This is a genomic window from Nocardioides koreensis (assembly GCF_039531775.1).
GTDB lineage: Bacteria > Actinomycetota > Actinomycetes > Propionibacteriales > Nocardioidaceae > Nocardioides > Nocardioides koreensis.
The window spans coordinates 55,093-111,110 of sequence record NZ_BAAAQR010000011.1; the positions used below are offsets into that span (position 1 = coordinate 55,093).

At 71.7% G+C, this 56,018-nt stretch carries 55 protein-coding genes (1 of these 55 running past the window's edge); 32 read left to right on the top strand and 23 right to left on the bottom strand.

The window, feature by feature from the left end:
- Positions 1–32: 32 nt before the first annotated feature.
- The 5 genes from gap (at position 33) to ABD268_RS16670 (ending at position 3,717) form a co-directional block, all read left to right on the top strand.
- Positions 33–1,028: a type I glyceraldehyde-3-phosphate dehydrogenase gene (gene gap, locus ABD268_RS16650; RefSeq protein ID WP_344154702.1), complete on the top strand. Its 996-nt coding sequence runs from the start codon at positions 33–35 to the stop codon at positions 1,026–1,028.
- Positions 1,029–1,031: 3 nt separating this feature from the next.
- The gene (locus ABD268_RS16655) at positions 1,032–2,231 is read left to right on the top strand and encodes a phosphoglycerate kinase (RefSeq protein WP_344154705.1); all 1,200 of its coding nucleotides are present in this window, start codon (positions 1,032–1,034) and stop codon (positions 2,229–2,231) included.
- Positions 2,232–2,304: 73 nt separating this feature from the next.
- Positions 2,305–3,075 carry a triose-phosphate isomerase gene (gene tpiA, locus ABD268_RS16660; protein WP_344155066.1) on the top strand — a complete coding sequence of 257 codons (771 nt, stop codon included), beginning with the start codon at positions 2,305–2,307 and terminating at the stop codon, positions 3,073–3,075.
- A 30-nt stretch (positions 3,076–3,105) separates the two neighbouring features.
- Positions 3,106–3,342, top strand: coding sequence for a preprotein translocase subunit SecG (gene secG, locus ABD268_RS16665; RefSeq protein ID WP_344154707.1), 237 nt, complete (start codon positions 3,106–3,108; stop codon positions 3,340–3,342).
- A 15-nt stretch (positions 3,343–3,357) separates the two neighbouring features.
- Positions 3,358–3,717 carry an RNA polymerase-binding protein RbpA gene (locus tag ABD268_RS16670; protein WP_344154710.1) on the top strand — a complete coding sequence of 120 codons (360 nt, stop codon included), beginning with the start codon at positions 3,358–3,360 and terminating at the stop codon, positions 3,715–3,717.
- A gap of 94 nt (positions 3,718–3,811) precedes the next feature.
- On the opposite strand, the gene ABD268_RS16675 is transcribed toward ABD268_RS16670, so the two are convergent.
- The 7 genes from ABD268_RS16675 to tkt form a co-directional block, all read right to left on the bottom strand.
- Positions 3,812–4,780 carry a type IV toxin-antitoxin system AbiEi family antitoxin domain-containing protein gene (locus ABD268_RS16675; RefSeq protein ID WP_344154713.1) on the bottom strand — a complete coding sequence of 323 codons (969 nt, stop codon included), beginning with the start codon at positions 4,778–4,780 and terminating at the stop codon, positions 3,812–3,814.
- Between the two features lie 171 nt (positions 4,781–4,951).
- Complete coding sequence (gene pgl, locus ABD268_RS16680; RefSeq protein WP_344154716.1) at positions 4,952–5,677, bottom strand: 6-phosphogluconolactonase; 726 nt, start codon at positions 5,675–5,677, stop codon at positions 4,952–4,954.
- The gene (locus ABD268_RS16685; RefSeq protein WP_344154718.1) at positions 5,674–6,585 is read right to left on the bottom strand and encodes a glucose-6-phosphate dehydrogenase assembly protein OpcA; all 912 of its coding nucleotides are present in this window, start codon (positions 6,583–6,585) and stop codon (positions 5,674–5,676) included. The genes pgl and ABD268_RS16685 overlap by 4 nt, the downstream gene beginning before the upstream one ends.
- A 52-nt stretch (positions 6,586–6,637) precedes the next feature.
- A complete protein-coding gene (gene zwf / locus ABD268_RS16690; RefSeq protein ID WP_344154721.1) occupies positions 6,638–8,161 on the bottom strand; it encodes a glucose-6-phosphate dehydrogenase in 1,524 nt (507 codons plus the stop codon).
- On the bottom strand, positions 8,158–9,819 hold the full coding sequence (locus ABD268_RS16695) for a glucose-6-phosphate isomerase (protein ID WP_344154724.1): 1,662 nt from the start codon (positions 9,817–9,819) through the stop codon (positions 8,158–8,160). The genes zwf and ABD268_RS16695 overlap by 4 nt, the downstream gene beginning before the upstream one ends.
- A complete protein-coding gene (tal, locus tag ABD268_RS16700; RefSeq protein ID WP_344154727.1) occupies positions 9,816–10,931 on the bottom strand; it encodes a transaldolase in 1,116 nt (371 codons plus the stop codon). Before tal ends, ABD268_RS16695 begins: the two co-directional genes overlap by 4 nt.
- 62 nt (positions 10,932–10,993) lie before the next feature.
- On the bottom strand, positions 10,994–13,024 hold the full coding sequence (tkt, locus tag ABD268_RS16705; protein ID WP_425573750.1) for a transketolase: 2,031 nt from the start codon (positions 13,022–13,024) through the stop codon (positions 10,994–10,996).
- A 228-nt stretch (positions 13,025–13,252) separates the two neighbouring features.
- On the opposite strand from tkt, the gene ABD268_RS16710 reads away from it, so the two are divergent.
- Positions 13,253–14,197: a heme o synthase gene (locus ABD268_RS16710; protein WP_344154733.1), complete on the top strand. Its 945-nt coding sequence runs from the start codon at positions 13,253–13,255 to the stop codon at positions 14,195–14,197.
- A 193-nt stretch (positions 14,198–14,390) separates the two neighbouring features.
- On the opposite strand, the gene ABD268_RS16715 is transcribed toward ABD268_RS16710, so the two are convergent.
- From ABD268_RS16715 to ABD268_RS16745, 7 genes are all read right to left on the bottom strand, one after another.
- Complete coding sequence (locus tag ABD268_RS16715) at positions 14,391–15,269, bottom strand: COX15/CtaA family protein (RefSeq protein WP_344154736.1); 879 nt, start codon at positions 15,267–15,269, stop codon at positions 14,391–14,393.
- 5 nt (positions 15,270–15,274) lie between these two features.
- Complete coding sequence (locus tag ABD268_RS16720; RefSeq protein WP_344154739.1) at positions 15,275–16,051, bottom strand: ABC transporter permease; 777 nt, start codon at positions 16,049–16,051, stop codon at positions 15,275–15,277.
- The gene (locus ABD268_RS16725; RefSeq protein WP_344154743.1) at positions 16,048–17,004 is read right to left on the bottom strand and encodes an ABC transporter ATP-binding protein; all 957 of its coding nucleotides are present in this window, start codon (positions 17,002–17,004) and stop codon (positions 16,048–16,050) included. The genes ABD268_RS16720 and ABD268_RS16725 overlap by 4 nt, the downstream gene beginning before the upstream one ends.
- A 95-nt stretch (positions 17,005–17,099) precedes the next feature.
- Complete coding sequence (locus ABD268_RS16730) at positions 17,100–19,481, bottom strand: xanthine dehydrogenase family protein molybdopterin-binding subunit (protein WP_344154746.1); 2,382 nt, start codon at positions 19,479–19,481, stop codon at positions 17,100–17,102.
- Positions 19,482–19,512: 31 nt separating this feature from the next.
- Positions 19,513–20,166 (bottom strand): glycerophosphodiester phosphodiesterase, encoded by a 654-nt coding sequence (locus ABD268_RS16735; protein ID WP_344154749.1) that lies wholly within the window; start codon positions 20,164–20,166, stop codon positions 19,513–19,515.
- Positions 20,163–20,903, bottom strand: a complete 741-nt coding sequence (locus tag ABD268_RS16740) for a phosphatase PAP2 family protein (RefSeq protein ID WP_344154752.1) — start codon at positions 20,901–20,903, stop codon at positions 20,163–20,165. Before ABD268_RS16740 ends, ABD268_RS16735 begins: the two co-directional genes overlap by 4 nt.
- Before the next feature lie 110 nt (positions 20,904–21,013).
- Positions 21,014–21,892: a lysylphosphatidylglycerol synthase domain-containing protein gene (locus tag ABD268_RS16745; protein WP_344154755.1), complete on the bottom strand. Its 879-nt coding sequence runs from the start codon at positions 21,890–21,892 to the stop codon at positions 21,014–21,016.
- A gap of 227 nt (positions 21,893–22,119) precedes the next feature.
- Between ABD268_RS16745 and ABD268_RS16750 the strand changes: the two genes are divergently transcribed.
- The 9 genes from ABD268_RS16750 to ABD268_RS16790 all read left to right on the top strand — a co-directional run bounded on the left by ABD268_RS16750 (position 22,120) and on the right by ABD268_RS16790 (position 29,527).
- On the top strand, positions 22,120–22,794 hold the full coding sequence (locus tag ABD268_RS16750; RefSeq protein ID WP_344154758.1) for a helix-turn-helix transcriptional regulator: 675 nt from the start codon (positions 22,120–22,122) through the stop codon (positions 22,792–22,794).
- The gene (gene sufB / locus ABD268_RS16755) at positions 22,791–24,209 is read left to right on the top strand and encodes a Fe-S cluster assembly protein SufB (RefSeq protein WP_344154761.1); all 1,419 of its coding nucleotides are present in this window, start codon (positions 22,791–22,793) and stop codon (positions 24,207–24,209) included. The genes ABD268_RS16750 and sufB overlap by 4 nt, the downstream gene beginning before the upstream one ends.
- A gap of 49 nt (positions 24,210–24,258) precedes the next feature.
- Positions 24,259–25,473: a Fe-S cluster assembly protein SufD gene (sufD, locus tag ABD268_RS16760; protein ID WP_425573746.1), complete on the top strand. Its 1,215-nt coding sequence runs from the start codon at positions 24,259–24,261 to the stop codon at positions 25,471–25,473.
- Positions 25,473–25,808: a non-heme iron oxygenase ferredoxin subunit gene (locus tag ABD268_RS16765; RefSeq protein ID WP_344154767.1), complete on the top strand. Its 336-nt coding sequence runs from the start codon at positions 25,473–25,475 to the stop codon at positions 25,806–25,808. Before sufD ends, ABD268_RS16765 begins: the two co-directional genes overlap by 1 nt.
- Before the next feature lie 31 nt (positions 25,809–25,839).
- On the top strand, positions 25,840–26,598 hold the full coding sequence (sufC, locus tag ABD268_RS16770) for a Fe-S cluster assembly ATPase SufC (protein ID WP_344154770.1): 759 nt from the start codon (positions 25,840–25,842) through the stop codon (positions 26,596–26,598).
- Position 26,599: 1 nt separating this feature from the next.
- Positions 26,600–27,865 (top strand): cysteine desulfurase, encoded by a 1,266-nt coding sequence (locus tag ABD268_RS16775; protein ID WP_344154773.1) that lies wholly within the window; start codon positions 26,600–26,602, stop codon positions 27,863–27,865.
- A 2-nt stretch (positions 27,866–27,867) separates the two neighbouring features.
- The gene (gene sufU / locus ABD268_RS16780; RefSeq protein WP_344154776.1) at positions 27,868–28,344 is read left to right on the top strand and encodes a Fe-S cluster assembly sulfur transfer protein SufU; all 477 of its coding nucleotides are present in this window, start codon (positions 27,868–27,870) and stop codon (positions 28,342–28,344) included.
- On the top strand, positions 28,344–28,724 hold the full coding sequence (locus ABD268_RS16785; protein ID WP_344154779.1) for a metal-sulfur cluster assembly factor: 381 nt from the start codon (positions 28,344–28,346) through the stop codon (positions 28,722–28,724). Before sufU ends, ABD268_RS16785 begins: the two co-directional genes overlap by 1 nt.
- 185 nt (positions 28,725–28,909) lie before the next feature.
- Entirely contained in the window at positions 28,910–29,527 is a 618-nt protein-coding gene (locus ABD268_RS16790; protein ID WP_344154782.1) for an acVLRF1 family peptidyl-tRNA hydrolase, read from the top strand.
- Position 29,528: 1 nt separating this feature from the next.
- On the opposite strand, the gene ABD268_RS16795 is transcribed toward ABD268_RS16790, so the two are convergent.
- Entirely contained in the window at positions 29,529–30,950 is a 1,422-nt protein-coding gene (locus ABD268_RS16795) for an amino acid permease (protein ID WP_344154785.1), read from the bottom strand.
- Between the two features lie 128 nt (positions 30,951–31,078).
- Between ABD268_RS16795 and ABD268_RS16800 the strand changes: the two genes are divergently transcribed.
- From ABD268_RS16800 to ABD268_RS16810, 3 genes are read left to right on the top strand one after another with little or no spacing between them, the layout of a single operon-like run.
- Positions 31,079–32,026, top strand: a complete 948-nt coding sequence (locus ABD268_RS16800; RefSeq protein ID WP_344154788.1) for an ABC transporter ATP-binding protein — start codon at positions 31,079–31,081, stop codon at positions 32,024–32,026.
- Positions 32,023–33,594: an ABC transporter permease gene (locus ABD268_RS16805; RefSeq protein WP_344154790.1), complete on the top strand. Its 1,572-nt coding sequence runs from the start codon at positions 32,023–32,025 to the stop codon at positions 33,592–33,594. The genes ABD268_RS16800 and ABD268_RS16805 overlap by 4 nt, the downstream gene beginning before the upstream one ends.
- Before the next feature lie 30 nt (positions 33,595–33,624).
- Positions 33,625–34,530: a protein kinase family protein gene (locus ABD268_RS16810; RefSeq protein ID WP_344154793.1), complete on the top strand. Its 906-nt coding sequence runs from the start codon at positions 33,625–33,627 to the stop codon at positions 34,528–34,530.
- 13 nt (positions 34,531–34,543) lie between these two features.
- On the opposite strand, the gene ypfJ is transcribed toward ABD268_RS16810, so the two are convergent.
- Positions 34,544–35,482 carry a KPN_02809 family neutral zinc metallopeptidase gene (gene ypfJ / locus ABD268_RS16815; protein ID WP_344154796.1) on the bottom strand — a complete coding sequence of 313 codons (939 nt, stop codon included), beginning with the start codon at positions 35,480–35,482 and terminating at the stop codon, positions 34,544–34,546.
- 56 nt (positions 35,483–35,538) lie between these two features.
- Here ypfJ and ABD268_RS16820 point away from each other — a divergent pair, with 56 nt between their 5' ends.
- From ABD268_RS16820 to ABD268_RS16835, 4 genes are read left to right on the top strand one after another with little or no spacing between them, the layout of a single operon-like run.
- Entirely contained in the window at positions 35,539–37,137 is a 1,599-nt protein-coding gene (locus ABD268_RS16820; RefSeq protein WP_344154799.1) for an ABC-F family ATP-binding cassette domain-containing protein, read from the top strand.
- A gap of 43 nt (positions 37,138–37,180) precedes the next feature.
- Entirely contained in the window at positions 37,181–37,975 is a 795-nt protein-coding gene (locus ABD268_RS16825) for an enoyl-CoA hydratase/isomerase family protein (RefSeq protein ID WP_344154802.1), read from the top strand.
- Positions 37,976–37,993: 18 nt separating this feature from the next.
- Complete coding sequence (locus tag ABD268_RS16830; RefSeq protein WP_344155069.1) at positions 37,994–39,862, top strand: ABC transporter ATP-binding protein; 1,869 nt, start codon at positions 37,994–37,996, stop codon at positions 39,860–39,862.
- Between the two features lie 21 nt (positions 39,863–39,883).
- Positions 39,884–40,639 carry an SDR family oxidoreductase gene (locus ABD268_RS16835; RefSeq protein WP_344154805.1) on the top strand — a complete coding sequence of 252 codons (756 nt, stop codon included), beginning with the start codon at positions 39,884–39,886 and terminating at the stop codon, positions 40,637–40,639.
- Here ABD268_RS16835 and ABD268_RS16840 read toward each other — a convergent pair.
- On the bottom strand, positions 40,525–41,505 hold the full coding sequence (locus tag ABD268_RS16840) for an SURF1 family cytochrome oxidase biogenesis protein (RefSeq protein WP_344154808.1): 981 nt from the start codon (positions 41,503–41,505) through the stop codon (positions 40,525–40,527). The genes ABD268_RS16835 and ABD268_RS16840 overlap by 115 nt on opposite strands.
- A gap of 76 nt (positions 41,506–41,581) precedes the next feature.
- Here ABD268_RS16840 and moaA point away from each other — a divergent pair, with 76 nt between their 5' ends.
- Positions 41,582–42,574: a GTP 3',8-cyclase MoaA gene (gene moaA, locus ABD268_RS16845; protein WP_344154811.1), complete on the top strand. Its 993-nt coding sequence runs from the start codon at positions 41,582–41,584 to the stop codon at positions 42,572–42,574.
- 42 nt (positions 42,575–42,616) lie between these two features.
- Here the strand turns inward: moaA and ABD268_RS16850 are convergent, their stop codons facing one another.
- The gene (locus ABD268_RS16850) at positions 42,617–42,835 is read right to left on the bottom strand and encodes an acetone carboxylase (RefSeq protein WP_344154814.1); all 219 of its coding nucleotides are present in this window, start codon (positions 42,833–42,835) and stop codon (positions 42,617–42,619) included.
- A gap of 142 nt (positions 42,836–42,977) precedes the next feature.
- The gene (locus tag ABD268_RS16855) at positions 42,978–43,322 is read right to left on the bottom strand and encodes a DUF3099 domain-containing protein (protein WP_344154817.1); all 345 of its coding nucleotides are present in this window, start codon (positions 43,320–43,322) and stop codon (positions 42,978–42,980) included.
- A gap of 54 nt (positions 43,323–43,376) precedes the next feature.
- Here ABD268_RS16855 and ABD268_RS16860 point away from each other — a divergent pair, with 54 nt between their 5' ends.
- The 4 genes from ABD268_RS16860 to ABD268_RS16875 all read left to right on the top strand — a co-directional run bounded on the left by ABD268_RS16860 (position 43,377) and on the right by ABD268_RS16875 (position 46,945).
- Positions 43,377–43,589 (top strand): dodecin, encoded by a 213-nt coding sequence (locus tag ABD268_RS16860; RefSeq protein ID WP_344154820.1) that lies wholly within the window; start codon positions 43,377–43,379, stop codon positions 43,587–43,589.
- Between the two features lie 65 nt (positions 43,590–43,654).
- Positions 43,655–44,383 carry a 3-oxoacyl-ACP reductase FabG gene (fabG, locus tag ABD268_RS16865; RefSeq protein WP_344154823.1) on the top strand — a complete coding sequence of 243 codons (729 nt, stop codon included), beginning with the start codon at positions 43,655–43,657 and terminating at the stop codon, positions 44,381–44,383.
- A gap of 56 nt (positions 44,384–44,439) precedes the next feature.
- On the top strand, positions 44,440–45,210 hold the full coding sequence (gene fabI / locus ABD268_RS16870) for an enoyl-ACP reductase FabI (protein WP_344154826.1): 771 nt from the start codon (positions 44,440–44,442) through the stop codon (positions 45,208–45,210).
- 16 nt (positions 45,211–45,226) lie between these two features.
- Entirely contained in the window at positions 45,227–46,945 is a 1,719-nt protein-coding gene (locus ABD268_RS16875) for a Mur ligase family protein (RefSeq protein ID WP_344154829.1), read from the top strand.
- On the opposite strand, the gene cphA is transcribed toward ABD268_RS16875, so the two are convergent.
- Positions 46,915–49,692, bottom strand: a complete 2,778-nt coding sequence (cphA, locus tag ABD268_RS16880) for a cyanophycin synthetase (protein ID WP_344154832.1) — start codon at positions 49,690–49,692, stop codon at positions 46,915–46,917. The genes ABD268_RS16875 and cphA overlap by 31 nt on opposite strands.
- The gene (locus tag ABD268_RS16885; protein WP_344154835.1) at positions 49,692–50,702 is read right to left on the bottom strand and encodes a cyanophycinase; all 1,011 of its coding nucleotides are present in this window, start codon (positions 50,700–50,702) and stop codon (positions 49,692–49,694) included. The genes cphA and ABD268_RS16885 overlap by 1 nt, the downstream gene beginning before the upstream one ends.
- Before the next feature lie 59 nt (positions 50,703–50,761).
- On the opposite strand from ABD268_RS16885, the gene ABD268_RS16890 reads away from it, so the two are divergent.
- On the top strand, positions 50,762–51,277 hold the full coding sequence (locus tag ABD268_RS16890; protein ID WP_344154838.1) for a SixA phosphatase family protein: 516 nt from the start codon (positions 50,762–50,764) through the stop codon (positions 51,275–51,277).
- Positions 51,278–51,301: 24 nt separating this feature from the next.
- Here ABD268_RS16890 and serB read toward each other — a convergent pair whose 3' ends face one another.
- Together serB and ABD268_RS16900 are read right to left on the bottom strand one after the other, a co-directional pair.
- Positions 51,302–52,516 carry a phosphoserine phosphatase SerB gene (gene serB / locus ABD268_RS16895; RefSeq protein WP_344154840.1) on the bottom strand — a complete coding sequence of 405 codons (1,215 nt, stop codon included), beginning with the start codon at positions 52,514–52,516 and terminating at the stop codon, positions 51,302–51,304.
- 33 nt (positions 52,517–52,549) lie between these two features.
- Positions 52,550–53,314, bottom strand: a complete 765-nt coding sequence (locus ABD268_RS16900) for a hypothetical protein (RefSeq protein WP_344154843.1) — start codon at positions 53,312–53,314, stop codon at positions 52,550–52,552.
- Positions 53,315–53,389: 75 nt separating this feature from the next.
- Between ABD268_RS16900 and ABD268_RS16905 the strand changes: the two genes are divergently transcribed.
- The 4 genes in view from ABD268_RS16905 to ABD268_RS16920 are tightly spaced (at most 29 nt apart) and all read left to right on the top strand, a layout consistent with a single transcriptional unit that may run on beyond the window.
- A complete protein-coding gene (locus ABD268_RS16905) occupies positions 53,390–54,184 on the top strand; it encodes an ABC transporter ATP-binding protein (protein WP_344154846.1) in 795 nt (264 codons plus the stop codon).
- Positions 54,185–54,193: 9 nt separating this feature from the next.
- Positions 54,194–54,655, top strand: a complete 462-nt coding sequence (locus ABD268_RS16910) for an NfeD family protein (protein WP_344154849.1) — start codon at positions 54,194–54,196, stop codon at positions 54,653–54,655.
- A gap of 29 nt (positions 54,656–54,684) precedes the next feature.
- Positions 54,685–55,809, top strand: a complete 1,125-nt coding sequence (locus tag ABD268_RS16915; protein WP_344154852.1) for an SPFH domain-containing protein — start codon at positions 54,685–54,687, stop codon at positions 55,807–55,809.
- Positions 55,806–56,018, top strand: partial view of a sulfite exporter TauE/SafE family protein gene (locus ABD268_RS16920; RefSeq protein ID WP_344154855.1) — the start only. 552 nt of this gene lie beyond the right edge of the window; the window shows 213 of its 765 coding nt (coding positions 1–213); the start codon lies at positions 55,806–55,808; its stop codon lies beyond the right edge, outside the window. The genes ABD268_RS16915 and ABD268_RS16920 overlap by 4 nt, the downstream gene beginning before the upstream one ends.

Consider the following 56,018-nt stretch of genomic DNA (forward strand, 5'->3'; position numbering starts at 1 on the left):
GCAGTTGTCCGACCGAGAAGCAGGAGCCAGTAGTGACTGTTCGCGTAGGTATCAACGGATTCGGCCGGATCGGCCGCAACTTCTTCCGCGCCGTCCGGGCGTCGGGGCTCGACATCGAGATCGTCGCCGTCAACGACCTGACCGACAACACCTCCCTCGCCCCCCTGCTCAAGTTCGACTCGATCCTGGGTCGACTCGACGCCGACGTCAGCGCGTCCGCCGACGAGATCCGCGTGGGTGACCAGGTCATCAAGACCTTCGCCGAGCGCGACCCCTCGAACCTGAAGTGGGGCGACCTGGGCGTCGACGTCGTCGTCGAGTCCACCGGCTTCTTCACCGACGCGACCAAGGCGCGGGCGCACGTCGACGCGGGGGCCAAGAAGGTCATCATCTCGGCGCCGGCCTCCAACGAGGACATCACCGTCGTGATGGGCGTGAACCACACCGACTACGACGCCTCGCGGCACACCGTGATCTCCAACGCGTCCTGCACGACCAACTGCCTGGCGCCGATGGCCAAGGCGCTCAACGACGAGTTCGGCATCGTCAAGGGCCTGATGACGACGGTGCACGCCTACACGGCCGACCAGAACCTCCAGGACAACATCCACAAGGACCTGCGTCGCGCCCGCGCCGCGGCCATCAACGTGGTCCCGACGTCGACCGGCGCCGCGAAGGCGATCGGCCTGGTGCTCCCCGAGCTCAAGGGCAAGCTCGACGGCTACGCCCTGCGCGTGCCCGTGCCGACCGGCTCGGCCACCGACCTCACCTTCGAGGCCGGCCGCGAGACCTCGGTCGAGGAGGTCAACGAGGCCGTGAAGAAGGCGGCCGACGGCCGCTTCCTCCGGTACTCCACCGACCCGCTGGTCTCCAGCGACATCGTCACCGACCCGGCGTCGTGCATCTTCGACGCCCCGCTCACCAAGGTGATCGGCAACCAGGTCAAGGTCGTCGGCTGGTACGACAACGAGTGGGGCTACTCCAACCGCCTCGCGGACCTCATCTCCTACGTCGGCGAGACCCTCTGACGCATGAGTGGCATCGACTCCCTGGGTGACCTGAGGGGCAAGCGGGTCCTGGTCCGCTCCGACCTCAACGTCCCGCTCGACGGCAGCACGATCACCGACGACGGCCGCATCCGCGCCAGCGTCCCGACCATCCGCTCGCTGGCCGACGCCGGCGCGCGGGTGGTCGTGACGGCGCACCTCGGCCGGCCGAAGGGCGAGCCGGACCCGCGCTACTCCCTCGAGCCCGTCGCGGCCCGTCTCGGCGAGCTGCTCGGAGCCGACGTGGCCTTCGCGTCCGACACCGTCGGTGACAGCGCGAAGGTGACCGTCGAGGGCCTCGAGGACGGCCAGGTGGCGGTGCTGGAGAACGTCCGCTTCAACGCGGGGGAGACCAGCAAGGACGACGCCGAGCGCGGCGCCTTCGCGGACCGCCTCGCGGCGCTCGCGGACGCCTTCGTCTCCGACGGGTTCGGCGTCGTGCACCGCAAGCAGGCGTCCGTGTACGACGTGGCGCAGCGGCTGCCGCACGCGATGGGTGGGCTGGTCGCGACCGAGATCGACGTGCTGCGACGGCTCACCGAGGACCCGGAGCGGCCCTACGTGGTCGTGCTCGGTGGCTCCAAGGTCTCCGACAAGCTCGGCGTCATCGACAACCTGCTCGGCAAGGCCGACAAGCTGCTGATCGGCGGCGGCATGGTCTTCACCTTCCTCAAGGCCCAGGGCCACGAGGTCGGCAAGAGCCTCCTCGAGGAGGACCAGCTCGACATCTGCCGGGCCTACCTGGACCGGGCGGAGGAGTCGGGCGTGCAGATCCTGCTGCCGACCGACATCGTGGTCGACACCGCGTTCCCCGCGGGCGACCGCGAGCCCCAGCCCCGCGTCGTACCCGCCTCCGGGATCCCTGCGGACTCCCTCGGCCTCGACATCGGCCCCGAGTCGGCGGCCGCGTTCGCCGCGGCCCTGGCCGACGCGCGGACGGTGTTCTGGAACGGGCCGATGGGCGTCTTCGAGGTCGACGCCTTCGCCGACGGCACCCGTGCCGTGGCGGAGGCGCTGACCGGGGTCGACGGCCTGTCGGTCGTCGGCGGCGGCGACTCCGCCGCCGCGGTCCGCACCCTCGGCTTCGACGAGTCGGCCTTCGGTCACATCTCCACCGGCGGCGGCGCCAGCCTCGAGTACCTCGAGGGCAAGGAGCTGCCCGGCATCCAGGTCCTGGAGGCCTGACACCTCGTTGGTCGAGCCTGTCGAGACCAAGCACCCGAAAGGATCCACTGACGTGGCTACCCGCACCCCGCTGATGGCGGGGAACTGGAAGATGAACCTGAACCACCAGGAAGCGGTGGTGCTGGTCCAGAAGCTGGCCTGGACGCTGGCCGACAAGAAGCACGACTTCGGCCAGGTCGAGGTGGTCGTGGTGCCGCCGTTCACCGACCTGCGCTCGGTGCAGACCCTGGTGGACGGGGACCGGCTGTCGGTGAAGTACGCCGCCCAGGACGTCTCCAGGCACGACTCGGGCGCCTACACCGGCGAGATCTCGGCGGGCATGCTGGCCAAGCTCGGGTGCAGCTACGTCGTGGTGGGTCACTCGGAGCGGCGCGAGTACCACGCCGAGACCGACGAGGTCGTCAACGCCAAGGCGCACAAGGCCCTCGCCGCTGGCATGACCCCGATCGTGTGCGTCGGCGAGGGGCTCGAGGTCCGGCAGGCGGGGGAGCACGTGCCCCACACGGTCGGCCAGGTCGACGGGTCGTTGGCCGGGTTCAGCGCCGAGCAGGTCGCCGGACTGGTGGTGGCCTACGAGCCCGTCTGGGCCATCGGCACCGGAGAGGTCGCCACTCCCGACGACGCGCAGGAGGTCTGTGCGGCGATCCGTGACCGCGTCCGCGAGGTGCACGGCGACGCCGCCGCGGACGGCGTACGCATCCTCTACGGCGGCTCGGTGAAGGCCGCCAACGTGGCCGGGATCATGGCCAAGGACGACGTGGACGGCTGCCTGGTGGGCGGAGCGAGCCTCCAGGTCGACGAGTTCGGCGGGATCTGCCGTTTCTACTCGATGCCGGTCCTGTGACCGGCGCCGCGTGACGTACTCTTTACGACTGTGACTCTCCTCTTCACCATCGTGCTCATGATCGCGAGCGCCCTGATGATCGTGCTCGTCCTCCTCCACAAGGGTCGCGGGGGCGGCCTGTCGGACATGTTCGGCGGCGGCGTCTCCAGCTCGCTCGGCGGTTCCTCGGTGGCCGAGCGCAACCTCGACCGGCTCACGGTCGGTATCGGCGTCATCTGGTTCGCGTGTGTGATTGCCCTGGGCCTTCTCCTGGCCTACCAGAACTGAGAAAGGGAACCTTCCGTGGCTGGTGCAGGAAACGCTATTCGCGGTAGCCGGGTGGGGGCCGGCCCGATGGGTGAGGCAGAGCGGGGCGAGGCTGCGCCGCGCCAGGCCGTCACCTACTTCTGCTCGCACGAGCACCGTTCAGTCGTGACCTTCTCGGTCGAGGCGCAGGTGCCGGACTCGTGGGACTGCCCGAAGTGCGGTCTCCCAGCCGGCCGCGACGCCGAGAACGCCCCGCCGGCGCCCAAGATCGAGCCGTACAAGACGCACCTGGCCTACGTGAAGGAGCGCCGTTCCGACCAGGAGGCGGCCGACATCCTCGACGAGGCCATCCAGCTGCTCCGCTCCCGCCGCAAGTCCGGGGACCTCATCTTCTGAGTCGAGTCGGCGCAAGCTGAGTCGAGAATCGGGTCGAGTCGGCGCAAGCTGAGTCGAAAATCGGGTCGAGTCGGCGCAAAGGGCGCCGTCGGCGTCACGAGGCGATGCGATGCCCGAAGCGTGCCCGGGCGTCGCGCGCGCCGCTGCGGAGAAGCTCCTCGCAGTTGGCCCGGCGGCCGAAGACGTTGACGCTGGTGAACGGGAGAACCAGCCAGTCCTCGTGGGAGACGTCGGCGCGTCTGAGGCTGTCGTGTTGCTGCTGCTCCGGCGAGCTGTGCCACTCGGCCCCGTCGTACTCGGCCGCGAAGCGCAGCTCGGGGTTGGCCAGGTCGAGCCGGGCGAGCAGACGTCCGCCACGGAACACCTCGTACTGCGGTGTCGGCGCCGGCAGGGAGCACTCGATCCATCGCAGCCGCAGCACGGACTCACCGGGGGACTCGGACCGGCCGTCCGCCAGCGGCGCCATCGTGCGCAGGGTGGTGATCCAGCGCATGCGCCGAAAGCGCTCAACGCCGGCCAACAGCTCCTCGCGACTGAAGACGTCGAGCCGCAGCATGGCGTCGAGGGCGCTGATGGCAGGCTCCGTCCAGCGGACCCGGCCCAGGTCCCACGCAGTGCGCAACGGGGTCGTGACGCGCAGGCCGTGAAGCTCCACGACGTCCTGGGGTTCGAGGTTCCGTTCACCGCTGGCGCTGATCCCGTTGCGGAGCCGACCGTTGCCGGAGGGGCGGAACACGGAGATCGGCATGAGCTCGAGGTGCTCGTTCGGCCGGAGCACCATCGTGGCGCCGTGCAGCCAACCGGCGTGCCGGTCGCAGACCACACAGTCCGGGGGGACGACCAGGCTCAGCGCGTGGGCGCGCAGCGGGATGGAGTCGCCCGCCTGCGCGGCGACGTACACGCCTTGCAGCATCCGCCGCAACAGGCCCTCACGGCAGAGCTTGGTCAGGTTGTCGGCCGAGACGTGCTGCTGCTTCGCCTGGCCGGTCGTGAAGGGCATGTCCAGCGGCAGAGGGAACGAGTCGTCGAGGAACGGCTGCCCGAGATACTTGCGAATGTCCATGCCGACAGCGTTGCCGTGGGGTGGGAGACGGCACCACCCCTCCCCAGCGATCTGTGGAAAACCATGGCGGGCACGGATCTTGCGCCGACTCGGCCCTGTCGGCCCACGAGCATGCGCCGACTCGACGACTTTCGCGCCGGAGTTTGCGCCGACTCGACCTTCTGATCCGGGCTAGAGGGCGGAGGCGGAGGCGCGGTCGAGGAACCAGAGGGTCTCCTCCTGACCACTGACGCCGGCGGCGGGGATGTCGTGGCGGTCGGCGCCGCCGACGGCCCGGGCCACGGCCTGCGCCTTGGCGTCGCCGCTGACCAGGAACCACACGGACCGGGACCGGTTCAGGGCCGCGAAGGTCAGGCTGACCCGCTGCGGAGGCGGCTTGGGGGAGTCGGTGACCCCGACGGCGATCCGGTCGTCGACGTCGAGCGCGGGGCTGCCGGGGAAGAGCGAGGCGACGTGGCCGTCGGGGCCGACGCCGAGCATCACCACCTCGAACTCACCGCTGCCGTGCTCCCGCATCGTCGCGGAGTACGCCGCGGCCGCGTCCTCGACCGTGCCCGCATCGGCCGTGGACGGCATCTCGTGCACGTTGGCCGGGTCGACGCCGACGGTGTCGAGGAAGGCGGCCCGGGCCTGGCCGGCGTTGCGCTCCGGGTCGTCGGGGGCGACGAAGCGCTCGTCCCCCCACCAGACCACGACCCGCGACCAGTCGACCTCCGCGTCGGCGGTGCGCCGGGCGACCTCGCGGTGCACGGCGTCGGCGATGGTGCCCCCGGTCAGGGCGATCTGCGGCACGTGGCCCGCCGCCTGCGCGTCCGCCAGCCGGCTGAGCAGCTCGCCCGCCACGGAGGTGGCCAGGGTGGCGGCATCGTCGTGGACCTCGATCCGGGGACTGGTCATGACCGCACCTTCATCTTGGTCAGGCGCCGCGCCGTGGCGGCGTACACGTCGTCCTCGTCGAGCCGGCGCAGCTCCTCGGCGAGAAGCTCGGGGAGGTCCCGCCGCTTGAGCGCGATCGGCCGGTCGGGCCGGCCGGGGGAGGTGAACGTGGCCAGCCTGCCGTCGGGCCGAGCGATCCGGATCGGGCCCTCTCGGGTCTCCATCACCACCTCGGTGATGCCCGGCCCGTCGGTGGTCGACCGGGCCACCTCGACCTTGAGCCGGTCGCGCAGCCACGCGTCGAGCAGGTCGGCGCTCGGGCTGATCCTCTCCGCGCTGATCGAGGCGCCGGTCACCTTGAGCGGGTGCTGGTCGAGCGCGGCCGCGAGCAGCGCCCGCCACGGGGTGAGGCGGGTCCAGGCGAGGTCGGTGTTGCCCGGGGCGTAGACGGCGCACTGCTGGTGGATCGCCTGCGCCCGGCCGCGCTTCGCGGCCGCCGCGTCGGTGATCCGGCGCCGGGCCAGGGCACCGAGGGGATCGGCGGCCGGGTCCGCGGGCGGGTGGCACGGCCACCAGATGGCGACGGGGGAGTCGGGCAGCAGCAACGGGAGGACGACCGACTCCGGGTGCTTGACCACCTCGCCCTTGAGCCGGATGACCGCGGTCTCGCCGGTCCAGCCGGCGCCGGTCCCGACCTGGGCGTTGACCTCGGCGGCACCGCGGCCGTCGCCGAGGACCACGCCGAGGACCCGCGCGGGGTGCTCGTGGGAGGCCCGCCGGGCCGCCAGCATGGCGTCCTCGGACTCGTCCTCGTCGACCACGATGATGAGGGTCATCACCATCCCCATCGCGGGGCTGCCGGCGCGGGTCCGGGCCCGCACGAACTCCGCGGCGATGGCGGAGGAGTTGGTGTCGGTCAGCTCGATCATCTCGGGGTCCCCTCGGAATCGGGAGCGAAGCGAGTGATTTCGTGGGGTGGGGTCATGGTCGCCTCCACACGCGTCCGTCACGCGCCAGCATCTTGTCCGCGGACTCCGGTCCCCACGTGCCGGACGGGTAGGGCTCCGGCTTCCCCTTCCTGGCCCAGTGCTCGAGGATCGGGTCCAGGATCTTCCAGGAAAGCTCGACCTCCTCGTGCCGCGGGAAGAGCGGCGGGTCGCCGAGCAGCACGTCCAGGATGAGCCGCTCGTAGGCCTCCGGGCTGGACTCCACGAAAGAGCCGCCGTAGACGAAGTCCATGTTCACGTCGCGGATCTCCATGGCCGTGCCCGGGACCTTGGACCCGAACCGGATGGTCATGCCCTCGTCGGGCTGGACCCGGATCACCAGCGCGTTCTGGGTGAGCTCCTCGGTGGCGGTCTCGGTGAACGGCAGGTGCGGCGCGCGCTTGAACACGATCGCGACCTCGGTGACGCGGCGGCCGAGCCGCTTCCCGGTGCGCAGGTAGAACGGCACCCCCGCCCAGCGGCGGGTGTCCACGTGCAGCGTCACGGCGGCGTACGTCTCCGTGGTGGAGGCCTTCTTGATGCCCTCCTCCTCGAGGAACCCGTTGACCTTCTCGCCACCGGCCCAGCCCGGGGCGTACTGCCCGCGGGCCGTGGTGAGGTCCAGCCGGTGCGGCAGCACGACGCTGGAGAGCACCTTCTGCTTCTCGAAGCGCAGGCTCTCGGCGTCGAACGAGACCGGCTCCTCCATCGCCACCAGCGACATCAGCTGGAGCAGGTGGTTCTGGATGACGTCGCGTGCGGCACCGATGCCGTCGTAGTAGCCCGCGCGCCCACCGATGCCGATGTCCTCGGCCATGGTGATCTGCACGTGGTCGACGTAGTTGGCGTTCCAGATCGGCTCGAACAGCTCGTTGGCGAATCGCATCGCCAGGATGTTCTGCACCGTCTCCTTGCCGAGGTAGTGGTCGATCCGGAAGACCGAGCCCGACGGGAAGACCCGGTCCAGGATGCTGTTGAGCTCCCGGGCCGACTCCAGGTCGTGGCCGAAGGGCTTCTCCACGACCACGCGGCGCCACGAGCCGTCGCGCTCCTCGGCCAGGCCGTGCTCCTTCAGCTGGTCCACGACCGCGCCGAAGAAGCCCGGCGGGATCGCCAGGTAGAAGGCGTGGTTGCCGCCGGTGCCCCGCTCCTCGTCGAGCTCCTCGATGGTGCGGCGCAGCCGGTCGAAGGCCGCGTCGTCGTCGAAGTCACCCTGGACGAAGCGGATGCCCTCGGCGAGCTGCTGCCAGACCTCCTCGCGGAACTCCGTGCGGGCGTGCGCCTTCACGGAGTCGTGGACGATCTGCGCGAAGTCCTGGTCGGCCCACTCGCGGCGGGCGAAGCCGACCAGGCTGAAGCCGGGCGGCAGCAGGCCCCGATTGGCCAGGTCGTAGATCGCCGGCATCACCTTCTTGCGCGACAGGTCGCCGGTGACGCCGAAGAGCACCAGCCCGCACGGGCCGGCGATGCGCGGCAGCCGACGGTCCTCCGGATCGCGCAGTGGGTTGGAGTAGGTCACGCAAGCGCCTCTCGTACGACGTGGAGGTCGCCGGGGGAGCTGACGTGCAGCCGCAGCACCGGACGACCCTTCCGGGCCAGCACCTGCCCGTCGCCGACGGCCTGCGCGGTGAGGAACTCCTGGAAGGTGAACGGCCGGTCCGGGACCGCCAGGTCGGCCTCGGGCTGTCCGGTCACCTGGAGGTAGACCCCCGTGGCCGGGCCGCCCTTGTGGTACTGCCCGGTCGAGTGCAGGAAGCGCGGACCCCAGCCGAAGGTGACCGGCCGCCCGGTCCGGACCGCCAGGCTGTCGCGGACCGACGCGAGCGCCGCGTCGCGGTGCCGGTCGAGGTAGGCCTGCACCGACACGTAGCCGTGCTCGCCGTCGAGCACGCCGAGCAGCGCGGCGACCGCATCGGCCACGGTGGCCGTCCCCTCGGGCAGCCAGCCCTCCGAGGCGTAGACCGTGACCGGCCCCTCGACGAACAGCGGGGTCGGGGTGGAGCCGCCGCCGTCGAGCATCTCGCGGGCCGCGGCCTTGGCGCTCTCGACGTCGGGCTGGTCGAAGGGGTTGATCCCGATGACCCGGCCGGCGACCGCGGTGGCGTACTCCCACAGCAGCATCTGGGCGCCCAGGGGCGCGTCGACCGAGGCGCCCCAGCCGGAGGCGGGCCGGAGCTCGGGACCGAACACGAACCTGGGTCCGAAGGTCGCGAGCACCTCGTCGGGCGTGCTGGGGACGAAGTTGGGGGAGTCGAGGGCATCCACGACGACGGGCAGGATGCCCTTGCCGTCCTTGCCGGTGGACTCGGCGATCAGCTGCTCGGCCCAGTCGCCGAGGCCGGCGAACCCGGCGCCGGCGTTGGCCAGGACCACCTTGTCGACGCCGGCCCGGTTCGCGGCCCCGAGCAGGGCCCCGAGCCGCAGCCCCGGGTTGTCGACCGAGTCGGTCTCGAGGGCGGGACGGATGGCCTCGGCCTCCTCGAGGAGCGTCTCGATGTTGGCACCGGCCAGACCGCTCGGCACCAGGCCGAATGCGGTCAGGGCGGAGTAGCGACCGCCCACCGCGGGGTCGGCGAGGAAGACGCGGTAACCGGCCTCGCGTGCCGACTTCTCCAGCGGCGAACCGGGGTCGGTGACGACCACGATCCGCTCCGTCGGCTCGATCCCCGCGTCGGTGAAGGCCTTCTCGAAGGCGCGCTTCTGGCTGTCGGTCTCGACGGTTCCGCCGGACTTGCTGGAGACCACCACGACGGTCTCGTCGAGGCGGTCCTCGAGCGCGCTGCGCACGAAGTCCGGGTCGGAGGAGTCGAGCACGTCGAGCTCCACGCCGTCGGCCGCGCAGATCACCTCGGGGGCCAGCGACGAGCCGCCCATGCCGCAGAGCACGACCTTGGTCATGCCGCGCTGCCGGAACTCGACCTCGAGGGCCGCGATGTCGGTGACGAGCGACTGCGAGCTCTCGGACAGGGAGACCCAGCCGAGCCGCTTGCCGGACTCGTCCTCGGCGTCAGGCCCCCACAGGGTGGGGTCCTGGGCCGCGATCCCGCTGGCGACCTTGTCGGCCACCAGCTGCTCGACGGTGTCGGCGAAGGCCTTCTCGTCGGGGTAGCCGAAGAACAGCTCGAACGCCGCTCCGGTCCCCTCGCCGTTCACGGTGTTCCAAGCTGTCCGGCTCATGCCTGGCCCTGTCCTGCCTTCTCCATCTGGCCGGCCACGGTCTCGACCAGCTCGTCCCAGGACTTCTTGAACTTGTCGACGCCCTCGTGCTCGAGCACGAGCAGCACGTCCTCGAAGTCGATCCCGACGGCCGCGAGCCGGTCGAAGAGCTGCTGCGCCTCGCCGGCGCTGCCGGTGACGGTGTCCCCGCGGAGCTCGCCGTGGTCGGCGAACGCCTCCAACGTCTTCTCCGGCATGGTGTTCACGGTGTCGGCGACGACGAGGTCGGTCACGTAGAGCGTGTCGGAGTACGCCTCGTTCTTCACGCCGGTGGAGGCCCACAGCGGCCGCTGCGGGTTGGCGCCGGCCTCGGCCAGCACCCGCCAGCGGTCGGATGCGATGACCTCCTCGTACGCCGCGTAGGCGAGCCGAGCGTTCGCGACCGCGGCCTTGCCCTCGAGCGCCTTCGCCTCGTCGGTGCCGATGGCCTCGAGCCGCTTGTCGACCTCGGTGTCCACGCGGGACACGAAGAAGGACGCGACCGAGTGGATGCGGCTGAGGTCCAGCCCGGCATCGCGGGCCTGCTCGAGCCCGGTGAGGTAGGCGTCCTTGACCTCGCGGTAGCGCTCGATCCCGAAGATCAGCGTGACGTTGACGCTGATGCCCTCGGCGATCGCGGCCGTGATCGCCGGCAGGCCCTCCTTGGTGGCCGGGATCTTGATCAGCGCGTTGGGCCGCTCGACCGCGCTCCACAGCGCGCGGGCCGAGGCGATCGTGCCCTCGGTGTCGTTGGCCAGGTCGGGCTCGACCTCGATGGAGACCCGGCCGTCGGCGGGGTGCTCCTCGTGGACCGGCGCCATGATGTCGCAGGCATTACGGACGTCCTCGGTGGTGAGCTCGAAGACCACGCGGACCACGGACTCGTCCTGCTGCACGAGCCGGCGGACCTGGTCGTCGTACCGCTCGCCGTCCGCGATGGCCGCGGCGAAGATCGTCGGGTTCGTGGTCACGCCGACCACGGACTTGTTCTTGACCAGATCGGCGAGGTTGCCGGTCTCGATCCGCTCGCGCGAGAGGTCGTCGAGCCAGATCGACACCCCTGCGTCGGCAAGAGCCTTCAAACGGTCACTCATCGTGTCCTCCCGGAGTTCGATGGTCTGTGGTGGTCAGGTACCCGGTGTGCGTGCGGTCAACCTCAGTCGCGGACGACGCGGAGGCTGTCGCGAGCGGCGTCGGCGACCGCCTCGCCGGTGATGCCGTACTCCTGGTAGATCCGGGCGTAGTCGGCCGAGGCGCCGTAGGTCTCGATCGAGACGATCCGGCCGTGGTCGCCGACGATCTCGCGCCAGCCCTGGGCGACGCCGGCCTCGACCGAGACGCGCGCCTTCACCGTGGGCGGGATGACGGTCTCGCGGTAGGCCTGCTCCTGCTCGTCGAACCACTCGCGGCAGGGCATCGACACCACGCGGGCGCGGATGCCGTCCTGCGCGAGCAGCTCGCGGGCCGCGACGGCGACCTGGACCTCCGAGCCGGTCCCGATCAGTACGACGTCCGGCAGGCCGCCGTCCGCGTCGAGCAGGACGTAGCCGCCCCGGTGCACGTTGGAGGTGTCCGAGTAACCCTCCTCGCCGCGCGGGAAGACCGGCACGTTCTGGCGGGTCAGGGCGATGCCGGCGGGGCGGTCGGTGTGCTCGAGGACCGCCTTCCAGACCGCGGAGACCTCGTTGGCGTCCGCGGGGCGGACCACGTCGAGGCCGGGGATCGCGCGCAGCGCGGCGAGGTGCTCGATGGGCTGGTGCGTGGGGCCGTCCTCGCCGAGGCCGATCGAGTCGTGGGTCCACACGTAGGTCACGGGCAGGCCCATCAGTGCCGCGAGCCGGACCGAGCCGCGCATGTAGTCGGAGAAGGTGAGGAAGGTGCCGCCGAAGACGCGGGTGCCGCCGTGCAGCGTGATGCCGTTCATGATCGCACCCATGGCGTGCTCGCGGATGCCGAAGTGCAGCACGCGGCCGGTGTACGGGTCGCCCTGCCACTCGCCGGTGGAGCGGCTCTTCGGGATGAACGACTTCGCGCCCTTGATCGTGGTGTTGTTGGACTCCGCGAGGTCGGCCGAGCCGCCCCACAGCTCCGGCATGATCTCGGCGACCGCGTTGATCACGGCCCCCGAGGCCTTGCGCGTGGCCACGCCCTTCTCGTCGGCCGGGAAGGTGGGCAGCACCTTGTCGAGGCCCTCGGGGAGCGCGCGGGTCTGGAGCCGCTCCCACAGCTCGAGGTCGGCGGCCTTCTTGTTCGTCCACCGTTCGAAGAGGCCGTCCCACTCGGCCTGCCACTTCTTGCCGCGCTCGACCAGCGAGCGGGTGTGGGCGATCACGTCGTCGGGGACGTCGAAGTGCCGGGTGGGGTCGAGGCCCATGACCTCCTTGGTCGCGGCGACCTCGTCCTCACCGAGCGCCGAGCCGTGCGAGGCGCCGGTGCCCTGGGCGTGGGGGGCCGGCCAGGCGATGACCGTGCGGAGCACGATGAAGCTGGGGCGGTCGGTGACCTCCTCGGCGGCCTGGATCGCGGCGTACAGCGCCGGCACGTCCTCGGTGTAGCCGGTCCCGTCGTGGGTCCAGTCCACGGTCTGCACGTGCCAGCCGTAGGCCTCGTAGCGCTTGGCGACGTCCTCGGTGAACGCGACGTCGGTGTCGCCCTCGATGGAGATCTGGTTCGCGTCGTAGATCAGCGTCAGGTTGCCGAGCTCCTGCGTGCCGGCGATCGACGAGGCCTCGCCGCTGACGCCCTCCTCGATGTCACCGTCGCTGCAGATCGCGTAGATGTGGTGGTCGAACGGCGAGGCGCCCTCGGCGGCGTCCGGGTCGAGTAGGCCGCGCTCGCGGCGGGCGGCCATCGCCATGCCGACCGCGTTGGCCACGCCCTGGCCGAGCGGGCCGGTCGTGGTCTCGACGCCGGCGGTGTGGCCGAACTCCGGGTGGCCCGGGGTCTTGCTGCCCCAGGTCCGCAGCGACTTGATGTCCTCGATCTCGAGGCCCCACCCGCCGAGGAAGAGCTGCAGGTAGAGCGTGATCGAGCTGTGGCCCGCGGAGAGCACGAAGCGGTCGCGGCCGGGCCAGCTCGGGTCGGCGGGGTTGTGCCGCATCACCTTCTGGAAGAGCAGGTACGCCGCGGGCGCGAGGCTCATGGCGGTGCCCGGGTGGCCGTTGCCGACCTTCTGCACCGCGTCCATGGCCAGGGCCCGGATCGTGTCCACCGTCCTCTGGTCGACGTCGGTCCAGTCCAGCTCAGCGGCTCTGCTCACGGGGTTCCTCTCGGATCACTGCGCCCGCGGGCACCCGGGAGGGGTGAACGTCACAGGCGTGGGTACTCAGGCAGGGCCGAGCCTACTCATCCGGCGCGATACGATCGAACCCAGCAAGCACCCGCTGATGGTGACCCGCCCCACCCGAGGATCCCCGTGACCTACGTCGGCCAGTCGACCTCTGCTGCCCCTGCGCAGGACGTGGCCCCGGCGACGGCGCGGGACGTGGTCGCCGCGTACGTCGGTCTGACGAAGCCGCGGGTCATCGAGCTGCTGCTCCTGACGACCGTGCCGGTGATGTTCTTCGCCGCCCGCGGCATCCCGCCCCTCGAGCTGGTCGTGGCGACCGTGATCGGCGGCACCTTCTCGGCCGGGTCGGCGTCGGTGTTCAACTGCGTCTACGACCGCGACATCGACGAGCAGATGCGGCGTACCCGCCGCCGGGCGCTGCCACGGCACATCGTGTCCCCGCGGTCCGCGCTGGTCTTCGGCACCGTGCTCGGGGTGCTCTCGACGGTGATCCTCGCGCTGTGGGTGAACCCGCTCTCGGCGGTCCTGTCGGTGCTCGCCAACGCGTTCTACGTCTTCGGCTACACCATGGTCCTCAAGCGCCGCACCACCCAGAACATCGTCTGGGGCGGGCTGGCCGGTTGCTTCCCGGCGCTGATCGGGTGGACCGCGGTGACCGGCGAGCTGTCCTGGGTGCCGGTCGTGCTGTTCATGGTGGTGTTCTTCTGGACGCCCCCGCACACGTGGGCGCTCGCGCTGCGCTACCGCGAGGACTACGCCAACGTGGACGTGCCGATGCTGCCCGTGGTCGCTCCGGCGCGGGTGGTGGGCCGGCAGATCGTCGTCTACAGCTGGGTGATGGTGGCCACGTCGCTGCTGCTGTGGCCGGTCGCCGGGACGGGCGTCTTCTACCCGGTCGCCGCGACCGTGCTGGGCGCAGTCTTCCTGGTGGAGGCGCACCGCATGTGGGGTCGCACCCGGGACACCGAGGACCTGAGCAGGATCCAGCCGATGCGGCTGTTCCACTCCAGCAACCTCTACCTCTCGCTGCTGTTCGTGGCGGTCGCGCTCGACCCGCTGATCAGCCGCTGATCAGCCGCTGATCCACCGCTGATCCAGCCGGCGGGCCGGGCTCTCGAAAAAAGTTCGGGTCCGCAGGCAACCGAACCGGGCCCTGTCGCGTCTCTACTGGTGACGACGGTCGTTCCTGTCCACGGGGGTGCAGGCGACCGTCGTCATTTTTCTTGCCCGTGGAGCGGGCCGCCCCGGCCCTCGCCGGCGCCGCTCAGGCGGGCTCGCGGACCTCGATCAGCACCCAGGTGGCGGCCGCGGAGATGAGAGCCGCGCCGAGCATGTGGAAGCCGACCAGCACGATCGGCAGGTCGGTGAAGTACTGCACGAAGCCGATCGCACCCTGGCCGACCTCGAGGGCGAGCAGCACCACGACCGCACGCCGGGCCACCGGCGAGCCGCCGGTAGCCAGCAGCGCGAAGAGCAGGCCGACGGTGAGGCCCACGAAGAGGAACACCACGTCGGCGTGGAGCTGGCTCAGCTGGAGCGGGTCCAGGCCGTTGCGGGGGGAGTCCACGTCGCCGGCGTGCGGACCCGAGCCGGTGACGACGGTGCCGACGTACAGCACCACCCAGGCCGCGGCGAAGGTGGCCCAGGCCAGCCCGGTCACGGGGCCGGCGGCCACCGCGGGCGGGGCGGGGTGGTCGAGGCGGTGGAGGAACAGCACCGCGACGCCGATGATCGCCAGCGAGCACAGCAGGTGGAACGAGACGATCCAGGGGTTCAGGTCGGTGAGCACGGTGATGCCCCCGATCACCGCCTGGGCGGGGATGCCCAGGGCGAGGACCAACGCGAGACGGCGCAGGTCCCGGCGGCCGCTCTGCCAGGCCGCCACGAACGTCGCCACCGCGACCGCCACCAGGACGAAGGTGAGCATCCGGTTGCCGAACTCGATGGCCGCATGGATGTCGTAGGCGCCGTGGGGCGTGAACGACCTCCCGTTGCAGCGGGGCCACGTGGGGCAGCCGAGGCCGGACCCGGTGAGCCGGACGGCGCCTCCGGTGACGACCAGCACACAGTTGGCGACCAGGCTGGCCCAGCCGAGCGGCCGCAGCCAGCGGTCCGTGCGCGGCAGCGCCCGCGGCCTCGTCATGTCGGTCACTCCCACGTGAACGTCCTCGCAGTCAGGAAGGTGCCGAGTGCGGCCCAGACCAGCAGCACCGCGAGGTCCAGCCAGTCGGTGCGCCCGTCGATCAGGGCCTGGCGCATCGCGTCACCCAGGGCCCCGGAGGGGAGCCACTGGACGACGCTGCCGAAGGCGCCGTACGCCGAGGCCGGCAGCACCACCGCTCCGCCGGCCATCAGCAGCAGGTACACGAGGTTGGCCGCGGCGAGCGTCGCCTCGGCGCGCAGCACGCCGGCCACGAAGAGGCCGAGCGCGGCGAAGGCGGCGGTGCCGAGCACGAGCGCCAGGGCGGCGCCGAGCAGGCCGGGGTCGGGGTCCCAGCCCAGTGCCAGCGCCACCAGCGAGATGACGACCACCTGCAGGACCTCGACGACCAGGAGGCCGCCGATCTTGCCCGCGAGCAGCCCGGAGCGGGGGAGCGGGGAGGAGCCGAGCCGCTTGATCACGCCGTAGCGCCGCTCGAATCCGGTGGCGATCGCCAGCGAGGTGAACGCCGTGGACATGATCGCCAGCGCCAGCACGCCCGGCGTGAAGACGTCGACCGCGGGGTGGGCGAAGGTCTTGCCCAGCCGGTGTGCCCCCTCGACGCCGCCGATGAGCACGATGACCGGGATCACGACGGCGAGCAGCAGCTGCTCGCCGTTGCGCAGCATCAGCCTGGCCTCCATGCCGGCCTGGGCGGTCACCATCTGGGAGAACGGGGCCGCGCCCGGCATCGGGCTGAAGCTGCCGCGTTGGTCCAGGCTCATGGGGTCAGCTCCCGTCCGGTCAGCTCGAGGAACACGTCCTCGAGGTTGCGCTGGCCCAGGCTCAGGGACTCCGGCAGCACGTCGTTCTCCTCGCACCAGACCGACACCTTCGCCAGCGTGGAGGCATCGGCGGGGCCGCTGAGCACGAGGCTGAGCTCGTCGAGCAGCGTGACCTCCGCTCCGACGCCGAGGGCGCGGCGCAGCGACTCGGGCGATCCGGGCGGGAACGGGCGGGTCACCACGAGGCGGATCGTGGCGGCCCGGGCGTCGGCGCCTCCGCGGGTGAGCTCCAGCGGTGTTCCCGACGCGATCAGCCGGCCATGGTCGATGATGTGGATCCGGTCGGCGAGCCGCTCGGCCTCGTCCATGTAGTGGGTGGTGAGCACGACCGTCACCCCGTCGTGGCGCAGCTCCTCGAGCAGCTCCCACGTGGCCCGGCGCGCCTGCGGGTCCATGCCCGCGGTCGGCTCGTCGACGAAGACGATCTCGGGACGGCCGACGACGGCCATCGCCAGGCCGAGACGCTGCTGCTGGCCGCCGGAGAGCCGGCGGTACGGCGTACGCCCGCAGTCGCCGAGGCCGAGTCGGTCGGCGAGCTGGTCGGTGTCGAGCGGGTTCGCGTGCAGCCGGGCGACGTGCCGCAGCATCTCCATCGCGCGGACCCCGCTCCAGGCGCCGCCACCCTGCAGCATCACGCCGATCCGGGGGAGCAGGTCGGTCCGGTCGCGGACCGGGTCCAGGCCGAGCACCCGGACCGATCCGTGCTGCGGGGCGCGGTAGCCCTCGCAGGTCTCCAGGGTGGTGGTCTTGCCGGCGCCGTTCGGGCCGAGAACGGCGGTGATCGTCTGCCGCTCGACGACCAGCGAGAGCGCGTCGACCGCGACCTTCTCGCCGTACCTCATCACCAGGCCGTCGACGGCGACGGCCGGGTCGGCGGCAGGGGGGTTCGACACGGCGTCAGTCTAGGGAGCGGCCGGGTGCCGGCCCGGCCGCGGGCGGGCGCGTCCGCAGCCGGTGTGGCCTGGGTCTCAGGCGGGCCGCGGCGAGCTCAGATCTCCACGGCGTCCGGGGCCTCGGTGCCGCCACCGCGGGGCAGCCCGGCGAACGCGGTCGGCGGCTCGCGCCACAGCTGATGCCCGCCGGCGACGCCGGCGTCCCGGATCGCCCGCCACACCCGCTCGGGGGTGCACGGCATGTCGAGGTGGCGGACCCCGAGGTGGCGCAGCGCGTCGACGACCGCGTTCTGCACCGCCGGGGTCGCGCCGATCGTGGCGGACTCGCCGATGCCCTTCGCGCCGAGCGGGTTGAGCGGGGTCGGGGTCTCGGTGTTGGAGACCTCCAGGGCGATGGTGTCGGCGGCGGTGGGCATGGCGTAGTCGGCGAACGTCGAGGTCAGCGGCGTGCCGTCCGCGTCGTAGACGAACTGCTCCCACAACGCCTGCGAGATCCCCTGCACCGCGCCGCCGTGCTGCTGGCCGGCGACGACCAGCGGGTTGAGGACCCGGCCGCAGTCGTCGACCGCGACGTGGCGCAGCGGGGTGACCAGGCCCGTCTCGGTGTCCACCTCGACGATCGAGACGTGCGCGCCGAACGGGAACGTCGCGCCGTCCTGGGTGAAGTCGGTGTCCGAGCCCAGGCCGCCGTCGTGCTCGTGTGCCCACGCCGCGAGCTGAGCCCAGCGGATCTCCGTGCCGGCCACGCCGCGGACCGAGAACCGGCCGTCCTCCAGCACGACGTCGGCCGGGTCGGCCTCGAGCATCCGGGCCGCGACGTCGAGCGCCTTGACGTGCACCTCGTCGGCCGCCTGGCCCACGGCGTTGCCGCCCAGCTGGAGTGACCGGGACCCACCGGTGCCGCCTCCGGAGCGGACCAGCGCCGTGTCGGACTGGACGTAGGTGATGTCCTCCAGCGGGATGCCCAGCCGGTCGGCGACGATCATCGAGAACGACGTGGCGTGGCCCTGGCCGTGGCCCGAGGTGCCGGCCATGACGGTCGCCGTGCCGTCGGCGTGCACGTGCAGCGAGCCGAACTCCGAGCCGCCGAAGCCGGTGATCTCGACATAGATCGCGATCCCGATCCCGAGCTGGCGGACCTCGCCGGCCTCACGCCGGCGCCGCTGCTCGGCCCGGGCGCCGTCGACGTCGGCGATCCGGAGGGCCTCGCGCAGCGGCAGGTCGAAGTCGGCGACGTCGTAGGTGACGCCGGTGCGGGTGGCGTACGGGAACGCGTCGGGCGGGATCAGGTTCCGCCGCCGGATCTCCTCCGGCGCCAGCCCGACCTCGTCGGCGGCCAGGTCGACCAGCCGCTCGAGCAGGGCCGCCGCCTCGGGGCGCCCCGCCCCGCGGAACGCGCCCACCGGAGCGGTGTTGGTCAGCACCGCGACGGCGTCGTAGCGGATCCGCGGCACGACGTACGGCCCCTGGATCATGAGGTACGTCGGGCCGAGGGCGAGCGAGCCGCCGAACCCGGCGTACGCGCCGCAGTCACCGACGACCCGGACCCGCAGCCCGACGATCCGGCCCTCGGCGGTGAGCCCCAGCTCGGCGTACTGCACCTGGCCGCGCCCGTGCATCGACAGCATCGACTCGCTGCGGGTCTCGGTCCACTTCACCGGGCGACCGAGGCTGCGGGCAGCGGCGACGACGGCGGCGTGGTCGGCGATGATGCCGGCCTTGCCGCCGAAGGCGCCGCCGACGTGCGGGGCGATGACGCGCACCTGCTCCTTCGGCAGGCCGGTGTACCCGGCGATCAGGTTGCGGGTCAGGTGTGGCTGCTGGGTCGCCACCCAGGCCGTCAGCCCCTCGGCCGAGGGCTGCACCAGGATCGCGTGGCCCTCCAGGGGTGCGGTGGCGACGCGTTGGTTCTCGAGCCGGAGCCGGACGACGTGGTCGGCGCCCTCGAACGGGTCGGTCTCGTCGGCGTCCGCCCGGCTGGCCGCGATGTTGCTGCCGACCTCCTCGAACTGCAGCGGTGCGTCCTCGGCCAGGGCGGCCTCCATGTCGGCGACCACGCCGAGCTCGTCGTAGTCGACGTCGACCAGCTCGGCGGCGTCCACCGCCTGGGCGCGGGTCTCCGCCACCACCAGGGCCACGGGGTCGCCCACGAAGCGGACCCGGTCGGTGGCCAGGGCGGTGCGCTTGACGGCGGGGTTGACCTCGGCGAACGCCGGGACGGCCCCGTCGCCGATGGTGGCTCCGGTGAGGACGGCCAGCACGCCGGGCGACTTCTCGGCCTCGCCGGTGTCGATGGAGGTCACCCGGGCGTGGGCGAACGGACTGCGGACGAAGACCGCGTGGGCCGTGCCCTCGATCCGCTGGTTGTCCACGAAGGTGCTCAGGCCCCGGACCAGGTCGGGGTCCTCGACCCGCGGGACGATGTTCCCCAGCAGCGATCCCGGCATCCGCTTCTCCTTGTCACTCTCGCCCCACACCCGGGTCGAGACTAGCCTCGGGTGGTGAGGATCACGTCCGTCGCGCGAGGAGCTGGGCGAGCACGTCGGGCTCGTCGCTGATGATCCCGTTGGCGCCCAGCCCGAGCGCGACGTCGAGCGCCGCCTCGTCGTTGACCGGCCAGGTCATCACGACCTCCACGTGGTGGAGCAGGCCGGCGACGAGCTTCTCGTCGAGCAGGGAGAGGTGGATCGAGACCCCGTGGACGGCGGGCTCCTCGGTGACCCGCTGGCGCAGCCGGGCCAGCTCGACCCGGTTGCGGGCCGACAGCACCGCGCGGGCGTAGGGCAGCTCGGCGACCAGCTCCACGGAGGGCCAGTAGCGGCCGCAGACCAGCACCGGCTCGTGCCGCGCGACCTCGTGGAGCAGCCGCGCGATCGACCTCGCGGCGGTGCTCCGGCGGCCCTTGAGGTCGAGCATGAACGTCGTGCCGTGCCGGTCGGCCTCGAGGAGCTCGCGGAGCCCCAGCCGGGGCGCCGAGGCGGACGCGAGCTCCCAGCGGTCCCACAGGAACGGCAGCGGCCCGGCGGTCTTGAGGTGGCGCACCTCCAGCCGGCCCCGGTGCTCGTGCACGTCGCACTCGATCACGTCGACCCCGAGGGTGTTCGCGGCATGCAGGCCGGCCAGCGAGTTCCCGGCCCGGTGCGCGATGGCCAACGGGGTCACGAGGGCTCCCTCCCGCGGCGTTCGCGCCGGCGCTCGAGCGCGAGGGCGGCAGCGTGGCCGACCAGGACGATGGCGATGCCGGCGATCACGTCCACGACGTAGTGGTTGGCCGTCGCGATCACGGACCCCGCCATCAGCACGGGCATCACGCAGCCGACGATCTTGAGCGCGAGGGACGTCGCGGCGGTGTAGATCGCGATGCCGACCAGCAGGTCCCAGCCGGCGTGCAGGCTGGGCATGGCGGCGTACTGGTTGACGAAGGCTGGAGGCTGCAGCCACCGGTAGGCCCGCGAGCTCTCCGTGACGGTGTCCACGAGCCCCAGGTTCGCGAGGCGCGGGGGCGCCACCGGGTAGGTCACGAAGACCAGCATGCCGAGCGCGCCCGAGATCAGCATCCCGTCCCTCAGGCGCAGGAACTCCGGGCGGTGTCGCCAGGCGAGCCAGACCATCGTCACGATGATGACCGGCCAGTGGCCCCAGATGTAGACCCAGTTGACGACGGCCTCGACCGCCTCGGAGCTCTCGACCGGCTTCTGGAACGCGGCCTCGAAGTGGAGCCCGGTGGCCTTCTCGAAGTCCACGATGTCGCGGGAGTGCTGCTCGGCGGTGGCACGGGCCGCGTCGGTGAGGCCGCGGATGCGGAAGTAGACGAAGACGCCGAGCGCGACCAGACCCGCCTGGCCGAGGATCCAGGGGAATCGGGAGTGGCGCAGCGCAGTCACCCGGGACACATCCATGCAGCTCCCTGGGGCACCCTCGCCGGCATGCTTGCCCCTCCATCCTGACGGCGCAGGACGGGACGGGGTGCGGGCGAAGGTCCCGAGGGCCGGGACCTAGTGTCCGTAGGTCAGGCGGCGGCGGGGACCCCCACGGCCGTACGCCGGGCGGCGCGGCGGGTCAGGTAGAGGCTGACGCCGCCGAGGGCGAGGGCGGGGAGCCAGGCCACCGCGGCCTTGACTGCGACCGCGGCCGCCGCAGCGGTCCAGGGGACGCCCATGGCGGCGAGTGCGGCGACGAGCGCGCCGTCGCGCGGGCTGGCGCCGTTGGGGCCGGGAAGCGCGCCCGCGATCTGGCTGGCGCCGAAGGCGCCGAGCACGGCCAGCGGCGGCAGCTCGTGGCCGGTCGCGGCGAGGGTGCCGACCAGCAGCGCGGCGATCGAGAGCTGGTAGCCGGCCGAGAGCAGCAGGCCGTGGGCCAGCTGTCGCGGCGGGGGCAGCGGCCGGCGGGGCAGCAGGTCGGGCTTGACCCGGCGGACCACCAGGACGGCCAGGATCGCGGCGGCGGCGACGCCGAGCGCGACGAGGATCATGTTCGTCGGCAGGGCGGTGCCGGCGAAGCAGACGAAGACGCACAGGCCGAGCGCACCGACCAGCCGGTCGGCTCCCACGCTCATGACGGCGTCACCCCGGCCCAGCCCGGAGCGGGTCAGCCGGTGGAGGCGCCAGACGTCGGCGCCGACGTGGCCCGGCGTCAGGAGGCCGAGCAGCTCGGACTCGGCGTACGCGCGGAGGTACCAGCGGCGGCTGAGGTTCGCGTCGGTGAGGGCGCGCCAGCGCAGCGGGCAGAGGAGGTACTTGCCGACGACCCACGGCAGCAGGCCCAGGAGCACCGGCCACGGGCTGACCGCGGGGAGGTTCGGCAGGGTGAGGGCGGGGACCAGGATGCTGACCACCACACCGAGGACCAGGACGATCCGAGAGTGCAGGAGGGTGCGCAGCAGCTGCATGGAAACCTTTCGGAGGGCGCTGGGGTGGGCTTTTCCCATGTCAGGAGTCGTACCCCGAAACGAGTGAATCAGAACCTCCCAATCAACTACACGGTCGATGGCCCATATGGGGTAAGGCCACTGGTCCTTCTGGGGTACGGGCCAAGGTCCGGGAATAAGGGGACCCTTACTTGAACGGCCCCGGTCATTAACGGCACACTGATGTTGTGGAATTCGAGGAGCGGCCCGTGCGGGCAGAGGACCAGTCGACGCGTCAGCGCGTCGTCCGGTCGATCCTCGTCGACGGCCCGTCCACGGCCGCGGCGCTCGCCGAGCGCCTCGACCTGACCCCAGCCGCCGTACGCCGGCACCTCGACCAGCTGCTCGACGAGGGCGCGGTCGAGGCGCGGGAGCCGCGACACCTCGCCTCCCGCGGGCGTGGGCGGCCCGCGAAGCTGTTCGCCCTGACCGAGGCGGGCCGCGACGGCTTCGACCAGCAGTACGACGACCTCGCCGTGCAGGCGCTGCGCTTCCTCGCCGAGACCGGCGGGGACCAGGCGGTACGGGAATTCGCGAACCGCCGGGTGGCGTTCGTGGAGGACAGGTTCCACGACGTGCAGCGTGAGCAGCCGCAGCTGAGCCCGGCCGAGGTCCTGGCCCGTGTCTTCACCGACGAGGGCTATGCGGCCTCGGTCCGTGACGTGCCGGTGGGGGAGCAGCTGTGCCAGCAGCACTGCCCCGTCTCGCACGTCGCCCATGAGTTCCCGCAGCTGTGCGAGGCGGAGACCGCGGCGATCAGCCGCGTGCTCGGAAGCCACGTGCAGCGGCTGGCCACCATCGCCCACGGCGACGGTGTCTGCACCACGTGCATCCCCAACGCGTCTCCATCCACCGGCAAGACGAAGGAGCAGGTCACCACATGACGACCATCGACGAGCGCAACCCCGAGCTCGAGGGCATCGGTCGCTACGAGTTCGGCTGGAGCGACCCCGACGTCGCCGGTTCCGCCGCCCAGCGCGGCCTCAACGAGGCCGTCGTGCGTGACATCTCGAGCAAGAAGAACGAGCCGCAGTGGATGCTCGACCTGCGCCTGAAGGGCCTGAAGCTCTTCGGTCGCAAGCCGATGCCGACCTGGGGCTCGGACCTGTCGGCGATCGACTTCGACAACATCAAGTACTTCGTGCGCTCCAGCGAGAAGCAGGCCGCCTCGTGGGAGGACCTGCCCGAGGACATCAAGAACACCTACGACAAGCTCGGCATCCCCGAGGCGGAGAAGCAGCGCCTCGTCGCCGGCGTCGCCGCGCAGTACGAGTCGGAGGTCGTCTACCACTCGATCCGCGAGGACCTCGAGCAGCAGGGCGTGCTCTTCCTCGACACCGACACGGCCCTGCGTGAGCAGCCGGAGCTCTTCAAGGAGTACTTCGGCACCGTCATCCCGGTGGGCGACAACAAGTTCGCCGCGCTGAACACCTCGGTGTGGTCGGGTGGCTCCTTCATCTACGTCCCGCCGGGTGTCCACGTGGACATCCCGCTCCAGGCCTACTTCCGGATCAACACCGAGAACATGGGCCAGTTCGAGCGGACCCTGATCATCGTCGACGAGGGTGCCTACGTGCACTACGTCGAGGGCTGCACCGCGCCGATCTACTCCTCCGACTCGCTGCACTCCGCGGTCGTGGAGATCATCGTGAAGAAGGGTGGGCGCTGCCGCTACACGACCATCCAGAACTGGTCGAACAACGTCTACAACCTCGTCACCAAGCGGGCGACCTGCGAGGCGGGCGCCACCATGGAGTGGGTCGACGGCAACATCGGCTCCAAGGTGACCATGAAGTACCCCGCCATCTACCTGATGGGCGAGCACGCGCGCGGCGAGACGCTCTCGATCGCGTTCGCGGGCGAGGGCCAGCACCAGGACGCCGGCGCCAAGATGGTGCACGCGGCTCCGAACACCTCGTCCTCCATCCTGTCGAAGTCGGTGGCGCGCGGCGGTGGGCGCACGTCGTACCGCGGCCTGATCCAGATCAACGAGGGGGCGCACGGCTCGAAGTCCAACGTGCTGTGCGACGCGCTCCTGGTCGACCAGGTCAGCCGGTCCGACACCTACCCCTACGTCGACATCCGCGAGGACGACGTGTCGATGGGGCACGAGGCGTCGGTCTCGAAGGTCTCCGACGACCAGCTGTTCTACCTGATGTCGCGGGGCATGGAGCAGGACGAGGCGATGGCGATGATCGTGCGCGGCTTCGTCGAGCCGATCGCGAAGGAGCTCCCGATGGAGTACGCCCTCGAGCTCAACCGGCTGATCGAGCTGCAGATGGAGGGTGCGGTCGGCTGACCGCCGCACCCCCGCCCGACCGATCGCCGACGAGAAGAAAGTAGAACCTGTGACTGTGACCGATGCTGCCCGCGAGAGCGTGGAGTCCGCCCTCGAGGTGACCAAGGTCGACTCGCACCTGCACCCGGAGGGGTCGTTCGACGTGGCCGACCACCCGGTGCCCACCGGGCGCGAGGAGGTCTGGCGGTTCACGCCGCTGAAGCGGCTGCGCGACCTGCACGCGGACGCCGACCTGTCCGGCACCCACGTGGGTGCCGAGGCGGACGCGCCCGACGGCGTGCGGATCGAGAGCTTCGAGGCGGACAGCCCGCTGCGCGGGTCCAGCGGCTTCGTGCCGGTGGACCGCGTGAGCGCCCGGGTGTGGCACGAGGCGGCGCGTCGGTACGCCGTGACCGTGCCGCGCGAGACCGAGCTGGACGCGCCGGTCTTCATCGACATGCGCGGCACCGGGATCGACGAGGCCTCGGCGACCCACCTGGTGCTGACCGCCGAGCCGCACAGCAAGGCGACCGTGGTCTTCCGGTTCATCGGCTCGGCCACGCTGGCCGACCTGACCGAGATCGTCGTCGGTGACGGGGCGCAGCTGACCGTCGTCAGCATCGACGACTGGGAGGACGACGCCGTCCACCTCGGCCACCGGCACGCGCAGGTGGGCCGGGACGCGACGTTCAAGCACGTGGACGTGTCCTTCGGTGGCAACGTCGTGCGCCACGACACCACCGCCGAGTACGCCGGCCCCGGCGGCTCGGTGGAGATGCTCGGCATGTACTTCGCCGACGGGGACACCGACCACGGCGGCCAGCACATCGAGCACCGCCTGTTCGTCGACCACACGGCGCCGAACACGCGCAGCAACGTGATCTACAAGGGCGCGCTGCAGGGCGAGGGCGCCCACACGGTCTGGATCGGCAACGTGCTGATCCGCAAGGTCGCCGAGGGCATCGAGACCTACGAGGAGAACCGCAACCTCGTGCTCACCGACGGCTGCCAGGCCGACTCGGTGCCGAACCTCGAGATCGAGACCGGCGAGATCGAGGGCGCCGGCCACGCGTCGGCGACCGGCCGCTTCGACGACGAGCAGCTGTTCTACCTGCGCTCGCGCGGTGTCGAGGAGGCCGAGGCCCGGCGCCTGGTCGTGCACGGGTTCTTCAACGACCTGATCCGCAAGATCGACGTGCCCGCGATCGAGGAGAAGCTGACGGAGACGGTCGAGGCCGAGCTGGCCAAGAACGTCCTGAAGGGCTTCCCGGGGAGCGTGGCCTGATGGCCCTCGAACGCGTCTGCTCGGCCGAGGAGGTCCCGACCGACGAGGCGCTCGGCGTGCGCGTCGGTGACCTCGACGTGGCGGTGGCCCGCGACGGCGACGAGTTCTTCGCCGTCCAGGACCTCTGCTCGCATGCGGCCGTGGCGCTGAGCGAGGGCGAGGTGGCCGACTGCCAGATCGAGTGCTGGCTGCACGGCTCCCGCTTCGACCTGCGCACCGGCAAGCCCACCGGCCTGCCCGCCACCGAGCCGGTCTCCGTGTTCCCCACGGAGGTCCGCGCCGACGGTGTGTACGTCGACGTGACCACCACCCTCAACGGCGTACAGCCGTCCTGACCGACAGACTTCGAGCAAGGAAGAGACAACGATGAGCACGCTGGAGATCAAGGACCTGCACGTCACGGTCGACACCGAGGACGGCGCCAAGGAGATCCTCAAGGGCGTCACGCTGACCATCAAGGACGGCGAGACGCACGCGATCATGGGCCCGAACGGGTCCGGCAAGTCGACGCTGGCCTACTCGATCGCGGGCCACCCCAAGTACACCGTCACCGGCGGCACGGTGACCCTCGACGGCGAGGACGTCCTCGCGATGTCCGTCGACGAGCGCGCCCGGGCCGGCCTGTTCCTGGCCATGCAGTACCCCGTCGAGGTGCCCGGCGTCTCGGTCGCGAACTTCCTGCGCACCGCCAAGACGGCCATCGACGGCGAGGCGCCCAAGCTCCGCACCTGGGTCAAGGACGTCAACGGCGCCCTCGAGCGTCTCGACCTGGACTCGACGTTCTCGCAGCGCTCGGTGAACGAGGGCTTCTCCGGTGGTGAGAAGAAGCGCCACGAGATCGCCCAGCTCGAGCTGCTGAACCCGAAGGTGGCGGTCCTCGACGAGACCGACTCCGGGCTCGACATCGACGCGCTGAAGATCGTCTCGGAGGGCGTGAACCGCTTCCGCGGCCAGGAGGGCAAGGGCGTCCTGCTGATCACGCACTACACGCGCATCCTGCGCTACATCACCCCCGACTACGTGCACGTGTTCGTCAACGGCCGGATCGCCGAGCAGGGCGGGCCCGAGCTCGCCGAGCAGCTCGAGGCCGAGGGCTACGACAAGTACGTCAAGGCGGCGGTGTGAGATGAGCCAGCTCCCGGGCCTCCTGCCCGAGCTGGAGGTCATCCGCAAGGACTTCCCCATCCTCGAGCGCGTGCTCGCGGGTGGACACCGCCTGGTGTACCTCGACAGCGCCAACACCTCGCAGAAGCCGCAGGTGGTGATCGACACGATGGTCGACCACCTCGAGCGGCACAACGCGAACGTCGCGCGCGCCATGCACCAGCTCGGTGCCGAGGCGTCCGAGGCGTTCGAGAGCGCCCGGGACAAGGTGGCCGGCTTCATCAACGCCCCCAGCCGGGCCGAGGTGATCTTCACCAAGAACGCCTCGGAGGCGCTGAACCTGGCGGCCAACACGCTTGCGTGGGCGACCGGGGACCTCGCGATCGCTGCGGGCGACGAGGTCGTCATCACCGAGATGGAGCACCACTCCAACATCGTGCCGTGGCAGCTGCTCACCGAGCGCAAGGGCGCGACCCTGCGCTGGTTCGGGCTGACCGACGACGGCCGGCTCGACCTGTCGAACATCGACGAGCTGATCAACGAGCGCACCAAGGTCGTCTCGCTGACCTGGGTGTCCAACATGCTCGGCACCATCAACCCGGTCGCCGAGATCGCCAGGCGGGCCCACGAGGTGGGTGCGATCGTGGTCGTCGACGCCTCCCAGGCCGCGCCCCAGCTGCCCGTCGACGTCGTCGCCTCGGGTGCCGACCTGCTGGCCTTCACCGGTCACAAGGTCGTCGGGCCGACCGGCATCGGGGTGCTCTGGGGTCGCCGTGAGGTGCTCGACCAGCTGCCGCCGTTCCTCGGTGGTGGCGAGATGATCGAGACCGTCCGCATGGAGCGCTCGACGTACGCCCCGATCCCGCACAAGTTCGAGGCCGGAACCCCGCCGATCGTCGAGGCCGTGGGGCTCGGCGCCGCGGTGGACTACCTGAGCGCGGTCGGGATGGAGGCGGTCCACGCGCACGAGCAGGCCGTCACCGGCTACGCGCTGGAGGGCCTGGCCACGGTGCCCGGGCTGACCGTGCTCGGCCCGCTCGACGCCACCCGGCGCGGCGGCGCGATCTCCTTCGAGCTCGAGGGCGTGCACCCGCACGACGTGGCGCAGGTGCTGGACTCCCGCGGCATCGCCGTCCGGGCCGGCCACCACTGCGCCAAGCCCGCGCACGCGCGGTTCGGGGTGCAGAGCTCGACGCGGATGTCGTCGTACCTCTACACCACCCCGGCCGAGATCGACGCGCTCGTCGAGGGGCTGGAGTACACCCGTTCCTACTTCAAGGTGGGCTGAGAGTGACCAACCAGGACCTGGATGCGCTCTACCAGGAGATCATCCTCGACCACTACAAGAACCCGCACCACAAGGGCCTGCGCGAGCCGTTCGAGGCCGAGGTGCACCACGTCAACCCCACCTGCGGTGACGAGGTGACCCTGCGGGTCCACCTCGACGACGGCGTGGTCGGCGACGTGTCCTACGACTCGGTGGGCTGCTCGATCTCGCAGGCCTCCGCGTCGGTGATGACCGACCTGGTGATCGGCAAGCCGATCGACGAGGCTCTCGCCATCCACGAGGAGTTCCTGACCCTGATGCAGGGCCGGGGCACGGTCGAGCCCGACGAGGACGTGCTGGAGGACGGCATCGCCTTCGCCGGCGTCGCGAAGTTCCCGGCGCGCGTGAAGTGCGCACTACTGTCGTGGATGGCCTGGAAGGACGCCACGGCGTCGGCCGTCTCGGCGGCCGAGCCTGTCGACACCAAGGAGAGCAACTGATGACCGACCAGTCTGTGGACCACAGCGACCTGCCCGAGGTCCCCGAGGCCACGTCCGGCGGCGGCACCTCCACCGTGACCGTCGACGACGTCACCGAGGCCATGAAGGACGTCGTCGACCCCGAGCTGGGGATCAACGTCGTCGACCTCGGCCTCGTCTACGACGTGCACCTCGACGAGAGCTCCAACTGCGTCCTCGACATGACCCTGACGTCCGCGGCCTGCCCGCTGACCGACGTGATCCAGGACCAGACGAACTCCGCCCTGGAGGGCCTGGTCAACGACGTCGCGATCAACTGGGTCTGGATGCCGCCGTGGGGTCCGGACAAGATCACCGACGACGGCCGCGAGCAGCTGCGGGCCCTGGGCTTCAACGTCTGAGCCGCCACTGCGAGCTTGCTCGCAGTGGGGACGCGAAGAGGTCGAGCAAGCCCCGCGGCCGAGCTCGCGAGGCCGCGACGGGCGGGTCGAGACCTGAGCCCTGCGCCAAGGACGTTGCCGCGGCCCGGTCATGCCGCAGACCGACGCGACGACCGCGCGTACGCCTCGTCGGTTAGCGTCACCCCGTGCCCGTCGTCCTGGTCCCTGCCGCCCGCCTCGAGCGCTGGGCGCTGAACTTCAACGGCCGGCACGGGAGCACCGCGCTGGCCGTCGTCGACGGAGAGCTGACCGGGGCGGCGTCGGACGGCTCCACGTTCACCGCGCGGCTCCCGTTCGAGGAGAGGTACGCCGGCCTGCCGGACACCGCGGGCTTCGCGGCCGCGGCGCGCGAGCTGCCGGGCGACTGGGGGATCCTGCTGGTCCGCAAGGGCGGCTTCGCCGTGGCCCGGCTGGCGGGGGAGCGGATGCGGGAGTCGAAGACCGGCCAGCGGCACGTGCAGGGACGGACGAAGGCGGGCGGCCAGAGCCAGCAGCGCTTCGCCCGACGCCGCGACAACCAGGCCCGGCAGGCCTACGAGGCGGCCGCCGACCACGCGGCGCGGATCCTCGACGGGCTCACCGGACCGTTGGTCACCGGCGGTGACCACGCGGCGATCCGCGAGGTGCTCGCCGATCCTCGCCTGGGGCGGCTGACCGTGCTCGAGCACTGGCTGCCCGTCCCCGACCCGCGGCGGGACGTCCTCGAGAAGGCGGTCTCCGAGGCGTGCGCAGTGCGGGTCGAGGTGAGCAACGCCGACGGGTGACTCAGGAGCGGCTCGCCGGCTGCTCCGCCACCGCTTCGACCGGGTGCCGCTGCGGTGCCACGGAGCCACCCATCGCCCGGGTCACGACGTAGGCCACCAGTGCGACCACCCAGGAGCCGAGGCCCAGGAACAGCTGGGAGCGGGTGTCCGCGGTGGTGCCGAGCTGGACGAGGACGGCGAGGATCCCGCCGATCGTGAGGACCGTCAGGAACGGGAAGAGCCACATGCGCACCACGAGCTCCTCGTCGGGGGTGCGTCTCCTCAGCACCAGCTGGGAGAGCGCGATGAGCAGGTAGACGAAGAGGATGACCGCGCCCGAGGAGTTCAGCAGGAACAGGAACACGGTGTCGGGGGAGGTGTAGGCCGCGATGACGCTGAGGAAGCCGATGACGGTGGAGGCGAGGATCGCCCACACCGGGACACCCCGCCGGTTCACCCCGACCAGCTTCTTGGGCGCCTCCTTGCGCTCGGCCAGCACGAAGAGCATCCGGGAGGCGGTGTACAGCCCGGAGTTGAGGCACGACAGCACGGCCGTCAGGACCACGGCGTTCATCAGGTGGTCGGCGTACGGGATCCCCATCTGCGTGAACGCCGCGACGTACGGCGAGGCGCCCAGCTCGTTGTCGTTCCAGGGGACGATGCAGACCAGCAGGATCATCGACCCGACGAAGAACGTGGCCACGCGGAGGATGACCGACTGGGTCGCCTTCGCGATCGCGCGCTTCGGGTCCGAGGACTCGGCGGCCGCCACGGTGGCGATCTCGGCCCCGACCATCGAGAAGACGACCACCACGATGCTGGAGAAGATCGCGCCGAACCCGTGGGGCAGGAACCCGCCGTGGCTGGTCATGTTGCTGACGTCGAACGACTGGCCGGGCCACAGGCCGACGACGAAGAGCGTCCCGAGCGTGAGGAACGCGATGATGGCGAACACCTTGATGCCCGCGAACCAGTACTCGAACTCGCCGTAGGAGCCGACCGAGAACAGGTTGGTCGCGGTCATCAGCACCATCAGGACGAGGGAGAGGACCCAGAGCGGGGCGTCGACCCAGAACGTGAGGATCTTGGCGCCGGCGACGGCCTCGAAGCCGACCACGATGACCCAGAAGTACCAGTACAGCCACGCGACCGAGAAGCCCGCCCAGCCGCCGAGCGCGCTCCGCGCGTAGTCGGCGAACGAGCCGGTCGAGGGATTCGCGGTGGCCATCTCGCCTAGCATCCGCATCACCAGCACGATCAGCACGCCGGTGACCAGGTAGCTGAGGAAGGCGCCCGGACCGGTCTCGTTGATCACGACGCCGGAGCCGACGAACAGGCCGGCCCCGATCACGCCGCCGATCGCGATCATCGTCAGGTGCCGTTGCTTGAGCCCCTTCCGGAGCCCGTTCTCCACGGAGTCGGGTGTGGGGGACGTCTGCGCCATGGGTACCTCGCTCGGGGGTCGGGTTGCCGGGGCGGCCTTGCCGGGGCTCCTACCCCCTGCGGCCGCGCCTGACACCCCCTCGCGTGATCTGCGTCTCATCGGTGCGCCGGGTCGGTAGCGTGACCGGTGTGGCGCACCCGATCGAGATCAGAGGCCTGGTCAAGACCTTCGGCAAGCTGCGCGCCCTCGACGGGCTGGACCTGACGGCGCGCAGCGGCGAGATCCACGGCTTCCTCGGCCCCAACGGCGCCGGCAAGTCCACCACGATCCGGGTCCTGCTCGGGCTGTTGCGCAAGGACGCCGGCGAGGTCCGGCTCCTCGGCGGCGACCCGTGGCACGACGCCGCGGAGCTCCACCGGCGGCTCGCCTACGTGCCGGGCGACGTGAACCTGTGGCCGACCCTCACCGGCGGCGAGGCGATCGACCTGATCGGTCGGCTGCGCGGTGGGCTCGACGAGCGGCGGCGTGCCGAGCTCGTGGAGCGCTTCGAGCTGGACCCGACCAAGAAGGGCCGCAGCTACTCCAAGGGCAACCGGCAGAAGGTCGCCCTGGTCGCCGCGCTGGCCTCCGACGTCGAGCTGCTGCTGCTCGACGAGCCGACCTCGGGGCTGGACCCGATCATGGAGACCGTCTTCGAGTCCTACGTCGACGACTTCCGCGACCGGGGCGGCACGGTGCTGCTGTCGAGCCACATCCTCGCCGAGGTCGAGCGGCTCTGCGACCGGGTGAGCATCATCCGGTCCGGCCAGTGCGTCGAGACCGGGACCCTCGCCGAGCTCCGCCACCTCACCCGTACGTCGATCTCCGCCGACCTGGCCGCGCCCCCGGACGCACTGCGCAGCCTGCCGGGCGTGCACGACCTGCAGATCGACGGCAACCGGGCGCGGTTCGAGGTCGAGCCGAGCGGGCTGGACGCGGCGCTGGACACGCTCCAGGCCGTCGGCGTGCTCTCCCTGACCAGCCAGCCCCCGACGCTGGAGGACCTGTTCCTGCGCCACTACGGCGCCCGGCTGGAGCCCCACGACCACACCGGGGTCCCGGACCGCGACGCCCCCCGGGACCGGACCGGGTCATGACCGGCACCTGGCTGCTGCTGCGCACGTTCCTGCGCCGGGACCGCTGGCAGTTCCTGTGGTGGTCCCTGGGTGGTGCCCTGCTCTACTGGAGCCAGGCGTACAGCGTCGACGGCCTCTACACGACCCAGGCCGAGTTCGACCGCGCGGCCGCCACCATGGAGGGCAACCTGGCTTTCATCGCCATGATCGGCCCGGCCCGTGCCCTGAACACCATCGGCGGCCAGGTGACCTGGCAGGCGACGGCCTTCGGCGCGATCGTCGCCGGCCTGATGAGCATGTTCCTCGTCGGGAGGCACACCCGGGCCGAGGAGGAGTCCGGCCGCGACGAGCTGGTCCGCGCGCAGGCGGTCGGCCGGCTGGCGCCGATGACGGCCGCGCTGCTCAACGCCCTGGTCGCCAACGTCGTGTTCGGCGCCCTGGTCGCGATCAGCCTGGTGGCGTACCCGCTGGCCGCCGCAGACTCGATCTCGCTGGGCATCGGGGTCACCGTGTGCGGGTGGCTCTTCACGGGCACCGCGCTAGTGGCCGCCCAGATGACGGTGAGCACCCGCGGCATGTACGGGCTGGCCGGAGCCTTCATCGGCGTGGCGTACGCGCTGCGCGCCGTCGGCGACGTCGGTACCCCGTTCCTGAGCTGGCTGTCGCCGATCGGGTGGTACCAGGCGATGCACGCCTTCTCCGGGCTTCGCTGGTGGCCGGTCCTGTTGCTCCTCGCCGGGGCCCTGGTCGCGGTCGCCACGGCGTACGCCGTGTTCGGACGCCGCGACTTCGCCTCCGGCGTGCTCGCGGACCGGCCTGGGCCGGAGCGCGCCGGGCCCGCGCTGCGCGGGTCGCTGGGCCTGGCCTGGCGCCTGCAGCGCGGCTCGGTCGTCGGCTGGACGGCGGGACTCCTGCTGGGTGGGCTCATGTTCGGGTCGTTCGGCGACGACATCAGTGACGTGGTGGGCGACTCGGAGCTCTCCCGGTCGATGTTCCTGCAGGGGATGCAGGACCTGGTCGACGGCTTCTACGCCGCCTCGATCGTGATGCTGGCGCTGGTCGCGGCCGGGTTCGCCATCTCCTCGGCGCTGCGTCCACGCACCGAGGAGAACGAGGGCCGGATCGAGTCGTTGCTCGCGACCGCCGTACCCCGTCGCGACTGGCTGCTCGGCCACGTGGCCGTCACCGTGGCCGGGACCCTCGCCGTCCTGGTCGCCACCGGGGTCGGCCTCGGCGTCGGGTACGCGCTGGTGGCCGGGGACTCCGGTGCCCTGGACAGGTTCCTGCTCCCGGTGCTGCCGTACGCCGCGCCGGTGCTGGTGCTCTCCGGCTTCGCCCGGCTCCTGGTCGGCGCCGCGCCCCGGTGGGCGTCGCTGGCGTGGTTGCCGCTGGTGCTGGCCAGCGTGGTGATGCTCTTCGGCGACCTGCTGAAGCTGCCACAGTGGCTGCAGGACCTCTCGCCGTTCGAGCACCTCGCGCTGGTCCCGGCCGAGCCGTTCCGTTGGGCGCCGTTCCTGACCCTGGCGGCGCTCGCGCTCGTCCTCAGCCTGGCTGGACAGGTCGCCTTTTCACGCCGCGACCTCCACTGATTCCGGCCGGGCCGGTGTCACTATGACGCCATGTGGCAGCCCGAGCCCGGGTGGCACCCGATGCCCGGCGGCACCGGCCCGTCGACCCTCGGGGTCTGGCGAGCGGTCCTCGGCGACCAGGCGGTCGTCGTCAAGCGTCTCGTCGCGCCCCGGGCGCACGACCCCGCCGAGCTGAGCGACCCGCGGCACCCGGCGTACTGGCGGCGGGCCGCCGACGTGGCCCTCTCCGGCATCGTCGACGGCACCCCCGGCCTGCGGGCCCCGCTCACCGCCGTGGACGAGGACGCCGACGGGATCACGCTGACCCAGCAGTGGGTCGAGGACGCCGCGAACAGCGGCCTGTTCGCGGCGCACGCGCTCGGCCGGTTCGCGGGCGCCCTCCTGGACGCCAAGCCCTGGCTGGCACGCCACCAGCTGCGGGCCCGGCTCCGGCGGGTGGAGCCTCGCGGCGGCTGGCCCACGCTCGCGCGCACGACCGTCGCGGACGTGGCCGACCACCTCTGGCAGCAGCGGGAGGGCTGGCTGGCCGCGGTGGAGATGCTGCCCCAGGTGCCGCAGCACGGCGACCCGGTGCCCGCGAACCTGCCCGGCCGGGAGGGCGACGAGATCGTCGCCATCGACTGGGCCACGCTCGGGCACGGCGCGGTGGGGGCGGACCTGGGCTACTACCTGCTCTCGGCCCGGGAGGAGTTCGAGCCGCTGCTGGACGCCTACCTGATGGGCCTGCCGGACGGCCTTGCGACCAGCGAGGACGTGGCGCTCGGCGCGCGCGTGACCGCTGTCTACACGGCGCTCAGCCGCGCCGAGTGGGCGCTGTCCCGGGTGGCCGGGGGAGAGGGCGCCCTGGCCGGCAAGTACCGCCACCCGGCGGTCGCCCTGCACCTGCGCGCGCTGCAGCGCCAGTTCCCGCAGATCGAGGCGCTGCTCGACGGGTGAGCCGGGCGCCGGGTCAGAGGCTGGTGGCGCTGAACGTGTCGCAGGCGTCCAGCGAGCCCTGCGTGAAGCCGGTCCGGAACCACGTCACCCGCTGGGCGGCCGAGCCGTGCGTCCACTGCTCGGGGTTGACCCGGCCGCCGCTCTGCTCCTGGATGCGGTCGTCACCCACCGCGGTGGCCGCGTCGATGGCCTGCCGGATGTCGGCGTCGGTCAACGACTCGAAGAGCGGCTGACCGGTGGCGTCGTCGGTGGTGGTGGCGCTCTTGGCCCACATCCCCGCGTAGCAGTCGGCCTGGAGCTCGAGCCGGACCGAGTCGCTCGTCGGCCCCTGCTGGGTCTTCACCCTCCCCATGGTGCCGAGGAGGTTCTGGATGTGGTGGCCGTACTCGTGCGCGATCACGTAGGGCTCCACGAACGCACCGCCCGGACCGTTCAGCTGTCCCTGCAGCACGGCCTCGAAGAAGGTGGTGTCGAGGTAGATCGTCTTGTCGACGGGGCAGTAGAACGGGCCCACGTCGGAGGTGGCCCGGCCGCATCCGGTGCCGATCGCGTCGGTGAAGGTCTCGACCTGCTTCTCGGGCCGGAAGCCCGTGCTCGACTGGTCGGGCAGCGTCGCGGACCAGTAGTCGTAGAGGGAGTTCTCCACCGCGACCCGGGCGCAGTCGGCGCTGTCGTTGGCGTCGGCACCGGTCCGGCAGTCGGCGTACCGGCCGGTGTCGCCCATCCGGCTGCTGTCGATCCCGCCCCCACCGCCCGGCGACGAAGCGCCGCCGTCGTTCAGGCACTGGGTGAGGACGAGGAACAGCACGACGATGATCACGCCACCGATCCCGCCGCCGGCCTTCATGCCGCCCGGGATGGGGATGGCTCCTCCGCCTCCCGCACCTCTGCGGCCGCGCCCGGCGTCGCCCATCCGGCTGGTGTCGAGACGGGCCTTGGGGTTGAAGCGCATGCAGGAACCTCCGGGTTCGTGGGTGGCGGCACGCCGCGCCTAGACTAGCCAGCCTCATGATCACCGCTCACCAGCTCGAAGTCCGTGCCGGCGCGCGGCTCCTCATGGAGAACGTCAGCTTCCGGGTCGCCGCCGGCGACAAGGTCGGGCTGGTGGGCCGCAACGGCGCCGGCAAGACCACCCTCACCAAGATCCTCGCGGGCGAGGCCCTGCCCGCCTCCGGGTCGGTGCAGGCCACCGGCGACGTCGGCTACCTGCCCCAGGACCCCCGGATCGGCGACCCCGAGGTGCTGGCCCGCGACCGGATCCTGTCCGCGCGTGGCCTCGACGACGTCGTACGCCGCCTGCGCGAGGCCGAGGCGGAGATGGGCAGCTCCGACCCCGACGTGGCCGAGCGCGCGATGAAGCGCTACTCCCGCGCCGACGCCGAGCTGCACGCCGGGGGTGGGTACGCCGCCGAGTCGGAGGCCGCCCAGATCGCCAGCAGCCTCGGCATCGAGGACCGGATCCTCACCCAGCAGCTCAAGACCCTCTCCGGCGGCCAGCGCCGCCGGGTCGAGCTCGCGCGCATCCTGTTCTCGGGCGCCGAGACGCTCCTGCTCGACGAGCCCACCAACCACCTCGACGCCGACTCCATCGTCTGGTTGCGGGAGTTCCTCAAGGCCCACAAGGGCGGGTTGATCGTGATCAGCCACGACAACGACCTGCTCGAGACCACGGTGAACAAGGTGCTGCACCTCGACGCGAACCGCGGTCAGATCGATGTGTACAACATGGGCTGGAAGGCCTACCTCAGCCAGCGGGAGACCGACGAGCGGCGTCGCAAGCGCGAGCGCGCGAACGCGGAGTCCAAGGCCAAGACCCTCACCGACCAGGCCAACAAGATGCGGGCCAAGGCCAGCAAGGCCAGCGCCGCCCAGTCGATGCTGAAGCGGGCCGAGAAGATGATGGCCGGCGTCGAGGGCGAGCGTCGGGCCGACAAGGTCGCCCGGATCAAGTTCCCGGCCCCGGCAGCGTGCGGCAAGACGCCCATCACCGCCCGGGAGCTCTCGAAGTCCTACGGCTCCCTCGAGGTCTTCACGGACGTCGACCTGGCCGTCGACAAGGGGTCGCGCGTGGTGATCCTGGGCCTCAACGGGGCCGGCAAGACGACGATGCTGCGGATCCTGGCGGGGGTCGACCAGCCCGACACCGGCGAGGTCCTGCCCGGCCACGGCCTCAAGCTGGGCTACTACGCCCAGGAGCACGAGACCCTCGACACCGGCCGCACCGTCCTGGAGAACATGCAGGGCGCGGCCCCGCAGCTGACCGACAGCGAGGCTCGCAGCGTCCTGGGGTCCTTCCTCTTCTCCGGGGACGACGCGCACAAGCCCGCGGCCGTGCTCTCCGGTGGCGAGAAGACCCGGCTCGCGCTGGCGAGCCTGGTCGTCTCCAGCGCCAACGTGCTGCTGCTCGACGAGCCCACCAACAACCTCGACCCGGCCTCGCGGGAGGAGGTGCTGGCGGCGATCCGCACGTACGAGGGCGCGATCATCCTGGTCACCCACGACGAGGGCGCCGTGCGCGCGCTCGAGCCGGACCGGGTGCTGCTGCTGCCCGACGGCGACGAGGACCTGTGGACCGAGGACTACCTCGACCTGGTCTCGCTGGCCTGAGGCGACGGGGTGGCCTGTCGGTGAGCACACCTAGACTCCGGCCATGACCCCGGAATCGCTGGCTACCGCCGGTCTGCTGCTCGAGCAGACCGGTCCGGTCGCCACCATCACGCTCGACCGGCCGCAGGTCCGCAACGCCCAGACCCCCGCCATGTGGCGGGCACTGGCGGAGCTTGGCGCCGGGCTGCCCGAGGAGACCCGGGTGGTCGTCGTCCGGGGCGCGGGGCACAGCTTCTCGGCAGGCCTGGACCGCAGCATGCTGGACCCGGCCGGGGCGCCCGAGGGCGTCGAGACCGTGGCCGACCTGCTGACCATGGGCGACGAGCAGATGTCGGCGACGATCGACGAGTACCAGCAGGGCTTCACCTTCCTGCGCGACCCGCGCTTCATCTCGATCGCGGCGGTGCAGGGGTACGCCGTCGGCGCGGGCTTCCAGCTCGCCCTCGCGTGCGACCTGCGCGTGGTCGCCGACGACGCGCAGCTCTGCATGAAGGAGTCGGCGCTCGGGCTGGTGCCGGACCTGACGGGAACAAAGCCGCTGGTCGAGAGCGTTGGCTACGCCAGGGCGCTCGAGATCTGCGTGACGGCGCGGATGGTCGGGGCAGCCGAGGCGGTCGACATCGGCCTGGCCCTGGCCGCGGTCCCCGCCGACGAGCTCGACGCCAGCGTCGCGGACCTCGTCGGTGCCCTGACCGCGCCGATGCCCGGGGCGGTCACCGAGACCAAGGCGCTGCTCCTCGGGGCGGCCCAGCGAGACCTCGACGAGCAGCGGCGCCTGGAGCGGGAAGCCCAGGTCCGCCGGTTCCGGGAGGTGGCCCGCCTGATGACGGGTCAGTGAGGAGAGCACGTGTCAGGGATGCATGGGAACGGCGCCGCGTGGCGCCACCTGCGGTCGGACCGCAGCGTCGTCAAGAACCGCATCGAGCGCGGCACCGTACGCCGTGTCTTCGGCTTCGCGCGCCCGCACCGTCGGCTGATCGCCGCCTTCCTCACCCTGACCGTCGTCGACGCCGGCCTGGTGGTGGTCAACCCGCTGCTGGTGCAGCGGATCATCGACGACGGGATCCTCGGCAACGACCGAGGCCTCGTCACGATCCTGGCCCTGGCGATGGCGGGCGTCGCCCTGGTCAGCGCGCTGCTCACCGTGGGGGAGGGGTGGTTCTCCTCGCGGATCGGTGAGGGCCTGATCTTCGACCTCCGCACTCGCGTCTTCGGCCACGTGCAGCGCCAGTCGCTGGCGTTCTTCACCCGCACGCAGACCGGCGCGCTCGTCTCCCGGCTCAACAACGACGTGATCGGCGCCCAGCGCGCGTTCACCTCCACCCTGTCGAGCACCGTCGCCAACAGCATCTCCGTGGTCGTGGTCGGCATCGCCATGTTCGCGCTCAGCTGGCAGGTCACCCTGCTCTGCCTGGCGCTGTTCCCGGTGCTCTTCCTGGTCTCCCGGCTCGTGAGCGCCCGGCTGGCGGGGCTCACCCGCGACCAGATGGACGGCAACGCCGACCTCGGCAACGCGATGACCGAGCGCTTCAACGTCGGCGGCGCGATGCTGCTCAAGCTCTTCGGACGGCGCTCGGAGGAGGACGACGTCTTCGCGACCAAGGCCGCGAAGGTCCGCGACCTCGGCATCCGGATCTCCCTGATCACCCGCATCTTCGCCGCCTCGATGATGGCGGTCCCCGCCCTGGCCACGGCGCTGGTCTACGGGGTCGGGGGCCAGCTGGCCGTCAGCGACGCCCTCACCGTCGGCACGCTCACCGCGCTGGCGACCCTGCTGCTGCGCCTGCTGGGCCCGCTGCAGGGGCTGTCCAACGTCCGCATCGACGTGATGACGGCGCTGGTCAGCTTCGAGCGGGTCTTCGAGGTCCTCGACCTGCCCTCGCTGATCCAGGAGAAGCCCGACGCGGTGGCGCTGGAGCCCGGCGCCGCGCGGCTCGAGTTCGACCACGTCGCCTTCAGCTACCCCCGCGCCGACGCGATCTCGCTGGCCTCGCTGGAGGTCGTCGCCCGCCAGGACTCCCGCGACACCGGCCAGGTGCTCTCCGACATCGGGTTCGTCGCCGAACCCGGCCAGATGGTCGCCCTCGTCGGCCCCTCCGGGGCCGGCAAGACCACGGTCACCCACCTCGTCGCGCGGCTGTACGACGTCGAGTCGGGAGCGGTCCGGGTGGGCGGCCACGACGTCCGCGACGTCACGCTGCAGTCCCTGGAGGACGCGGTCGGCTACGTGACCCAGGACGCCCACATGTTCCACGACACCATCCGCGCCAACCTGCTCTACGCCCGCCCGGAGGCGAGCGACGAGGAGGTGTGGGCCGCCCTCGAGTCCGCCCAGATCGCCACGCTCGTGCGCGCCCTGCCCGACGGCCTGGACACGGTCGTGGGCGACCGCGGCTACCGGCTCTCCGGCGGGGAGCGGCAACGGCTCGCGATCGCGCGGCTGCTGCTCAAGGCGCCGGCGATCGTGGTCCTCGACGAGGCCACCGCCCACCTCGACAGCGAGTCGGAGGCCGCGGTCCAGCGCGCCCTCGACGCGGCCCTCGAGGGGCGCACCTCCCTCGTGATCGCGCACCGGCTCTCCACGGTCCGCAACGCCGACACGATCCTGGTGCTCGACGGCGGCCGGATCGTCCAGGCGGGCACCCATTCCTCGCTGCTGGCCCAGGGTGGCCTCTACGCCGACCTCTACCGGACCCAGTTCATCGAGGACGTGCCGGTCGCGTGATCTCCCTCTAGGGTCGCGGCCATGGACCTGCAGCTGCGCGACCGCGTGTACGTCGTCACCGGGGGCGCCCGCGGCCTCGGCCGCGCCACCACCGACTGCCTGGTGGCCGAGGGGGCCCGCGTGGTCGTCTCCGGACGCAACGAGGAGACGCTGGCGGCCGCCGCGGAGGTCCACGGCGACGCGGTCGTGACCGTGACCGCCGACAACGCAGACCCGGAGACACCCGCGCGCCTGCTCGCCGCCGCCCGGGGGCGCTGGGGCCGGGTCGACGGCGCGCTGATCAGCGTCGGTGGACCGCCCAAGGGCCCGGTGACCGGGATCGACGACGAGCAGTGGACCCGGGCGTTCGAGTCGGTCTTCCTCGGGGCAGTCCGGCTCTGCCGCGAGATCGGCACCGCGCTCGGTCAGGACGGTGCGCTGGCGCTGGTCCTGTCCTCGAGCGTCCGGGCGCCGCTGGCCGACATGGCGATCTCCAACGGGCTGCGTCCGGGGCTGGCCATGGTCGCCAAGACGCTCGCCGACGAGCTGGGTCCGCGCGGCGTCCGGGTCAACGGGCTGCTGCCCGGCCGGGTCGGGACGGAGCGCGTCGACGAGCTGGACGAGGCGAGCGGTGACCCCGAGGCGGCCCGCGCCGCGGCGATCCGGAGCATCCCGCTGGGCCGCTACGGCGAGCCGGAGGAGTTCGGGCGGGTCGCTGCCTTCCTGCTCTCGCCGGCCGCGTCGTTCGTGTCGGGTGCGATGGTGCCCGTGGACGGCGGCATGCTGCGGTCGCTCTGACCCTTTGCCTGGGCCTTGCCCCGGGCCTCCTTCTGGCGCTCCCGCTCGTACGCCGCCCGCACCGCCTGCTTCTTCGCATGCCTGGCCGATCGCTTCTGCTTGCGCTCGGCCAGCACCTCCTCGCGCGCGGAGGTCTCGCCGCGGCGCGCCGCGCGCCACTCGTCGTACATCAGGTAGAAGAAGCCGAAGACCGCGAGGACGCCGAAGAACCACCACTGGAGGCCGTAGAAGAAGTGCGGCCCGTTGTCCAGCTCCGGCAGCTCGGCGCCCTCCAGGGCCTGGGCAGGTGCGGGGTCCTCGGTCTTCAGGTCGACGAAGCCGCCGTACACCTCACGGTCCAGCGCCTTGCCGATCTCGACGCTGGAGATGGCACGGGTGGAGTGGTCGGAGACCTCGGCGCTGTCGGTGGCGTCGACCCGCACCCACCCGGTGACGGTCACCTGCCCGGACGGCGGGGCCGGAATGTCCGAGGGGTCGGCGCCCTGGTTGTCCGACGGCATCCAGCCGCGGTCCACCAGCAGCGTCGTGCCGTCGCCGGTGACGAGGGGGACGACCACGTCGATCCCGGACTCGCCGTCCCGGGTCCGGTAGCGCACGACGACCGTGTCAGTGGTGTCGTACCGGCCGGTGGCGGACACGACCCGCCACTCGTCGCGGTCGTCGACCGCGCGACCGGGAGCCAGGACGTCGGCGACCGGGGCGGGGTCGCGGGCCTCGTTGGTGCGGATGATCGCGTTGCTCTGCTTGCGGTCGGCCAAGCGGTGGAACTGCCACTCGCCGAGCCACCAGGTGGCGTAGGCGAGGAGCACGACGACGAGCGTGAAGAGCAGCCAGCGTCGCGAGACGAGGAACCGCAGCGAACGCACTCGACGAGGCTATCCGGGCGGTGGTTCCGGACGGGATGCCGGGCCCGCGCACGTGACGGCACGTACACTCACGAAGGTGACCGCACGCAAGCTCGAGGACCGCTACGGCCGGGTGGCAACGGACCTGCGCGTCTCCCTGACCGACAGGTGCAACCTGCGCTGTTCCTACTGCATGCCCGCCGAGGGCCTGGACTGGCTCCCGGACGAGTCGGTGCTGACCGACGACGAGGTGGTCCGGCTGGTCCGGATCGGGGTCGAGCAGCTCGGCATCCGCGAGGTCCGGTTCACCGGCGGTGAGCCGCTGGTACGCCGCGGCCTGGTCGACATCGTGCGCCGCAGCCACGCGCTGGGCGTGGAGACCTCGCTGACCACCAACGCGCTGGGCCTGTCCCGGACCGCCGCGGCGCTGGCCGACGCCGGCCTGGACCGCATCAACGTCAGCCTCGACACGGTCCGGCCGGAGACCTTCCTCGAGATCACCCGGCGAGACCGGTTCAAGGACGTGGTGGCCGGGCTCGAGGCGGCCCGTGCCGCCGGCCTCGGTCCGATCAAGATCAACGCGGTGCTGCTGCGCGGCATCAACGACGGCCAGGCGCCCGAGCTGCTGCGCTGGGCGATCGCCGAGGGCTACGAGCTCCGGTTCATCGAGCAGATGCCGCTGGACGCCCAGCACGCGTGGAACCGGACGGCGATGGTCACGGCCGAGGAGATCTTCGAGCGGCTGGAGCGGGAGTTCGTGCTCAAGCCGGCCGACGAGCCGCGGGGCAGCGCGCCGGCCGAGCTGTTCCTCGTCGACGGGGGCCCCGCGACGGTCGGGGTCATCGCCTCGGTCACCCGGCCCTTCTGCGGGGACTGCGACCGGGTGCGGCTCACCGCCGACGGCCAGGTGCGCAACTGTCTGTTCGCCCGCGAGGAGTCCGACCTGCGCACGGCGCTGCGCTCCGGTGCGTCCGACGAGGACCTCGCGGAGCGTTGGGTGGTCGCGATGCGCGGCAAGCGTGCGGGGCACGGCATCGATGACCCGACGTTCCTCCAGCCCGACCGACCCATGTCGGCCATCGGAGGCTAGCGGGGCCGCGCCAGCGGATCCGCCGGCTTCCTGCCGGGCAGGTCAGGCCGGGGCGTCCGCCACCGGCACGACGTCCTTGAGGAACCCACGCGCGCCGAGGAAGTCGCCGAGCGTCGCGCGGTGCTCCTCGCAGGCGAGCCAGGTCTTGCGCCGCTCGGGCGTGTGCAGCTTGGGGTTGTTCCAGAGCAGGGCCCACACGGCGGGGTCCTGGCAGCCCTTCGCCGAGCAGATCGGCGTGGTGGTCGCCTCGACGTCGCTCATGGCGTCCTTCCGGTGCTGGACGGGCAGGGGCCCGAAATAGGACGGTGCCGGACAGCCACGGGGGAAGCCGTCCGGCACCGCTGCGAGCTGAGACGGGGGAGACCCAGCTCGCGCCGTGATTCTGTCACGACGAACGGCGAAGTCAAATATGGTCTTGTCCGGTGCGTCGCTCCGGATCCGCCCCCGAACCCAGCTCCGGTCGACCGTAACCGCGGTCCACCAGCTCGAACCCGTCGGATTTCGAAGAAGAATTGTTGGCCATCACCACGGCGACGTACGGAAGGATCAGCGCGGCGGCGATCAGGAAGGGCCACAGCCAGTTCAGTCCGGCCATCCCGGCCAGCACCGCGCCGATGAAGCACGCGGACCGGATGCTCATCGACACCACGTAGCGCTTCTGCCGGGCGGCGATGTCGTCGGCCCGGCTGGAGGCGGCCGTGGTGATGCGGACGGCTTCCTCACGGTGTCGGATCTGGTCTCGCCCCATCCCTCCATCGTACGTCGGTAGCCTTGGCCACCCACGACTGCTCTGGAGGGCCTCATGACCAACCGCACCTACCGCGTCAGCGAGATCGTCGGCACCTCTCCGGAGGGCATCGACCAGGCGATCCGGAACGCCATCGAGAGGGCGAGCCGGACGCTGCGCCACGTCGACTGGTTCGAGGTGACCCAGGTCCGCGGCCAGGTCAAGGACGGCTCGGTGGAGCACTTCCAGGTGGGCCTCAAGGTCGGGTTCCGGCTCGAGGACGAGTGATCGTCCGCCGGCGTCCCCGGCGAGTGTTTAGGCCTACCCCGGGGTAATCGCTAGCGTCGGGGACCGTGAGCGAAGCCAACAACGAACCGACCGGACGTTCGGTCCTCGTCACCGGCGGCAACCGTGGCATCGGCCGTGCGATCGCCGAGGCCTTCGTGGCCAACGGTGACCGGGTCGCGGTGACCACCCGCAGCGGCGGCGCGCCCGAGGGCACGCTCGACGTGCGCTGCGACATCACCGACCCCGCGGCGGTCGAGGCCGCGTTCGCCGAGATCGAGGCCGCGCACGGGCCGGTGGAGGTGCTGGTCGCCAACGCCGGCATCACCGCCGACACCCTGGTGCTGCGCATGTCCGAGGACGACTGGTCCTCGGTCATCGACACCAACCTCACCGGCTCCTTCCGGCTGGCCAAGCGGGCGGCCAAGGGCATGCTCCGGCTGCGCCGGGGCCGGATCATCTTCATCTCCTCGGTCGTCGGGCTGCTCGGCTCCGCCGGCCAGGTCAACTACGCCGCGTCCAAGGCGGGCCTGGTCGGCATGGCGAGGTCACTCGCCCGCGAGCTGGGCTCCCGGTCGATCACGGCCAACGTGGTCGCACCCGGGTTCGTCGAGACCGACATGACCGCGGTCCTCACCGACGACCAGAAGGCCACCATCAAGACCCAGGTCCCCCTGGGGCGCTACGCGTCGCCCGGCGAGGTCGCCTCGGTGGTCACCTGGCTGGCCGGCGACGGGGCGGCGTACGTCACCGGCGCGGTCATCCCGGTCGACGGCGGCCTCGGCATGGGCCACTGACGGTCTCGACAAGCTCGACCACCGAGGGCCGGCAGGCTCGAACCGAGAGGAACGACATGGGCATTCTGGACGGCAAGCGGATCCTGGTCGCGGGCGTGACGATGGACTCCTCCATCGGGTTCGCCACCGCCAAGGTGGCGCAGGAGCAGGGCGCCACGGTGCTCATATCCAACTTCGGCCGGGCGCTGGGCATCACCAAGCGGATCGCCAAGCGGCTCCCGCAGGAGCCGCCGGTCCTCGAGCTCGACGTCACCGACCCCGAGCACCTCGAGCGGCTGCCCGGGCTGGTGCGGGAGCACGTCGACGGCCTCGACGGCGTGGTCCACTCGATCGCCTACGGCAACCCGGAGACGCTGCTGGGTGGCAAGTTCCTCCAAGGTCCGTGGCCCGACGTGGCCCAGGCGGTGCAGGTCTCGGCCTACTCCCTGATGTCGCTCTCGCAGGCCTGCCGGCCGCTGATGGGGCAGGGCGGCTCGGTCGTCGGCCTGACCTTCGACGCGACCGTCGCGTGGCCGGCGTACGACTGGATGGGCGTGGCGAAGGCCGGTCTGGAGTCGTGCTCCCGCTACCTGGCGCGTGACCTGGGACCCGAGGGCATCCGGGTCAACCTGGTCTCCGCGGGTCCGCTGAAGACCCTGGCCGCGAAGGCGATCCCGGGCTTCGAGGAGCTGGAGGCGATGTGGAGCACGCGCGCCCCGCTGGGCTGGGACGAGCAGGACCAGACCCCGACCGCGCGGGCCGTGTGCGCGCTGCTGTCGGACTTCTTCCCGGCCACCACGGGCGAGATCGTGCACGTGGACGGCGGTTTCCACGCCATGGGGGCCTGACCGCTACCGTTCGCGGGTGCCCTCCTCCATGTCGTCGACCTCCCTGGTCGAGCTGCGGGTCCTCGAGGGGCCCAACCTCTACTTCCCCCGGGCCGCGATCAAGCTCACCCTCGACATCGGCGTCCTCGCCGCCGCGTCGGAGGGGAACGCCGCACGGTTCGCCCGCCGGATCGGGCTGCGCGGCGCGCGACCCGGTGCGCCGGACTCGGGCTTCCGCCAGCGGTTCGCCGCCCGCGCGGTGGCCCGGCTGGTCCGTGCGGTCGCCTCGGAGTCGGGTACGGCACGCCTGGCCGTCCGGGTCCGCCCCACCAGTGACCCTCACCGCCTGGTGGTGGCCTACCCGTGGCGGCACCGCGAGCGGGCGCAGGTCATGGGGCGCGCCGTCGCCGAGGTCCTCGACGCCCTGCCCGGGGCCGACATCGAGGACGCGGTGAGCCGCGCGGCGGAGCGGGTGGCCGCGGCCGAGCCGGGCGCGGCGCCGCACACGATCACCCCGCGGGTGCCGGTCGTCGCGGTCACCGGCACCAACGGCAAGACCACCACCTCGCGGATGATCGCCCACATCGGGCGAACGTGGGGGAAGCTGGTCGGCTGGTCCAACACCGACGGCATCTACATCGACGGTGAGATGGTCGAGGCGGGGGACTACTCCGGGCCCAGCGGCGCCGGTCGTGTGCTGGCCCACGAGCAGGTGGAGCTCGCGGTCACCGAGACCGCGCGTGGCGGCATCCTGCTCAAGGGGATCGGCCTGACCCGCAACGACGTCTCCGTCGTCACCAACGTCTCGGCGGACCACCTCGGGCACCAGGGCATCGACACGGTCGACCAGCTGGCCGAGGTCAAGTCCGTGGTGCCGCAGATCACCCGGAAGGACGGCTGGGCGGTCCTGAACGCCGACGACCCGCGTGTGCTCGCCATGCGCGGCGTCATCAAGGCCCAGCCCTGGGTCTTCTCCCGCGACCCCGACAGCCCCGCGATCCGCGAGGTCCTGACCGCCGGTGGCCGGGCCACCACCGTCATCGACGGCTGGGTCGCCGTGCTCACGCCCCAGGCGGACTCGGACCCGCTGGTCGAGCTGGTCGACGTGCCGATGACGCTGGCCGGGCTGTCCCGGTTCAACGTCGAGAACACGCTGGCGGCGGCCTCGGCGGCCCTGGCGATCGGGATCCCGCGGGACGTGGTGGTCGAGGGGCTGCGAACGTTCCGCCCCGACGCCGAGCACAACCCCGGCCGGATGAACTTCTACTCGATCGGCGAGGTCTCGGTCGTGATCGACCTCGCCCACAACGAGGCCGGGCTCGAGGCGCTGCTGGAGATCATGAACGGCGTACGCCGTCCCGACGCGCGGCTGCTGCTCGCCCTCGGCGTGGTGGGCGACCGGCAGGACGACCTGATCCAGAAGCTGGGCGAGATCGGTGCCCGCGACAGCGACGTGATGGTGATCGCCCACAAGGAGCGCTACCTGCGCGGCCGTCCGGTCGAGGAGCTCGACGGGCTGATGCGCGCGGGCGCGGAGCGGGTCGGCGTCACCGAGGTCGTGTCCTACCCCACCGAGGTCGCCGGTCTCGAGGCGCTGGTGGACCAGGCGAAGCCCGGCGACGTCGTCGGGCTGATGTGCCACGCCGAGCGCGAGGCCGTCTACGCCTGGCTGGCCGAGCACGGCGGCGTCCCCGACTCCCCGGAGACGCTCGCCGCGAAGGTGCGTCAGGCGTCCGTGGGCGCCGGGGCGACGTAGTCGGGGTCGGCGGCGGGGGTCTGCGGGTTGGCCGTCGCGCCGGCCTGGGCGACGTTCGACCAGGTCTCGAGCTCGGCCATCACCGCGGCGTGCTTGTCGACGCACACGACCACCAGGTCGCCGCGGTTGGAGCGGCTCATGGCGTGCCGGACGGCGTCGATCTCCTCGAGGACCTCCTCGACCTGTCGGCAGCGTGCGCCCTCGGCGATCGCCGCGCGCACTCCCTCGATGACCAGGCCGGCCGTCTCGCCGCGCTCCCGGCCCCGCAGCGCGACGTCCTCGCGCACCACGAGCACGTCGAAGTGCTGGGCAGCGATGTGGCCGAGCTCGCGCATGTCCTCGTCCCGTCGGTCGCCGGCCGTGGCGATGATCCCGATCCGGGAGGGGCGCGCCAGGTCGTGCGAGGAGGCCAGGGACTCGCCGACCCGGTCCACGAAGTCGCCGAGCATCCGCATGCCCGGAGCGTTGTGGCAGTAGTCGACGATCACGTTCACACCGTTGACCTCGACCTCGTTCAGGCGGCCGGGGGAGAGGTAGTAGTTCGTGGAGAAGCTGCGCAGGCCCTGCCGGATGTCGTGCAGGGGTGCCCCGGCGGCGAACGCCGCGGCGGCCGCGGCCAGCGTGTTCTGGACGTTCATGCGGGCGCGTCCCCCGAAGGTGGCCGGCAGCAGGTGGGTCCAGGCGAGCTGCATCTCGCGCCGGCCGTGCTTGACGACGATCATCTCGCCGCGGTCCGAGGGCTCGAGGACGAGCGCCTTCCCGCCGCGCCGGCAGTGCGCCTCGATCATGTCCCGGACCTCGGAGCCGGGCTCCTCCATCGAGAACCACACGACCTGGCCCGAGCAGCGCCGGCGCATCTCACGGACCAGCGGGTCGTCGGCGTTGAGCACGGCGTGGCCGTCGCGGGGGACCGCCTCCACCAGCACGGCCTTCACGTCGGCGAGCTGCTCGACGGTGTCGATGCCGCGCAGCCCGAGGTGGTCGGGCTGGACGTTGATCACCACGGCGACGTCGTTGCGCTCGTAGCCGAGGCCCTCGCGCAGGATGCCGCCGCGCGCGACCTCGAAGACCGCGAAGTCGACGCGCGGGTTCTGCAGGACCATCCGGGCCGACCGCGGACCCGAGGCGTCGGACCGGATCACCAGGCGCTCGTCGATGACGACGCCGTCGGTCGAGGTCATGCCGACCTTGCGGCCCATGCCCTTGAAGATGTGCGAGATCATCCGCGAGGTCGTGGTCTTGCCGTTGGTGCCGGTCACCGCCACGATCGGGATCCGCGAGGTGGCGCCGGGCGGGAACAGCATGTCGACGACCGGCTTGGCGATGAACTGCGGCTCCCCGATGGTCGGGTGCGTGTGCATCCGGAAGCCGGGGGCGGCGTTCACCTCGCAGATCGCGCCGCCGGTCTCGCGGACCGGCTCGGTGATGTCGGGGCAGATGAAGTCGATGCCGGCGATGTCGAGGCCGACCATGCGGGCGGCCTCCTCGGCGATCTCGACGTTCTCGGGGTGCGCCTCGAAGGTCCGGTCGATGGAGATGCCGCCGGTCGACATGTTCCCGGTGAGGGCGAGCTTGACCGTCGTGCCCTCCGGCGGGACGTCGGTCATCTGGAAGCCCTGCTCGTGGACCAGCGTGACCGCGGCCTCGTCGACCTTGATCCGGGTGAGCACCTTCTCGTGGCCGACGCCGCGCCGGGGGTCGGCGTTCGCGGTGTCGACGAGCCGCTCGACGGTGCTGACCCCGTCACCGGTGACGGAGGCCGGGACACGCTCGGCGATGGCGGCCACCTTCCCGTCGATGATCAGGCAGCGGTAGTCCTTGCCGGTCACGAACGCCTCGACGATCACGGTGCCGCGGCGGGACTGCTCCCGGGCGATCGTGAAGGACTCGCGGACCTCCTTCTCGTTCTGCAGGTCCAGGCAGACGCCGCGGCCATGGTTGCCGTCCAGCGGCTTGACGACGACGGGGTAGCCGATCCGCTCCGCGACCCGGACCGCCTGGTCCTCGGTGCGCACCGACTCCTGCTTCGGCACCGGCAGGCCTGCCGCGCCGAGGAGCCGGGTGGTGAGGTCCTTGTCGGAGGCGACGTCGACGGCGATCGCGGACGTGGCCGACGTCATCGTCGCGCGGATCCGCTTGGCGTGGACGCCCTGGCCGAGCTGGACCAGCGAGTGCTGGTTGAGCCGGATCCACGGGATGTCGCGGGAGACGGCCTCGTCGATGATCGCCTGGGTCGAGGGGCCGAAGGCGGTCCGCTCGGCGCGCAGGATGAACGCCTCGAGCTCGGCGTCCCAGTCGAACGCCGGGTCGGCCTCGACGAGGTGGTTGACCAGGCGTACGGCGAGGCGTGCGGCTGCGAGGCCGACCTGCTCGTCGGCGTACCCGAACACCACGTTGTAGTGGCCCGGGCTGCCCTTGACCTGCCGGGTCTTCCCGCGCCGGATGTCGTGGCCGACGACCTGCTGCAGCGCCAGCGCGCAGTGCTCGGCCACGTGCCCCAACCAGGTGCCCTCGTTGAGGCGCTCGACGAACCCGCCGCGGCGCCCGCGCGAGCAGGAGTGCTCGCGCAGGCCCGGCAGCATCTGGAGGATGTTGTCGGTGAAGCCGGGGATGGTGTTGGTCGGGAATCCCTCGAGCGAGCCGAGGTCCACGACGAGGTGGATCGACTTGTCGTAGGACCAGACGTTGGCGCCGCGGTAGACCCGGGTCTCGACGATCGCGAGGTCGGGCGTGGGGCGTTCGCTCATCAGGAGGCTCCATCCTGGTCGGTGCGGTGCTGGGGGCTCTGCTGCTCGCGGCGGGCCTGCCGGGTGTCCGGTCTGGTGCGGCTGCGTGCCAGTCGCCGCCGCAGGGCGCCGGGGGAGGCGTCCGCCGCGGCGATGTCACGGGCCAGGTCCCGCAGGTCCTGGCCCGCCTCGGCCAGGTCGGCGGCCTCCGCCGGGTCCACGCCCGCCGCCTGCGCGACCAGCGTGCGGGTCGTCAGGTCGAAGCGGGAGCCCTCCGGCAGCACGTGCAGCAGCACCCCACTGGCCAGCAGCGTGGAGGACCGCTTGGCCTCGTAGGCGTTGGTGACGATCCGGGAGGGGTCGAACACGGTCACGGCCCCGCGACCGACCACGCTGAGCACGTCGTGGTCGTCGACGTGGTGCACGATCGCCGCGGTGTCCTCGTCGACACCGATCCCGAGCAGCTGGGGGGACTGGGCGACGATCATCAACAACCGACCGTAGCGGTTGCGCTGGTCGAAGTGCTGGTCGATGACCGTGGAGTCCAGCAGGCCGAGGCCGGCGGCCACCTGGGTCATCCGCTGCTTGGGGGTCGAACCCGGTCCGCCGAAGGCGACCATGTGGCTGGACTGGATGCTGGCGCCCGCGGAGGTGCCGGCCACCACGACGCCGCGCTCGTGCGCGTCGACGATGGCGTCGGCGAGCGGGGTGCCGCAGACGAGGGCGGAGAGCTTCAGCTGGTTGCCGCCGGTCATGAAGATGCCGGTGGCGCCGGCCAGGCGCGCGACGAGCTCGGGGTCGTGGGCGTCCTCACGGCTCTCGGGGCGCACCGCGACCACCTCGGCCGCGCCCAGCCGCCGGAACAACGCGTCGTACACCTCGACGACCTCGGGACCGAGCGAGGAGGCGGTCGGGATGACCGCGATCCGGGCATCGGCACCTCCGCTGGCGGCCACGAAGTCCTTCAGGATCGTGCGCTTGTGCAGCTTGTCCTCGGCGCCGCCGATGATCATGAGGGGTCCCCTGGGCATGACAGGGAGGCTAGGGCATCACCCGCCAACCCCTCGCATGGCGGCGATAGAGTGCGCCCGTGCAGCAGCAGTCGCGACGGATCGTGGTCATGCGTCATGCCAAGGCGGAGCACGCCGCGGCCACCGATCTGGAGCGCGCGCTCCTCGAGCAGGGTCGCGAGGCCGCCGCCGAAGTGGGGTCCTGGCTCGCCGCGCGCGGCATCCGGCCCGACCACGCCCTCGTCTCCGCCGCGGCCCGGACCCGGCAGACCTGGGAGGCGCTCGCCGACGCCGCCGGCTGGGTCGTCGAGGCGGACGTGGACCGAGGGCTCTACACCGCCGGCCCGGAGACCGCCCTGGACCTGATGCGGTCGACCCCCGCGGAGGCCGACACCCTGGTCGTGGTGGGTCACAACCCGACGATCGCCTACCTCGCGCAGATGCTCGACGACGGCGAGGGGGACGCGGAGGCCTCGAACGAGATGGCGATGGGCTACCCCGCAGGAGCGGCCACGGTGATGGAGTACGACGGGGCGTGGGCCGACCTGGGCGCCGGGACGGCCCGGGTCATGGCCTTCCACGTCGGGCGCGGGTGAGTCTCGACCCGCTCGATCGAGTGGTCAGACCGGAGGCGCGGGGGTCACGATGCCGGCCTCGGCGTCGGCCGCCTCGATCTCCTCGCGGGAGATGCCGAGGAGGTACATGATCGCGTCGAGGTAGGGCACGTTGACCGCGGTGTCGGCGGCGTCGCGGACGACCGGCTTGGCGTTGTAGGCGATGCCGAGGCCCGCGGCGTTGAGCATGTCGAGGTCGTTCGCCCCGTCGCCGATGGCGATCACCGAGGCCTCGCTGACGCCGACCTCGGCGGCGAACTGGCGCAGGGCCGTGGCCTTGCCGGCGCGGTCCACGACGTCGCCGAGGATCCGGCCGGTGAGCCGGCCGTCGACGATCTCGAGCCGGTTGGCCCGGGCGAAGTGGATGCCGAGGTCGGCCGCGAGCCGGTCCGTGATCTGGCTGAAGCCGCCGGAGACGATCGCGAACCGGTAGCCGAGCCGGCGCAGCGTGCGCACCATGGTGCGGGCCCCCGGGGCGAGCACGATGTCGTCGTACACCTCGTCGAGCGCGGACTCCTCGACCCCGGCGAGCAGCTCGACCCGGGCACGCAGCGACTCCTCGAAGTCGATCTCCCCGCGCATCGCGGCCTCGGTGACCGAGGCCACCTCCTCCTCGCAACCGGCGTGCGCGGCGAGCATCTCGATGACCTCGCCCTGGATCAGCGTCGAGTCGACGTCCATGACGATCAGCCGCATGCCCCGCCGCAGCAGGTTGGCCGGCTGGACGGCGATGTCGATGCCCTGCCGGGCGGCCTCGGCGGCCAGCACGCTGCGCAGCGACTCCGGGTCGGTGCCCGAGACGTGCAGGTCGATCGCGGTGACGGGGTAGCGCGCCATCCGCTCGATCCGGTCGATGTTGGCGCCGGAGTCGGCGATCCGGCCGGCCACGGCGGCCATCGACGAGGCCTTGAGCGGGGTCCCGATCACGGTCACGTGGGCCCGTCCGCCCGCACGCGACCGGTTGTCGCCGACCCCGCGCTCGATGTCGACGGTCATGTCCAGCGCCCGGGCGGTCTCCTCGACGGCGTCCCTGAGCTTCTTCCAGTCCCGCGGCGTGGTGACGAGCACGCCGAGGATCAGCCGGCGACGCAGCACGATCTGCTCGATGTCGACGACCTCGACCCCGGCGCGCGACAGCGTGGCGAAGATCGACGACGTCACGCCGGGCCGGTCCTTGCCGGTCAGCGTGATGAGCAGGGTCTCGGGCAGCTGGTCAGTCATCGCGGCCGAGGCTATCGCCCGGAGCGGGCGCTCCTACGCCGGCGGCCACACCTCGGGCGAGCAGGCCGCGACCAGGGCGCGCCGCCCGGCCCGCTCGAGGGGGCGCAGCGCCGCGCGCCGGGTCTCGATCTCGTACGCCGTGACCGCGCCGCCGTCGTCCTCCAGCGCCAGCTCGACGATCTCGGTCGCCTGCAGCCCGCGAGCGGCGAGGTCCACGCAGCGCGGCGGCACCCCGTCCGGCGCATCGACGTGCGGCCGGTGGCGCAGGTCCATCAGCCGGTCGGCGACCTCGGGCCGCCACCGGGCGACCTCGAGGCGGGCCAGAGCCTCCGCGGTCTCGAGCAGCGAGGCGCGCAGCGTGCGGTCGGCCTCGCCCACGTCCGGCAGCTGGCGACGGTCCGCCGCGTGCGCGGTCCAGGTGATCGCGGCCCCCACCCGCAGGGGGACCAGCCCGACGTTCGCCCCGCCGGGCCCGGCCGCGGAGACGACCACCGCCTCGCCGGTCTCGAGCGCCGCGGTGTTGAAGCCCCGCGGCCCGCCCAGCCCGACGGGGTCACCGTCGACGGGCAGGGCCGCGCCGAAGCTCGTCGCGCCCGCGGCGCGCAGCCGGCCCAGCGCCACGACCAGGGTGTCGGTCGCGTCGTCGCCGGCGAGCCCCGCGTCGGTCAGCCCCGCGACCGCATGGGTCGCGTCGTCGTCCAGCACGGCGTCGACCAGCAGGTCGGTGACGACCTGGCCGCGCAGCCACGACGTGCCCCACCAGGCGAGACGGCACGACGCGGGCAGAGTGATGCTCACGGCCCGCGACGATACGCTGCGCCACCGCTCGGGTCGGGACCGCGGGGCCGGGGCCCGGTGGATAGGGTGACCGCCATGACCGCCGTGCTGGAGTTCGCCGACGTCACCGTCCGGCGCGGACCGGCCACCCTCCTCGACCGGGTCTCGTGGACCGTCGAGGAGGACGAGCGCTGGGTGATCCTCGGCCCCAACGGCGCCGGCAAGACCACGCTGCTGCAGGTCGCCTCCGCGCAGATCCACCCCACCTCGGGTGTCGCCGGGATCCTCGACGAGGTGCTCGGCACCGTCGACGTCTTCGAGCTGCGGCCCCGGATCGGGCTGACCAGCGCCGCGCTGGCCGAGCGCATCCCGCGCCACGAGAAGGTGCACGACGTGGTCGTGTCCGCGTCGTACGGCGTGGTGGGGCGCTGGCGCGAGGCGTACGACGGGCTCGACCACGACCGTGCGACGGACCTGCTCGTCGAGGTGGGCGTCAAGCACCTCACCGACCGCACCTTCGGCACCCTGAGCGAGGGGGAGCGCAAGCGCGTCCAGATCGCCCGGGCGCTGATGGCGGACCCCGAGCTGCTGCTCCTCGACGAGCCCGCCGCCGGCCTGGACCTCGGCGGCCGCGAGGACCTCGTGTCCACGCTCTCGGTCCTGGCCATGGACCCGGACTCGCCGGCCACCGTTCTGGTCTCCCACCACGTGGAGGAGATCCCGCCCGGGTTCACCCACGCGCTGATGCTGCGCGAGGGCCGCGTGGTCGCCTCCGGCCTGCTCGACCACGTCGTCACCGAGGCCAACCTCTCGGCGACGTTCGGGATGCCGCTGGTTCTGTCCCACCAGGATGGCCGTTTCGCTGCACGCCGGCACCCGCGACACAGATAGAGTCGAGGCATGGACTGGCTCGGGGACAACCAGTGGGCGGCCTGGCTGGCTCTGGCCGCCGCCCTGGGGGTGGCCGAGATGTTCAGTCTGGACCTGATCCTGATCATGCTCGCGGTCGGCGCGATGGCCGGCATGTTGACCGGCCTGCTCGGTGGAGCCCTCATCCTCCAGGTGCTGGTCGCGGCCGGCGCGTCGGTGGCGATGCTCGCCCTGGTGCGCCCCAACATCGTCAAGCGCCTCCACAGCGGCCCCGACCTCCGGCTCGGCCACGGCAAGCTGGTCGGCCAGCGCGGGGTCGTCACCGAGCGGATCACCTCCCTGGAGCCCGGCCGGATCCGGCTGGCCGGTGAGATCTGGTCGGCCGCGCCGTACGACGAAGAGCTCACCATCGCGCCGGGGGAGACCGTGGAGGTCTTCGAGATCCGCGGCGCCACCGCCTACGTCCACCCCGTCCCGACGCTCGAGTCCTGACGGACCCAGAAAAGAGAGAGGAGGACGGCATGACGGCTGTGTTGATACTGCTCGCGCTGCTGTTCCTGTTCGTGATCGTGCTGCTCGCCAAGACGGTGCGGATCGTGCCGCAGGCACGCGCCGGCATCGTGGAGCGCTTCGGCAAGTACAAGCAGACACTGCCCGCCGGCCTCAACATCGTGGTGCCCTTCATCGACAGGGTGCGCTACCTGATCGACCTGCGCGAGCAGGTCGTCAGCTTCCCGCCCCAGCCGGTGATCACCGAGGACAACCTGGTGGTCTCGATCGACACCGTCATCTACTTCCAGGTGACCGACCCGATCGCCGCGACCTACGAGATCGCCAACTACATCCAGGCGATCGAGCAGCTCACCATGACCACCCTGCGCAACATCGTCGGTGGCATGGACCTCGAGGAGACCCTCACCAGCCGCGACCAGATCAACTCCGGCCTGCGCGGCGTGCTCGACGAGGCCACCGGCAAGTGGGGCATCCGGGTCAACCGGGTCGAGCTCAAGGGCATCGACCCGCCGCCGTCCATCAAGGACTCGATGGAGAAGCAGATGCGCGCCGACCGCGAGAAGCGCGCGGTCATCCTCACTGCCGAGGGCCAGCGCCAGGCGGCGATCCTCACGGCCGAGGGCTCCAAGCAGTCCTCGATCCTGAACGCCGAGGGTGCGCGCGAGTCGCAGATCCTGCGGGCGCAGGCCGACCGGGAGTCCTCGATCCTGCGTGCCCAGGGTGAGGGCCAGGCCATCCAGACGGTGTTCCAGGCCATCCACGACGGCAACCCGGACCAGTCGCTGCTGGCCTACCAGTACCTCCAGATGATGCCGAAGATCGCCGAGGGCGGAGCCAACAAGCTCTGGATCGTGCCGAGCGAGATCGGCAAGGCCCTCGAGGGCCTCGGCTCGACCATGAACAACCTGCAGGGCATCCCGCAGCAGGTCGAGGGTCCCAAGACGCGGGTCGACATGGGCAGCGCCGAGCCGGTCCTGCCGGAGCACGGTGGCGGAGACAGCGAGCTGGCGAAGACCAACGCCGCCGTCGAGGCCGCGATCGCGGAGGCGGCCAGCGCGGCCAACCCGGGCAAGGGTGGCGCTCCGGCGGCCACCGACCCGGGCGCCGACCCGGAGGCGCCCGCCAACCCGTGACACCTCTCGAAGCCACGGCGATCCTGCTCGCAGGACTCGCCGCCGGGACCATCAACACGGTGGTGGGGTCGGGAACGCTGATCACGTTCCCGACCCTGCTGGCGTTCGGCGTTCCTCCGGTCACGGCCAACGTCTCCAACACCGTCGGGCTGGTGCCCGGCTCGGTGTCGGGGGCCGTCGGCTACCGGCGCGAGCTGGACGGCCAGCGG

What these genes read in the sequence shown, in the direction of transcription:
- ABD268_RS16745 (WP_344154755.1), bottom strand. Translation starts at nt 21,892, where the DNA reads ATGCAGCTGCTGCGCACCCTCCTGCACTCTCGGATCGTCCTGGTCCTC.
- sufB (WP_344154761.1), top strand. Translation starts at nt 22,791, where the DNA reads ATGACGACCATCGACGAGCGCAACCCCGAGCTCGAGGGCATCGGTCGC.
- sufC (WP_344154770.1), top strand. Translation starts at nt 25,840, where the DNA reads ATGAGCACGCTGGAGATCAAGGACCTGCACGTCACGGTCGACACCGAG.
- ABD268_RS16740 (WP_344154752.1), bottom strand. Translation starts at nt 20,903, where the DNA reads ATGGATGTGTCCCGGGTGACTGCGCTGCGCCACTCCCGATTCCCCTGG.
- ABD268_RS16830 (WP_344155069.1), top strand. Translation starts at nt 37,994, where the DNA reads ATGCATGGGAACGGCGCCGCGTGGCGCCACCTGCGGTCGGACCGCAGC.
- ABD268_RS16835 (WP_344154805.1), top strand. Translation starts at nt 39,884, where the DNA reads ATGGACCTGCAGCTGCGCGACCGCGTGTACGTCGTCACCGGGGGCGCC.
- ABD268_RS16905 (WP_344154846.1), top strand. Translation starts at nt 53,390, where the DNA reads ATGACCGCCGTGCTGGAGTTCGCCGACGTCACCGTCCGGCGCGGACCG.
- serB (WP_344154840.1), bottom strand. Translation starts at nt 52,516, where the DNA reads ATGACTGACCAGCTGCCCGAGACCCTGCTCATCACGCTGACCGGCAAG.
- ypfJ (WP_344154796.1), bottom strand. Translation starts at nt 35,482, where the DNA reads ATGCGCTTCAACCCCAAGGCCCGTCTCGACACCAGCCGGATGGGCGAC.
- ABD268_RS16675 (WP_344154713.1), bottom strand. Translation starts at nt 4,780, where the DNA reads ATGGACATTCGCAAGTATCTCGGGCAGCCGTTCCTCGACGACTCGTTC.
- tal (WP_344154727.1), bottom strand. Translation starts at nt 10,931, where the DNA reads ATGAGTGACCGTTTGAAGGCTCTTGCCGACGCAGGGGTGTCGATCTGG.
- ABD268_RS16885 (WP_344154835.1), bottom strand. Translation starts at nt 50,702, where the DNA reads ATGCCCAGGGGACCCCTCATGATCATCGGCGGCGCCGAGGACAAGCTG.
- ABD268_RS16695 (WP_344154724.1), bottom strand. Translation starts at nt 9,819, where the DNA reads ATGAGCCGGACAGCTTGGAACACCGTGAACGGCGAGGGGACCGGAGCG.
- ABD268_RS16785 (WP_344154779.1), top strand. Translation starts at nt 28,344, where the DNA reads ATGACCGACCAGTCTGTGGACCACAGCGACCTGCCCGAGGTCCCCGAG.
- ABD268_RS16655 (WP_344154705.1), top strand. Translation starts at nt 1,032, where the DNA reads ATGAGTGGCATCGACTCCCTGGGTGACCTGAGGGGCAAGCGGGTCCTG.
- ABD268_RS16915 (WP_344154852.1), top strand. Translation starts at nt 54,685, where the DNA reads ATGACGGCTGTGTTGATACTGCTCGCGCTGCTGTTCCTGTTCGTGATC.
- ABD268_RS16825 (WP_344154802.1), top strand. Translation starts at nt 37,181, where the DNA reads ATGACCCCGGAATCGCTGGCTACCGCCGGTCTGCTGCTCGAGCAGACC.
- tkt (WP_425573750.1), bottom strand. Translation starts at nt 13,024, where the DNA reads ATGGACGCGGTGCAGAAGGTCGGCAACGGCCACCCGGGCACCGCCATG.
- ABD268_RS16855 (WP_344154817.1), bottom strand. Translation starts at nt 43,322, where the DNA reads ATGGGGCGAGACCAGATCCGACACCGTGAGGAAGCCGTCCGCATCACC.
- ABD268_RS16820 (WP_344154799.1), top strand. Translation starts at nt 35,539, where the DNA reads ATGATCACCGCTCACCAGCTCGAAGTCCGTGCCGGCGCGCGGCTCCTC.
- fabI (WP_344154826.1), top strand. Translation starts at nt 44,440, where the DNA reads ATGGGCATTCTGGACGGCAAGCGGATCCTGGTCGCGGGCGTGACGATG.
- ABD268_RS16810 (WP_344154793.1), top strand. Translation starts at nt 33,625, where the DNA reads ATGTGGCAGCCCGAGCCCGGGTGGCACCCGATGCCCGGCGGCACCGGC.
- ABD268_RS16685 (WP_344154718.1), bottom strand. Translation starts at nt 6,585, where the DNA reads ATGATCGAGCTGACCGACACCAACTCCTCCGCCATCGCCGCGGAGTTC.
- pgl (WP_344154716.1), bottom strand. Translation starts at nt 5,677, where the DNA reads ATGACCAGTCCCCGGATCGAGGTCCACGACGATGCCGCCACCCTGGCC.
- ABD268_RS16720 (WP_344154739.1), bottom strand. Translation starts at nt 16,051, where the DNA reads ATGAGCCTGGACCAACGCGGCAGCTTCAGCCCGATGCCGGGCGCGGCC.
- ABD268_RS16805 (WP_344154790.1), top strand. Translation starts at nt 32,023, where the DNA reads ATGACCGGCACCTGGCTGCTGCTGCGCACGTTCCTGCGCCGGGACCGC.
- ABD268_RS16910 (WP_344154849.1), top strand. Translation starts at nt 54,194, where the DNA reads ATGGACTGGCTCGGGGACAACCAGTGGGCGGCCTGGCTGGCTCTGGCC.
- ABD268_RS16715 (WP_344154736.1), bottom strand. Translation starts at nt 15,269, where the DNA reads ATGACGAGGCCGCGGGCGCTGCCGCGCACGGACCGCTGGCTGCGGCCG.
- ABD268_RS16765 (WP_344154767.1), top strand. Translation starts at nt 25,473, where the DNA reads ATGGCCCTCGAACGCGTCTGCTCGGCCGAGGAGGTCCCGACCGACGAG.
- ABD268_RS16795 (WP_344154785.1), bottom strand. Translation starts at nt 30,950, where the DNA reads ATGGCGCAGACGTCCCCCACACCCGACTCCGTGGAGAACGGGCTCCGG.
- tpiA (WP_344155066.1), top strand. Translation starts at nt 2,305, where the DNA reads ATGGCGGGGAACTGGAAGATGAACCTGAACCACCAGGAAGCGGTGGTG.
- ABD268_RS16860 (WP_344154820.1), top strand. Translation starts at nt 43,377, where the DNA reads ATGACCAACCGCACCTACCGCGTCAGCGAGATCGTCGGCACCTCTCCG.
- ABD268_RS16850 (WP_344154814.1), bottom strand. Translation starts at nt 42,835, where the DNA reads ATGAGCGACGTCGAGGCGACCACCACGCCGATCTGCTCGGCGAAGGGC.
- cphA (WP_344154832.1), bottom strand. Translation starts at nt 49,692, where the DNA reads ATGAGCGAACGCCCCACGCCCGACCTCGCGATCGTCGAGACCCGGGTC.
- ABD268_RS16775 (WP_344154773.1), top strand. Translation starts at nt 26,600, where the DNA reads ATGAGCCAGCTCCCGGGCCTCCTGCCCGAGCTGGAGGTCATCCGCAAG.